The sequence below is a fragment of the Pseudomonas sp. NBRC 111123 genome (assembly GCF_001320205.1).
GTDB classification, from domain to species: domain Bacteria; phylum Pseudomonadota; class Gammaproteobacteria; order Pseudomonadales; family Pseudomonadaceae; genus Aquipseudomonas; species Aquipseudomonas putida_J.
The window spans coordinates 1-56,144 of record NZ_BCAZ01000002.1; the positions used below are offsets into that span (position 1 = coordinate 1).

Annotated in this window: 52 protein-coding genes and 2 pseudogenes (1 of these 54 running past the window's edge); 28 read left to right on the plus strand and 26 right to left on the minus strand. The window is 63.3% G+C overall.

The window, feature by feature from the left end; genetic code table 11:
• Window positions 1–45 precede the first annotated feature (45 nt).
• From APH27_RS27050 to APH27_RS01210, 3 genes and pseudogenes are all read right to left on the minus strand, one after another.
• Window positions 46–906 carry a methyl-accepting chemotaxis protein gene (locus APH27_RS27050; RefSeq protein ID WP_371260230.1) on the minus strand — a complete coding sequence of 287 codons (861 nt, stop codon included), beginning with the start codon at window positions 904–906 and terminating at the stop codon, window positions 46–48.
• Window positions 901–1,944, minus strand: a pseudogene (locus tag APH27_RS27055) (Cache 3/Cache 2 fusion domain-containing protein); the annotation flags it as partial. The gene APH27_RS27050 and the pseudogene APH27_RS27055, both read right to left, overlap by 6 nt.
• A 260-nt stretch (window positions 1,945–2,204) precedes the next feature.
• Entirely contained in the window at window positions 2,205–3,131 is a 927-nt protein-coding gene (locus APH27_RS01210; protein WP_027916998.1) for a LysR substrate-binding domain-containing protein, read from the minus strand.
• Window positions 3,132–3,287: 156 nt separating this feature from the next.
• On the opposite strand from APH27_RS01210, the gene APH27_RS01215 reads away from it, so the two are divergent.
• Window positions 3,288–4,670, plus strand: coding sequence for a NorM family multidrug efflux MATE transporter (locus APH27_RS01215; protein WP_027916999.1), 1,383 nt, complete (start codon window positions 3,288–3,290; stop codon window positions 4,668–4,670).
• A gap of 42 nt (window positions 4,671–4,712) precedes the next feature.
• On the opposite strand, the gene APH27_RS01220 is transcribed toward APH27_RS01215, so the two are convergent.
• Complete coding sequence (locus tag APH27_RS01220; RefSeq protein WP_060483790.1) at window positions 4,713–6,380, minus strand: bifunctional diguanylate cyclase/phosphodiesterase; 1,668 nt, start codon at window positions 6,378–6,380, stop codon at window positions 4,713–4,715.
• A gap of 300 nt (window positions 6,381–6,680) precedes the next feature.
• Between APH27_RS01220 and rep the strand changes: the two genes are divergently transcribed.
• Both rep and APH27_RS01230 read left to right on the plus strand, forming a co-directional pair.
• Complete coding sequence (gene rep / locus APH27_RS01225) at window positions 6,681–8,690, plus strand: DNA helicase Rep (RefSeq protein WP_027917001.1); 2,010 nt, start codon at window positions 6,681–6,683, stop codon at window positions 8,688–8,690.
• 64 nt (window positions 8,691–8,754) lie between these two features.
• On the plus strand, window positions 8,755–9,327 hold the full coding sequence (locus tag APH27_RS01230; protein ID WP_003253535.1) for a xanthine phosphoribosyltransferase: 573 nt from the start codon (window positions 8,755–8,757) through the stop codon (window positions 9,325–9,327).
• Window positions 9,328–9,447: 120 nt separating this feature from the next.
• Here APH27_RS01230 and APH27_RS01235 read toward each other — a convergent pair whose 3' ends face one another.
• The 5 genes from APH27_RS01235 to dadA all read right to left on the minus strand — a co-directional run bounded on the left by APH27_RS01235 (window position 9,448) and on the right by dadA (window position 15,253).
• Entirely contained in the window at window positions 9,448–11,304 is a 1,857-nt protein-coding gene (locus APH27_RS01235; RefSeq protein WP_060483791.1) for an acetyl-CoA hydrolase/transferase C-terminal domain-containing protein, read from the minus strand.
• Between the two features lie 226 nt (window positions 11,305–11,530).
• Window positions 11,531–11,953: a cytochrome c5 family protein gene (locus tag APH27_RS01240; RefSeq protein WP_027917003.1), complete on the minus strand. Its 423-nt coding sequence runs from the start codon at window positions 11,951–11,953 to the stop codon at window positions 11,531–11,533.
• Window positions 11,954–12,089: 136 nt separating this feature from the next.
• Window positions 12,090–12,638 carry a cupin domain-containing protein gene (locus APH27_RS01245; RefSeq protein ID WP_027917004.1) on the minus strand — a complete coding sequence of 183 codons (549 nt, stop codon included), beginning with the start codon at window positions 12,636–12,638 and terminating at the stop codon, window positions 12,090–12,092.
• Window positions 12,639–12,748: 110 nt separating this feature from the next.
• Window positions 12,749–13,822: an alanine racemase gene (gene alr, locus APH27_RS01250; protein ID WP_027917005.1), complete on the minus strand. Its 1,074-nt coding sequence runs from the start codon at window positions 13,820–13,822 to the stop codon at window positions 12,749–12,751.
• A gap of 126 nt (window positions 13,823–13,948) precedes the next feature.
• Window positions 13,949–15,253 carry a D-amino acid dehydrogenase gene (gene dadA / locus APH27_RS01255; RefSeq protein WP_060483792.1) on the minus strand — a complete coding sequence of 435 codons (1,305 nt, stop codon included), beginning with the start codon at window positions 15,251–15,253 and terminating at the stop codon, window positions 13,949–13,951.
• A 153-nt stretch (window positions 15,254–15,406) separates the two neighbouring features.
• Between dadA and dadR the strand changes: the two genes are divergently transcribed.
• Window positions 15,407–15,895, plus strand: coding sequence for a transcriptional regulator DadR (gene dadR, locus APH27_RS01260; RefSeq protein WP_003258963.1), 489 nt, complete (start codon window positions 15,407–15,409; stop codon window positions 15,893–15,895).
• 2 nt (window positions 15,896–15,897) lie between these two features.
• Here the strand turns inward: dadR and APH27_RS01265 are convergent, their stop codons facing one another.
• Window positions 15,898–16,251 carry a YkgJ family cysteine cluster protein gene (locus tag APH27_RS01265; RefSeq protein WP_060483793.1) on the minus strand — a complete coding sequence of 118 codons (354 nt, stop codon included), beginning with the start codon at window positions 16,249–16,251 and terminating at the stop codon, window positions 15,898–15,900.
• 160 nt (window positions 16,252–16,411) lie between these two features.
• Here APH27_RS01265 and APH27_RS01270 point away from each other — a divergent pair, with 160 nt between their 5' ends.
• Complete coding sequence (locus tag APH27_RS01270; protein WP_027917008.1) at window positions 16,412–17,704, plus strand: FAD-binding oxidoreductase; 1,293 nt, start codon at window positions 16,412–16,414, stop codon at window positions 17,702–17,704.
• Between the two features lie 119 nt (window positions 17,705–17,823).
• Here the strand turns inward: APH27_RS01270 and APH27_RS01275 are convergent, their stop codons facing one another.
• Window positions 17,824–18,054 carry a DUF1127 domain-containing protein gene (locus APH27_RS01275; protein WP_027917009.1) on the minus strand — a complete coding sequence of 77 codons (231 nt, stop codon included), beginning with the start codon at window positions 18,052–18,054 and terminating at the stop codon, window positions 17,824–17,826.
• Window positions 18,055–18,233: 179 nt separating this feature from the next.
• Here APH27_RS01275 and APH27_RS01280 point away from each other — a divergent pair, with 179 nt between their 5' ends.
• Together APH27_RS01280 and APH27_RS01285 are read left to right on the plus strand one after the other, a co-directional pair.
• Complete coding sequence (locus APH27_RS01280; protein ID WP_177331629.1) at window positions 18,234–19,664, plus strand: PLP-dependent aminotransferase family protein; 1,431 nt, start codon at window positions 18,234–18,236, stop codon at window positions 19,662–19,664.
• A 60-nt stretch (window positions 19,665–19,724) separates the two neighbouring features.
• Window positions 19,725–21,281 carry a phospholipase D family protein gene (locus APH27_RS01285; protein ID WP_060483795.1) on the plus strand — a complete coding sequence of 519 codons (1,557 nt, stop codon included), beginning with the start codon at window positions 19,725–19,727 and terminating at the stop codon, window positions 21,279–21,281.
• A 2-nt stretch (window positions 21,282–21,283) separates the two neighbouring features.
• On the opposite strand, the gene APH27_RS01290 is transcribed toward APH27_RS01285, so the two are convergent.
• Together APH27_RS01290 and APH27_RS01295 are read right to left on the minus strand one after the other, a co-directional pair.
• On the minus strand, window positions 21,284–22,423 hold the full coding sequence (locus APH27_RS01290) for an MFS transporter (RefSeq protein WP_027917012.1): 1,140 nt from the start codon (window positions 22,421–22,423) through the stop codon (window positions 21,284–21,286).
• A gap of 202 nt (window positions 22,424–22,625) precedes the next feature.
• Window positions 22,626–24,119: an aldehyde dehydrogenase gene (locus APH27_RS01295; RefSeq protein ID WP_027917013.1), complete on the minus strand. Its 1,494-nt coding sequence runs from the start codon at window positions 24,117–24,119 to the stop codon at window positions 22,626–22,628.
• Between the two features lie 196 nt (window positions 24,120–24,315).
• On the opposite strand from APH27_RS01295, the gene APH27_RS01300 reads away from it, so the two are divergent.
• The gene (locus tag APH27_RS01300) at window positions 24,316–24,675 is read left to right on the plus strand and encodes a cupin domain-containing protein (protein ID WP_027917014.1); all 360 of its coding nucleotides are present in this window, start codon (window positions 24,316–24,318) and stop codon (window positions 24,673–24,675) included.
• Between the two features lie 82 nt (window positions 24,676–24,757).
• Window positions 24,758–24,961, plus strand: coding sequence for an I78 family peptidase inhibitor (locus tag APH27_RS01305; RefSeq protein ID WP_027917015.1), 204 nt, complete (start codon window positions 24,758–24,760; stop codon window positions 24,959–24,961).
• Window positions 24,962–25,028: 67 nt separating this feature from the next.
• Here the strand turns inward: APH27_RS01305 and rpmG are convergent, their stop codons facing one another.
• Window positions 25,029–25,184, minus strand: coding sequence for a 50S ribosomal protein L33 (rpmG, locus tag APH27_RS01310; protein ID WP_003253507.1), 156 nt, complete (start codon window positions 25,182–25,184; stop codon window positions 25,029–25,031).
• 11 nt (window positions 25,185–25,195) lie between these two features.
• The gene (gene rpmB / locus APH27_RS01315; RefSeq protein WP_003253504.1) at window positions 25,196–25,432 is read right to left on the minus strand and encodes a 50S ribosomal protein L28; all 237 of its coding nucleotides are present in this window, start codon (window positions 25,430–25,432) and stop codon (window positions 25,196–25,198) included.
• A 361-nt stretch (window positions 25,433–25,793) separates the two neighbouring features.
• Here rpmB and APH27_RS01325 point away from each other — a divergent pair, with 361 nt between their 5' ends.
• Window positions 25,794–27,383, plus strand: coding sequence for an ABC transporter substrate-binding protein (locus APH27_RS01325; protein ID WP_027917016.1), 1,590 nt, complete (start codon window positions 25,794–25,796; stop codon window positions 27,381–27,383).
• Between the two features lie 310 nt (window positions 27,384–27,693).
• On the opposite strand, the gene radC is transcribed toward APH27_RS01325, so the two are convergent.
• Window positions 27,694–28,374: a DNA repair protein RadC gene (gene radC, locus APH27_RS01330; RefSeq protein WP_027917017.1), complete on the minus strand. Its 681-nt coding sequence runs from the start codon at window positions 28,372–28,374 to the stop codon at window positions 27,694–27,696.
• A 128-nt stretch (window positions 28,375–28,502) separates the two neighbouring features.
• On the opposite strand from radC, the gene coaBC reads away from it, so the two are divergent.
• From coaBC to argB, 4 genes and pseudogenes are all read left to right on the plus strand, one after another.
• Window positions 28,503–29,714, plus strand: a complete 1,212-nt coding sequence (gene coaBC, locus APH27_RS01335) for a bifunctional phosphopantothenoylcysteine decarboxylase/phosphopantothenate--cysteine ligase CoaBC (RefSeq protein WP_027917018.1) — start codon at window positions 28,503–28,505, stop codon at window positions 29,712–29,714.
• Between the two features lie 5 nt (window positions 29,715–29,719).
• Window positions 29,720–30,175 carry a dUTP diphosphatase gene (gene dut, locus APH27_RS01340; RefSeq protein ID WP_027917019.1) on the plus strand — a complete coding sequence of 152 codons (456 nt, stop codon included), beginning with the start codon at window positions 29,720–29,722 and terminating at the stop codon, window positions 30,173–30,175.
• Between the two features lie 135 nt (window positions 30,176–30,310).
• Window positions 30,311–31,684, plus strand: a pseudogene (locus tag APH27_RS01345) (phosphomannomutase/phosphoglucomutase); the annotation flags it as partial.
• A gap of 30 nt (window positions 31,685–31,714) precedes the next feature.
• Window positions 31,715–32,623, plus strand: a complete 909-nt coding sequence (gene argB / locus APH27_RS01350) for an acetylglutamate kinase (protein WP_027917021.1) — start codon at window positions 31,715–31,717, stop codon at window positions 32,621–32,623.
• A 167-nt stretch (window positions 32,624–32,790) separates the two neighbouring features.
• Here the strand turns inward: argB and pyrE are convergent, their stop codons facing one another.
• Entirely contained in the window at window positions 32,791–33,432 is a 642-nt protein-coding gene (gene pyrE, locus APH27_RS01355) for an orotate phosphoribosyltransferase (protein ID WP_008091580.1), read from the minus strand.
• A gap of 80 nt (window positions 33,433–33,512) precedes the next feature.
• On the opposite strand from pyrE, the gene APH27_RS01360 reads away from it, so the two are divergent.
• Entirely contained in the window at window positions 33,513–34,292 is a 780-nt protein-coding gene (locus APH27_RS01360; protein ID WP_008091582.1) for an exodeoxyribonuclease III, read from the plus strand.
• 152 nt (window positions 34,293–34,444) lie between these two features.
• Here APH27_RS01360 and rph read toward each other — a convergent pair whose 3' ends face one another.
• Complete coding sequence (rph, locus tag APH27_RS01365; RefSeq protein WP_060483798.1) at window positions 34,445–35,167, minus strand: ribonuclease PH; 723 nt, start codon at window positions 35,165–35,167, stop codon at window positions 34,445–34,447.
• A 205-nt stretch (window positions 35,168–35,372) separates the two neighbouring features.
• Between rph and APH27_RS01370 the strand changes: the two genes are divergently transcribed.
• Both APH27_RS01370 and gmk read left to right on the plus strand, forming a co-directional pair.
• On the plus strand, window positions 35,373–36,236 hold the full coding sequence (locus APH27_RS01370) for a YicC/YloC family endoribonuclease (RefSeq protein ID WP_027917024.1): 864 nt from the start codon (window positions 35,373–35,375) through the stop codon (window positions 36,234–36,236).
• A gap of 13 nt (window positions 36,237–36,249) precedes the next feature.
• A complete protein-coding gene (gene gmk, locus APH27_RS01375; protein ID WP_027917025.1) occupies window positions 36,250–36,870 on the plus strand; it encodes a guanylate kinase in 621 nt (206 codons plus the stop codon).
• Between the two features lie 135 nt (window positions 36,871–37,005).
• Here the strand turns inward: gmk and APH27_RS01380 are convergent, their stop codons facing one another.
• The 3 genes from APH27_RS01380 to APH27_RS01390 form a co-directional block, all read right to left on the minus strand.
• Complete coding sequence (locus tag APH27_RS01380) at window positions 37,006–38,544, minus strand: APC family permease (RefSeq protein WP_060483799.1); 1,539 nt, start codon at window positions 38,542–38,544, stop codon at window positions 37,006–37,008.
• A gap of 118 nt (window positions 38,545–38,662) precedes the next feature.
• Window positions 38,663–39,418, minus strand: a complete 756-nt coding sequence (locus tag APH27_RS01385; protein WP_060483800.1) for a gamma-glutamyl-gamma-aminobutyrate hydrolase family protein — start codon at window positions 39,416–39,418, stop codon at window positions 38,663–38,665.
• A gap of 4 nt (window positions 39,419–39,422) precedes the next feature.
• On the minus strand, window positions 39,423–40,805 hold the full coding sequence (locus tag APH27_RS01390; protein WP_027917028.1) for a glutamine synthetase family protein: 1,383 nt from the start codon (window positions 40,803–40,805) through the stop codon (window positions 39,423–39,425).
• Window positions 40,806–41,010: 205 nt separating this feature from the next.
• Between APH27_RS01390 and APH27_RS01395 the strand changes: the two genes are divergently transcribed.
• From APH27_RS01395 to APH27_RS01415, 5 genes are all read left to right on the plus strand, one after another.
• A complete protein-coding gene (locus tag APH27_RS01395; RefSeq protein ID WP_027917029.1) occupies window positions 41,011–41,883 on the plus strand; it encodes a LysR family transcriptional regulator in 873 nt (290 codons plus the stop codon).
• 260 nt (window positions 41,884–42,143) lie between these two features.
• Entirely contained in the window at window positions 42,144–42,407 is a 264-nt protein-coding gene (gene rpoZ, locus APH27_RS01400) for a DNA-directed RNA polymerase subunit omega (RefSeq protein ID WP_016394025.1), read from the plus strand.
• Window positions 42,408–42,466: 59 nt separating this feature from the next.
• Window positions 42,467–44,575 (plus strand): bifunctional GTP diphosphokinase/guanosine-3',5'-bis pyrophosphate 3'-pyrophosphohydrolase, encoded by a 2,109-nt coding sequence (spoT, locus tag APH27_RS01405; RefSeq protein WP_060483801.1) that lies wholly within the window; start codon window positions 42,467–42,469, stop codon window positions 44,573–44,575.
• A 23-nt stretch (window positions 44,576–44,598) separates the two neighbouring features.
• Entirely contained in the window at window positions 44,599–44,979 is a 381-nt protein-coding gene (locus tag APH27_RS01410) for a RidA family protein (protein ID WP_009684531.1), read from the plus strand.
• A gap of 55 nt (window positions 44,980–45,034) precedes the next feature.
• Window positions 45,035–45,760 carry a hypothetical protein gene (locus APH27_RS01415; protein ID WP_060483802.1) on the plus strand — a complete coding sequence of 242 codons (726 nt, stop codon included), beginning with the start codon at window positions 45,035–45,037 and terminating at the stop codon, window positions 45,758–45,760.
• Window positions 45,761–45,956: 196 nt separating this feature from the next.
• Here the strand turns inward: APH27_RS01415 and APH27_RS01420 are convergent, their stop codons facing one another.
• Window positions 45,957–46,814 carry an SDR family oxidoreductase gene (locus tag APH27_RS01420; RefSeq protein WP_060483803.1) on the minus strand — a complete coding sequence of 286 codons (858 nt, stop codon included), beginning with the start codon at window positions 46,812–46,814 and terminating at the stop codon, window positions 45,957–45,959.
• A 191-nt stretch (window positions 46,815–47,005) separates the two neighbouring features.
• Here APH27_RS01420 and exbB point away from each other — a divergent pair, with 191 nt between their 5' ends.
• The 6 genes from exbB to APH27_RS01450 all read left to right on the plus strand — a co-directional run bounded on the left by exbB (window position 47,006) and on the right by APH27_RS01450 (window position 53,713).
• Window positions 47,006–47,965, plus strand: coding sequence for a tonB-system energizer ExbB (exbB, locus tag APH27_RS01425; protein WP_027917033.1), 960 nt, complete (start codon window positions 47,006–47,008; stop codon window positions 47,963–47,965).
• A 3-nt stretch (window positions 47,966–47,968) separates the two neighbouring features.
• Window positions 47,969–48,397 carry a TonB system transport protein ExbD gene (exbD, locus tag APH27_RS01430; protein ID WP_027917034.1) on the plus strand — a complete coding sequence of 143 codons (429 nt, stop codon included), beginning with the start codon at window positions 47,969–47,971 and terminating at the stop codon, window positions 48,395–48,397.
• Window positions 48,394–49,128, plus strand: a complete 735-nt coding sequence (locus APH27_RS01435; RefSeq protein ID WP_027917035.1) for an energy transducer TonB — start codon at window positions 48,394–48,396, stop codon at window positions 49,126–49,128. The genes exbD and APH27_RS01435 overlap by 4 nt, the downstream gene beginning before the upstream one ends.
• 94 nt (window positions 49,129–49,222) lie before the next feature.
• Window positions 49,223–50,149, plus strand: a complete 927-nt coding sequence (locus APH27_RS01440; protein WP_027917036.1) for a hydrogen peroxide-inducible genes activator — start codon at window positions 49,223–49,225, stop codon at window positions 50,147–50,149.
• A gap of 3 nt (window positions 50,150–50,152) precedes the next feature.
• Window positions 50,153–52,231: an ATP-dependent DNA helicase RecG gene (gene recG, locus APH27_RS01445; protein ID WP_060483804.1), complete on the plus strand. Its 2,079-nt coding sequence runs from the start codon at window positions 50,153–50,155 to the stop codon at window positions 52,229–52,231.
• A 78-nt stretch (window positions 52,232–52,309) separates the two neighbouring features.
• Complete coding sequence (locus APH27_RS01450) at window positions 52,310–53,713, plus strand: aminoacyl-tRNA deacylase and HDOD domain-containing protein (protein WP_027917038.1); 1,404 nt, start codon at window positions 52,310–52,312, stop codon at window positions 53,711–53,713.
• 132 nt (window positions 53,714–53,845) lie between these two features.
• On the opposite strand, the gene APH27_RS01455 is transcribed toward APH27_RS01450, so the two are convergent.
• From APH27_RS01455 to APH27_RS01470, 4 genes are all read right to left on the minus strand, one after another.
• Window positions 53,846–54,220 carry a helicase gene (locus APH27_RS01455; RefSeq protein WP_027917039.1) on the minus strand — a complete coding sequence of 125 codons (375 nt, stop codon included), beginning with the start codon at window positions 54,218–54,220 and terminating at the stop codon, window positions 53,846–53,848.
• A gap of 146 nt (window positions 54,221–54,366) precedes the next feature.
• Window positions 54,367–54,663 (minus strand): HU family DNA-binding protein, encoded by a 297-nt coding sequence (locus APH27_RS01460; RefSeq protein WP_027917040.1) that lies wholly within the window; start codon window positions 54,661–54,663, stop codon window positions 54,367–54,369.
• Between the two features lie 187 nt (window positions 54,664–54,850).
• Entirely contained in the window at window positions 54,851–55,999 is a 1,149-nt protein-coding gene (locus APH27_RS01465; RefSeq protein WP_060483805.1) for an NAD(P)/FAD-dependent oxidoreductase, read from the minus strand.
• A gap of 16 nt (window positions 56,000–56,015) precedes the next feature.
• Window positions 56,016–56,144 carry the 3' portion of a rubredoxin gene (locus tag APH27_RS01470; RefSeq protein WP_027917042.1) on the minus strand. Its footprint extends 39 nt past the window's final position, so only the last 129 of its 168 coding nucleotides appear in the window; its start codon lies off the right edge, out of view — the gene reads right to left on this strand; it ends in the stop codon at window positions 56,016–56,018.

A 56,144-nucleotide genomic window follows, 5' to 3' on the forward strand; every position in this document is an offset into this window, starting at 1 on the left:
GCGGCCTTGTGTCGCGAAAGGGCCGCGAGGCGGCCCCCTGCGGTTTCAGCGGAAGCGGTCCACTTCCTGACGCAACTGCGCCGCCAAGCCTTCCAGCTCCCGCGCGGTAAATGCCAGTTCATTGGCCACATCACGCTGCTCGCTGTTGGCCTGGGCAATGCTCTGCAGGTTGCGGCTGAGCACAGTGGCCGTGCTGCTCTGCTCCTGGGTCGCCGTGCTGATCACGGCAAACTGCTCACCCGCCGTCCGGCTCTGCTCATCGATCCGCGCCAATGCTTCGGCAACCTTGTCGTTGCGCGCCAGCCCTTCCTGCATCAGCTGGTTGCCCTGCTCCAGGGTATTGATGGCGTGCCCGGTCTGCTGCTGGATGCTGGTGATCATCCCGGAAATCTCATCGGTAGCCTGGCGCGTGCGCGCGGCCAGCCCGCGCACCTCATCGGCAACCACAGCAAAGCCACGGCCCTGCTCACCGGCACGGGCAGCCTCGATGGCAGCATTCAGCGCCAGCAAGTTGGTTTGCTCGGCAATCGCGGTGATCACGCTGATGATGCCGCCAATCTCCTGCGAGCGTGCGCCAAGGCTGTCCATCACAGTGGCGGTGCCACCCAGCGCTTCGGCAATCTGCCGCAGCGAGCTCGACGCTTCATCCATGGCACTGCGGCCAATGCGGGTCTGCTGAGCGTTGTCGCGGGCCATGCGCTCGGTACCGGCCATGTTGTCAGCGATGTTCATCGAGGTCGCACTGAACTCTTCCACCGCACCAGCCATGCTGGTGATCTCGCCGGACTGCTGATCCATGCCTTCACAGGCACCAGTAGACAACCCGGACAGCGAACGTGCACGGCTACTGACCTGTTCGGAAGCACTGCGGATGTGCTCGACCATGGTCGACAGCGCCTCGCCCATCTGGTTGAAGCTGCGCGCCAGCTGGCCGATCTCGTCATGGCTGGTCACGCTCAGGCGCGCATTCAGGTCGCCAGCACCCAGTGCCTCGGCTTGCCGTACCAAGTCATCCAGCGGGCGCAGCTTGCGCCGCAGCAGCCACAGGGTGGCAGCCACCGCCAGCAGCATCGCCAGCAGGCTGCCGATGGCCAGGCGCAGGCCGACACTCCAGGTCACTTCGCGGATTTCAGCCTTGGGCATGCTGGCAACCACGGTCCAGGGGCCCTCGGCAAACGGTGCACTGGCGCTGAACAGGTCCTGGTCGGCATTGGCAGGGGGTACCAGCCACTGGCCCTGCTCATCACGAATGGCCAGCGAACCTGTTGCACCGATGCGGAAGCGCTTGAGGTTGGCGAACTGGGCGTTTTGCGCGTCGGTGTAATCGAAGCCGACGAACAACACCGCGATGACCCGGCCGTTGCTGTCGCTGACCGGCACGTAGCGGGTCATGTAATTGCGCTCGAACAGCACCGCGCGGCCGACGTACATCTGCCCGGCCAGCAGCTTGGTGTAGGCCGGATGCTGGCGATCGAGCTGGGTGCCGATGGCGCGCGCACCGTCCTGCTTCTTCAGGTTGGTGCTGATGCGCACGAAATCATCGCCGCTGCGCACGAACAGGGTCGCGATGCCGGCGGTCATCTGCTGGAATTCATCGACCACCTGGAAATCGTTGTTCAGCAGCCGATCGCCCAGATACAGGGCTGGTGTGGCAAGGCCGGCAACGTGTACGGTCTCGCCAGGGTGCAGCGACAGCCCCGAGGCGAAGCGACGCTCGAACAGGCCACTCAGGCGCTGGGTATTGTCCTTGAGCGAACCGTGGAAGGTATCGAGCTGATCGGCCAGCAACCGCGCTTCGCTGGCCAGGTGGGCCTGGCGGGTGGCGAGGTTGGCGTCGTCCAGCGCACGCAGGGCGAACAGGGTACTGCCGGAAATCACCAGCGCCAACACGATGGCGAGGGCGACACCGAGTTGGGAAGCAATCCGGGCACGCGGTTGAGACATGAAGAAGCTCCTGGCAAGAGGCCGGGATCATCCTGATCACGCTGACCACCCGCTTGAAATCGACGGGAGAGCGCGTCCTCTTCCGGGACGCTGGTGCCAGTTGATCGGCGTCGCTTTCGAATACTTGAGTGTCGGACCGGGGTATTCGCAAACGTTTTCTCTACGCCTTTACCGGCCCTTTCGCGGGTAACCCGCTCCCACAGGGGATATCATTGTTCCTGAGGCTGGCGCTTTACCCGCGAAGAGGTCGGCACAGGCAGTCAAAGAGCAGGCAGGATATCCACCGCTGGCAGATCAACAGCTGCCGCTTCCTCCTGCAGAAACACACTCAAGCGCCGCAACCGCTCCCCACCTGGCCGGGTCCGTGGCCACACCAGGTAATAATCCATGCCACTGGGCACCGCCGTCGGCCAAGGCAGGCTCAAGCGCCCCTGGGCCACATCCTCGGCGACCATCAACAAGTCGCCCATCGAGATGCCGTAACCCCGCGCCGCCGCAATCATGCCCAGCTCCAGGGTATCGAACACCTGCCCGCCCTTGAGCGACACCTTGTCGCTGAGCCCCATGCGCTCCAGCCATTCGCGCCAGTCTCGCTTGTCGGGGGTCGGGTGCAACAGCTCGATACCGGCCAGCCGCCGCTCGTCCCACGGCCCTTCCTTCAGCAGATCCGGCGCCCCCACCGGGATCAACAATTCGGAAAACAACCGGCGCACTTCCCACTCCGCCGGGAACACCCCGTCACTGAGCAGCACCGCACAATCGAACGGCTCCTGGTTGAAGTCCACATGGTCGACGTCCATCCAGGCACTGGTCAGTTGCACCTCATTGCCCGGCTGCAGATGTCGGAAGTGGCTCAGCCGCGCCAGCAGCCAACGCATGGTCAGGGTCGACGGCGCTTTCATGCGCAGGATGTCATCCTCCCCGCGCAAGGTATCGCAGGCCCGCTCCAACGCGGCGAAGCCTTCGCGCACGCCAGGCAACAGCACCCGCGCCGCCTCGGTCAACTGCAGGCTGCGGCCACTGCGCACGAACAGCTTGCAGGCGAAATGCTCTTCAAGGGTGCGGATATGCCGGCTGACTGCGCTCTGGGTGATCGACAGCTCTTCACCGGCGCGGGTGAACGAGCTCAGCCGCGCAGCCGCTTCGAATGCGCGCAATGCATACAGAGGAGGCAACTGGCGGGACATGGGGCACCTGTCATACGGGGGTGAGAATGGAATGCACAGCGTCATATATACATGAGTTCAACTCATGCCAATCATCGCTTTTATCCTTTTGTGCAAAGTTGACCGAAGCCTCAGAATCGTCCATCGCTCACAGGATCAGGCACAAGGACCATACTCATGCATGTCGCGCCCACCACAGAACTCAAGGCTTTGCTGCGCCTGGCCGGGCCGCTGATCGCCTCGCAGTTGGCGCATATGCTGATGGTGCTAACCGACACCCTGATGATGGCCCGCATCAGCCCGCAGGCCCTGGCCGGTGGTGGCCTGGGCGCGGCGAGCTATTCGTTCGTGTCGATCTTCTGCCTGGGTGTGATCGCCGCAGTCGGCACCCTGGTGGCGATCCGCAAGGGCGCCAACGACATCGAGGGCGCCACCCGCCTGGCACAGAACGGCCTATGGCTGGCCTGGGGCCTGGCGCTGCTGGCGGCACTGGTGCTGTGGAACCTGAAACCGGTGCTGTTGCTGTTTGGCCAGCAGCCGGAGAACGTCGACTCGGCAGCCGAGTTCCTCACCCTGCTGCCACTGGCCCTGCCCGGCTACCTGACGTTCATGGCCCTGCGCGGCTTCACCAGTGCATTAGGGCGCTCCACACCGGTGATGGTCATCAGCCTGGTCGGCACGGTACTCAACTACCTGTTCAACGTCGCCCTGATCGAAGGCATGTTCGGCCTGCCAAAGCTGGGCCTGATGGGTATCGGCCTGGTCACTGCCGTGGTGTCGATGGGCATGGCCATTGCCTTGGCGTTGTACATCCGCTGGCACTCGGCGTATGCCGACTACCCGCTGCGCAAAGGGCTGTCGCGCCCTTCGCTGCCAGCCCTGCGCGAACTGTGGCGGTTGGGCCTGCCGATTGGCGGTACTTACATGGTGGAGGTCGGGCTGTTCGCCTTCGCCGCACTGTGCATGGGCGTGCTGGGCAGCACGCAACTGGCGGCGCACCAGATCGCCCTGCAGATCGTTTCCACCGCGTTCATGGTGCCGACCGGGCTGTCGTATGCCGTGACCATGCGCGTGGGCCTGTACTACGGCGCCGGCAACCTGCTGGCAGCGCGCAGTGCTGGGCGGGTGGGGATCAGCTTCGGGGCAATGATCATGTTTGCCTTTGCAGCGTTGTTCCTGCTGCTGCCGGATGCGTTGGTGGGGCTGTTCATCGACCGTGACGACCCCGGCTTCACCGCGATCTATCAACTGGCCGTGCAACTGCTGATGGTGGCGGCATGGTTCGAGCTGTTCGATGGCATGCAGACCATCGCCATGGGCTCGATCCGTGGCCTGAAGGACGCCAAGACCACCTTCCTCATCGGGCTGTGCTGCTACTGGCTGGTGGGGGCTCCCAGTGCCTGGCTGTTTACCTTTACCCTGGGTGGCGGGGCGGTGGGGGTGTGGTGGGGGCTGGCCCTTGGGCTGGCCTGTGCGGCGGTGGCGCTGACCATCGGCTTCGAATGGCGGATGAAGCGGTTGCTGGGCAAGGCCGGGGTTGGGGCCGCGGTATCGGCCTGACTGAAGGGCCCTTTCGAGGCGTCGAACCGCCGCGAAGAGGCCCTAGAGGGCAGCTACCAGCGGACGGTCAGACGCCTGCAGCAGGTAGTCCATCAACTCCCCGACCGGTAGCGGCTTGCTGACCAGGAACCCTTGCACCTGGTCACAGCCAAACCCGCGCAGCAAAGCCATCTGCTCCGGGCTCTCGACGCCCTCGGCCACCACTTCCAGGTTGAGGTTGTGCGCCAGGTTGATCATGGCATGCACCAGCTTGCGGTTTTCTTCGCGCATCTCCATCTCGGCAACGAAGCTGCGGTCAACCTTGAGCAAGGTGATCGGCAGGCTGTTCAAGTGCACAAAGGACGAGAAGCCGGTACCAAAGTCATCCAGCGAGAAGCGCACACCCAGGCGGCCCAAGGCATCCATGGTCTGGCGCACCAGCTCGTTGCGGCGCATCACCGCCGTTTCGGTCAGTTCGAATTCCAGCCAGCGGGCATCCACACCATGCTCGATGATCAGCCGGCTCAGGGTGGCCAGCAACTGGCTGTCCTGGAACTGACGGAAGCTCAGGTTCACCGCCATGTGCAGTGGCGCAAGCCCCTGCTCGCGCAACGCCTGCATGTCGTGCAGGGCACGGGAAATCACCCAGTAACCCAGCGGCACGATCAGCCCGCTCTGTTCGGCCAGCGGCACGAACTCGCTGGGCGGCAGCAGGCCGCGCTCGGCATGCCGCCAGCGCACCAGGGCCTCGAGGCCGACGATGCGCCCATCGGCAAGGTTCAGCCGCGGCTGGTAGTGCAACTCCAGTTCATCGCGGCGCAGTGCCCGACGCAGCTCGCTTTCCAGGTCGGCCAGGCTGCGCGCATTGCGGTTGATGCGTTCGTTGAACACATGGAAGGTGCAGCCCTGGCTACCCTTGGCCTGGCGCATGGCAATGTGCGCATGCCACATCAGCGGGTCGGCCCCGCCCTGGGCACGGGCATGGGCCAGGCCCAGGCTGCAGCCGAGCAACAGGCTTTCGCCGTCGATCCAGTAGGGTTCGGCCAACGCCTCGACGATACGCTCGGCGATCCATTCGGCACGGTTGGCGTCGCGACGTGTGTCGATCAGCAGGGCAAACTCGTCGCTGCCCAGGCGCGCCAGCTGGTCACCAGCCTCCAGCTGCTGCTTGAGGCGCGACACCACCTGCAGGATCAGGCGGTCGCCGCACTGATGACCAAGGGCATCGTTGACATGGCGGAAGTTGTCCAGGTCCAGGTGGCCGAGGGCCACGCCGCGGCCTTCGTTCTCGGCCAGGCGCGTGGTCAACAGGGCCTGAAAGCCCTGGCGGTTGGCGATGCCGGTCAGTGGGTCCTGCTCGGCCAGGCGCTGCAAGGTCGCCACCAGCACACCGCGCTCGCGCACATGACGCAACGAGCGGCGCAGGGCATCGACATTGAGCTGGTCGCGTACCAGCCAGTCACTGACGCCCGTTGGCGAAGTGACTGGCTCATGGTCGAGCAACAGGATGGTCGGCAGCTCACAGCGCCCTGGCGCGGGCTGCAAGTCAGGCGTGGCAAGCACCACGGCCTGGCGGTCATGGCTGAACAGGGTATCGACCGCCGCCCAGTTCGGTGCGGTCAGCAATACCGCGGTACCGTCCAGTGGTAGCAGACATTCGCGTAACAAGGCGGCCCATTCCGGCTCATCAGCCAACAGCAGCAAACGCAAAGGTTCGACAGGCGTGGACAAGCGGGCTCCTTAAGACTCGAAAGGTATAGCGGTGGATGTCGGGCATGCTACTGCATAAATGAAAATGATTTTCACCTATTAGACATATCCTTTGCCCGCAGTGCCTCCCGTCGCATTTTGACGTGCATCCTGCGGGAAAGTCGTCAAACCGGCAATTACGATTTTTTCGGTGAATAGCATTAGTTTCGCTAATGCTTATGCCCTGACAAAAGTCTGACTCAAACGTCAGACGGTCGCGCCACAAGTGGCCCATGCCTGTTAGAATGCGCGGCTATTTTCTGGCGACCCCCGGTTTCTAGCATGTCCCGACTCAATCCCCGGCAACAGGAAGCCCGTGACTACGTCGGCGGCCCTCTATTGGTGCTCGCCGGTGCTGGCTCGGGCAAGACCAGCGTGATCACGCGCAAGATTGCCCACCTCATCCAGAACTGCGGCATCCGCGCCCAGTACATCGTGGCGATGACCTTCACCAACAAGGCCGCGCGCGAGATGAAGGAGCGGGTCGCCACCCTGCTGCGTCCGGGGGAAGGCCGGGGCCTGACGGTGTGCACGTTCCACAACCTTGGCCTGAACATCATCCGCAAGGAGCACGAGCGCCTGGGCTACAAGCCGGGCTTCTCGATCTTCGACGAATCCGACATCAAGGCGCTGCTGTCGGACATCATGCAGAAGGAATACTCCGGCGACGACGGCATCGACGAGATCAAGAACATGATCGGTGCCTGGAAAAACGACCTGATCCTGCCCGCCGAAGCCCTGGAAAAAGCGCGCAACCCGCGCGAACAGACCGCCGCCATCGTCTACACCCACTACCAGCGCACGCTCAAGGCGTTCAACGCGGTGGACTTCGACGACCTGATCCTGCTGCCGGTCAAGCTGTTCCAGGAGCACCCCGACGTGCTCGAACGCTGGCAGAACCGCGTGCGCTACCTGCTGGTGGACGAATACCAGGACACCAACGCCAGTCAGTACCTGCTGGTGAAGATGCTGATTGGCATGCGCAACCAGTTCACCGTGGTGGGCGATGACGACCAGTCGATCTACGCCTGGCGTGGCGCGCGCCCCGAGAACCTGATGCTGCTCAAGGAGGACTACCCCTCCCTGAAGATCGTCATGCTCGAACAGAACTACCGCTCCACCAGCCGCATCCTGCGCTGCGCCAACGTGCTCATCGCCAACAACCCGCACGCTTTCGAAAAGCAGCTGTGGAGCGAGATGGGCGTGGGCGACGAGATCCGCGTGATCCGCTGCAAGAACGAGGAAGCCGAGGCCGAACGCGTGGCCATGGAAATCCTCACCCTGCACCTGCGCACCAACCGCCCGTACAGCGACTTTGCCATCCTCTACCGCGGCAACTACCAGGCCAAGCTGATCGAACTGAAGCTGCAGCACCATCAGGTGCCGTATCGCCTGTCGGGCGGCAACAGCTTCTTTGGCCGCCAGGAGGTCAAGGACCTCATGGCCTACCTGCGCCTGCTGGTGAACCCGGATGACGACAACGCCTACCTGCGCGTGATCAACGTGCCGCGCCGGGAAATCGGCTCGACCACCCTGGAAAAGCTCGGCAACTATTCCACCGAGCGCGGCATCTCGATGTACGCCGCCAGCGAGGAGCTGGGCCTGGGCGAGCACCTGGACGCCCGCTACACAGAGCGCCTGCAGCGCTTCAAGCACTGGCTCGACGGTGTGCGCCACAAAGTCGCCCTGGAAGACCCGATTGCCGCGCTGCACGAGATGATCCGCGACATCGACTACGAGAACTGGATCCGCCAGCAGACCGCCAGCGACAAGGCGGCGGAGTTCCGCATCAGCAACGTCTGGTTCCTGGTCGAAGCGCTGAAGAACACCCTCGAGAAGGACGAAGAGGGTGACATGACCATCGAGGACGCCATCGGCAAGCTGGTGCTGCGCGACATGTTGGAGCGCCAGCAGGAAGAGGAAGAAAACGCCGAAGGTGTGCAGATGATGACCCTGCACGCCTCCAAGGGCCTGGAATTCCCTTACGTGTTCATCATGGGCATGGAGGAGGAAATCCTCCCCCACCGCTCCAGCATCGAGGCCGACACCATCGAAGAGGAACGTCGCCTGGCCTACGTGGGCATCACCCGCGCGCGCCAGACCCTGGCTTTCACCTTCGCCGCCAAGCGCAAGCAGTACGGTGAGATCATCGATTGCACGCCAAGCCGGTTCCTCGACGAACTACCGCCCGACGACCTGGCCTGGGAAGGCCTGGACGACGCACCGGTCGAGGTGAAGGCCGCGCGCGGCAACAACGCCCTGGCCGATATCCGGGCAATGCTCAAACGCTGATCAACCATTACTCTTTAACTCTGCCGCTTTTAGCGGCCACCTTTGTTACATCGAGGAATACACAGTGGAAGCACTGCATCAGAAGATTCGCGAAGAAGGCATCGTGCTTTCCGATCAGGTTCTCAAAGTCGACGCGTTTCTCAACCACCAGATCGACCCGGCGCTGATGCAGCTGATCGGTGACGAGTTCGCCCGCCTGTTCGCCGATGCCGGCGTGACCAAGATCGTCACCATCGAAGCATCGGGCATTGCCCCGGCGGTGATGACCGGCCTGAAGCTGGGCGTACCGGTGATCTTCGCGCGCAAGCACCAGTCGCTGACCCTGACCGAGAACCTGCTGACTGCCTCGGTGTACTCCTTCACCAAGCAGACCGAGAACACCGTGGCCATCTCGCCGCGCCACCTCAACAGCAGCGACCGCGTGCTGGTGATCGACGACTTCCTGGCCAACGGCAAGGCGTCGCAGGCGCTGATCTCGATCATCAAGCAGGCCGGTGCCACCGTTGCCGGCCTGGGCATCGTCATCGAGAAGTCGTTCCAGGGCGGCCGTGCCGAGCTGGACAGCCAGGGCTACCGCGTTGAATCGCTGGCCCGGGTGAAGTCGCTGGAAGGTGGCGTGGTCAGCTTCATCGAGTGATTGCCCCTGGGGCCGCTTTGCGGCCCATCGCGACACAAGGCCGCTTCTACAGGAGATCGCATTTCCTTGTAGGAACGGCCTTGTGTCGCGAATGGGCTGCGAAGCAGCCCCGGCAATTCATCAGGACGCCGCCAACCCCGCCAGCAACAAGCGCTGGTAAAGCTCTTCCTTCAACCCATGCGGCTGATCCAGCTGCATCCGCGCCAGGTGCGCCTCATACCCCTCCGGCCCCGGCGCCTCCAGTGCCGCCTTGCCCAGCTCCAGCATTTCGCTCAGCTTGAACTTACTCTTCAACCAGTTCAGCGCCCGCAACAAGTCCCGTTCCTCAGCCGTGAAGTCCGTGCCCAGCGGATACTCCGGGAATAACCGCGCATGTCGGGCCTTGATGGCCTCCAGGCTTTGCGGCGTGTTGTCGGTAAACCGCGCATCCAGCTGAAAGTCCCTGGCCAGTTTGCCCGCATCCTTCGCCTGCTCGATCAACTCGCCCTGGAACCTTGAATCGCTGATGGCCAGCAACCGCGCAATCACTTCGCTGTCGGTCTGCCCACGCAGGTCGGCGATGCCATACTCGGTCACCACAATATCGCGCAGGTGCCGAGGGATGGTGCAGTGGCCATAGCGCCAGAACAGGTTGGAGGTCACCTCACCACCCGACTCGCGCCAGCTGCGCAACAACAGGATCGAGCGCCCACCCTCCAGCGCATGCCCCTGAGCCACGAAGTTGTACTGCCCACCCACCCCGCTGAGCACCCGCCCGTCCTCCAACTGGTCGGCTACACCGGCACCCAGCAGGGTCATGCCGAACACCGTGTTGACGAAGCGCGCATCGCGGCGCTGCCGGCGCTTGAGTTCTTCCTGCCCGTACAGCTCGTTGATGAAGCTGATGCGGGTCATGGCGAAACGTGCGCGTTGCTCCAGCGGCATCTCGCGCAAGCGCTGGTAGAACGCTTGTGGGCCCAGGAAGAACCCGCCATGCACCAGCACGCCCTGCTCATCCGCCGGTCGCCGCACCACGCCGGCCTCGGCCAGCGCCAGCAGGCCGTTGACGAACATCTCACTGCAGCCATAAAGGCCTTGGGCGAAAGGCTCAAGGCCCCCTTCTTGCTCGATCAGCGCCTGCCAAGGGCCAACGTCCAGCTCGTCGAGCAACGCACGGTAACCCTCGTTGTCACCCTGGCGCGCCAACAACGCTGCCGCCAGCGCATCCCCCATGGCGCCGATGCCGATCTGCAAGGTGCCGCCATCACGTACCAGCGAGCTTGCGTGCAAACCGATGCAGTGATCCTGGGTGGTGACCGGCATGTTTGGGGTAGAAAACAGCCGGCGCTGTTCCGCTTCGTCGATCAACAGGTCGAACGCATCGATCGGCAGCTCCGCATCGCCCGGCATGTAGGGCAGTTCGGCATGAACCTGGCCGAGCATGAGGATGGTTTCACCTGCTGCACGCCGCTTGGCGATCATCGGCTGCAGGTCGAGGGTGATGTCGGGGTTGCAGGCCAGGCTCAGGTGGACGGGCTTCTCCGGCGTGGCGGCGACCAGCTGGGCAACCAGGTTCAGGCCCTTGGCATTGATGTCGCGTGCGGCGTGGCTGTAGTTACTGCTGATGTAGTCCTGCTGCGCGGTTTCGCTGTGCAGCAGGCTGCCGGGTTGCATGAAGAACTGCTCGACGCGGATATTCGGCGGCAGCTCGTCGTTGCGCAGGTCGGCCAGGTAGCTGAGCTCTTCGTAGTCGGCGAACACGCGCTCGACGAAGGGCTCGAGGAAACGCCGTTGCAGGCCGTCGCCCAAGGGTGGGCGGCCAAGCGTCAGCGCGGTGTAGATCGTCAACCTTCGCTCTGGCAGCTCGCGGACCCGGGCGTAAAGCGCATTGACGAAGGCGTTGGGCTTGCCCAGGCCCAGCGGCAAGCCCATATGGATATGTGCTGGCAGCCGGGCGAGAACCTGCTCGACGGCCTGGTCGATGGAGCAGAGGTGCATCGGGGCCTCCTGAATCATCCATGGGGTCAGGGGTTGGACATGAGCTCAAGAGGTTGGTTGCCTGTGCCGGCCCTTTCGCGGCTAAAGCCGCTCCCACAGGGACCTCACAATACTCAAGGGCGGTGAAAATCCTGTAGGAGCGGCTTTAGCCGCGAAGGGCCGGCACTGGCAACACAAATACAAAGCCCGCCAAAAAATGGCGGGCCTTGTGCAATTCATCTTCGGCTCAAAGACCGGACATCTTCTTGATGGCGCCTTTCAGGTCATCATCCGAGCAGTCCGCGCAGGTACCTTTCGGCGGCATGGCGTTCAGGCCGGTAATGGCCTTGGCCAGAAGCCCGTCCACCCCACCCTGCTCGTCAGCGCGCTTCTTCCACGCAGCGCCGTCGCCAATCTTCGGCGCCCCCAGCAACCCGGTGCCGTGGCAGGCATTGCAATGCTTGGCAATCACATCATCCGGCGTCTTGGCCCCACCGCCACCTGCGGCGGCTGCCACTTCCATGCCCTTGCATTCCTGGCCCTGCACACAGACCTGGCCGACCGGCTCAAGGCGTTTGGCAAGCTCATCGTTGGTCGCTGCGGTTGCGCTCATTGCCCAAAGGGCGAATACGGCTGCTGGTACGGCCAGCATCTTCTTGATTTGGTTCACGCGAACACCCTCATGGTGGCTAATCACGCCCGCGGCCACGGTAATGCGAGCGTTGAAAAGTATAGCGGGAACCCGGAAACCGTGAAACGACCCTACTCAGGAAAGGGGTATTGCCGAAACAATGCACTGCGCTGGATCAAAAGTTCGAGGGTGTGGCTGCACTGATCAGCCGCGCAGGTGCGTCGAACGGGTTGCGGAAACGGTGCGGACGGGTGCTTTCGAAGTAGTAGCTGTCGCCCGCTTCGAGGATGAAGATCTCGTTGCCCACCACCAGCTCGAGCTTGCCTTCGAGCAGGATGCCGGTTTCTTCACCATCGTGGGTGAGCATCTCGGCACCGGTATCGGCACCCGGCGGGTAGACCTCGGTGAGGAAGGCGATGGCGCGGTTGGGGTGCGACTTGCCCACCAGCTTCATGGTCACCGCGCCGTCGGAGATGTCGATCAGCTCGTGGGCCTTGTAGACAATCTGCGCGGGGCTTTCGGCCTCCAGCTCGACCGAAAAGAACTCGACCATCGACATGGGAATGCCGCTGAGGACCTTGCGCAACGAGCTGATCGAGGGGCTCACGCTGTTCTTCTCGATCATCGAGATGGTGCTGTTGGTCACTCCCGCGCGCTTGGCGAGTTCCCGCTGGGACAGGCCCTTGAGCTTGCGGATGGCTTGCAGTCGTTCGCCGACGTCCAAAGCTGGAGCCTCCTGAAACGGTGAGATGGCGGGGTGAATGTGAACGATATCATGGCAATGCCGTTCAGTATTTACAACACACCGCCCCTCACGCTGTCCGCTTCGGCGCCTTATTCGCCGCAATAGTCCAGCGGTACGCGTTTCAGGTTGCAGAAAATCTGGTAGGGGATGGTCCCGGCCTGCATCGCTACATCACTGGCCAGCACCTGCTTGCCCCACAGCTCGACCGGGCTGCCGACATTGGCTTCGGGTACGTCGGTGAGGTCGATGCAGAGCATGTCCATCGACACGCGGCCAATCAGCTGGCTGCGCTTGCCAGCGACCACCACCGGCGTGCCGGTGGGCGCATGGCGCGGGTAGCCGTCGGCGTAACCCATGGCGACCACGCCAACACGGGTCGGCCGCGGGCTGACGAACTTGGCACCGTAGCCCACCGGCTCACCGGCTGGCAGCTCACGCACGCTGATGACCCGCGATTGCAGGGTCATCACCGGCTGCAGGCGCGCTGCCTGGGGCTGGTCGGCTTCGAAGGGGCTGGCGCCATACAGCATGATGCCCGGGCGCACCCAGTCGCTCGGGGCCTGCGGCCAGGCCAGTACACCGGGTGAATTGCGCAGGCTGCATTCGGCAACCAACCCTTCACGGGTGGCGTTGAATACTGCGATCTGCTGCTCCGTGGCGTCGGCCTCCGGCTCGTCGGCGCGGGCAAAGTGGCTCATCAGCACGATGCGCGAAACCTTGCCGCTGGCCAGCAGGCGCTGGTAAGCCTCGTGGTAGTCCTTGGGGTGCAGGCCGACGCGGTGCATGCCGCTGTCGAGCTTGAGCCAGATGGTCAGCGGCTTGTGCACCTGGGTCTGCTCGATGGCTTCGAGCTGCCACAGCGAATGCACCACGCACCACAGGTCGTGCTCGGCGATCAATGCCAGCTCGCTGGCCTCGAAAAAGCCTTCGAGCAGCAGCACCGGGGCCTTGATACCGGCGGCGCGCAGCTCCAGCGCTTCTTCGATGCAGGCCACGGCAAAGCCGTCGGCTTCGGGCTCCAGGGCCAGGGCGCAACGCACGGCACCGTGGCCGTAGGCGTCGGCCTTGACCACGGCTAGAGCCTTGGCACCGGTCAGTTCACGGGCCAGGCGGTAGTTGTGGCGGAGGGCTTGCAGGTCGATCAGGGCGCGGGCGGGACGCATGGCGGCTGCCTTATGGTGTTCGGGTTGAAATCGGTGTTGGATTCTTCGCGGCTGAAGCCGCTCCTACAGGGATCGCACAAACCTGTGGGAGCGGGTTTACCCGCGAAGAGGCCGGTAAGGGCGACCTTACTGCTGGTGGACAGGCGTGGTCTGGCCTTGCTTGGCGACTTCCGGGCTGTTGCCATACCGGGAGATATCCAAGCCTTCGGCACTGATCTGCGGCTTCTTGCGCGCAATCAGGTCGGCCAGCAGGCGGCCGGAACCGCACGCCATGGTCCAGCCCAGCGTACCGTGGCCAGTGTTGAGGAACAGGTTGCGGAACGCAGTGGCGCCCACGATCGGCGTGCCGTCCGGGGTCGCCGGGCGCAGGCCGGTCCAGAAACTGGCCTGGCTCAAGTCGCCGCCGCGAGGATAAAGGTCGTTGACGATCATCTCCAGCGTTTCGCGTCGACGCGGGTTCAGCGACAGGTCAAAACCGGCGATTTCAGCCATGCCGCCAACGCGGATGCGGTTGTCGAAACGGGTAATCGCGACCTTGTAGGTCTCGTCGAGAATGGTCGAGGTCGGCGCCATGTCGGCATTGGTGATCGGCACGGTCAGCGAGTAACCCTTGAGCGGATACACCGGGGCTTTGATGCCCAATGGCTTGAGCATCTGCGGTGAGTAGCTGCCCAAGGCCAGCACGTAACGGTCGGCCGTTTCCAGCTTGCCATCGATCCACACGCCATTGATGCGGTCGCCGGCGAAGTCCAGGCGCTGGATGTCTTGGCCGAAACGGAATTCCACGCCCAGATTCACGGCCATTTCGGCGAGCTTGGTGGTGAACAGCTGGCAGTCACCGGTCTGGTCGTTAGGCAGGCGCAGGGCACCGGCGAGGATGTCTTTCACCCCGGCCAGGGCTGGTTCGACACGGGCAATGCCATCGCGGTCGAGCAGTTCGTAAGGCACGCCGGACTGTTCAAGCACGGCGATGTCCTTGGCTGCGGCATCGACCTGGGCCTGGGTGCGGAACAGCTGAGTAGTACCCAGGCTACGGTTTTCGTAGGCAATGCCGGTTTCGGCACGCAGTTCGTCGAGGCAGTCGCGGCTGTACTCGGACAGGCGCACCATGCGCTCCTTGTTCACCGCGTAACGGCTGGCGGTGCAGTTGCGCAGCATCTGTGCCATCCACAGGTACTGGTCCACATCACCAGTCAGCTTGATGGCCAGGGGCGCGTGGCGCTCCAGCAGCCACTTGATGGCTTTCAGCGGCACGCCTGGGGCGGCCCAGGGCGAAGCATAACCGGGCGAGATCTGGCCTGCGTTGGCAAAGCTGGTTTCCAGGGCCACTGCCGGCTGGCGGTCGACCACAGTCACCTCGAAGCCTTGCCGGGCCAGATAATAGGCACTGGCGGTACCGATCACACCGCTACCAAGTACCAATACTCGCATCGTTCATCCCTCGCACGCGGCGCACCGCTATTTTGTTGATATGGCATGGATGCGCGCAGTATAAGAATCTCAGCCCAGTGCAATTCACTATATAAAAGCCTATTATTGGCGAGAATTCTCGGCAAAATCGCCTTTCACGGAGGGGCATCCCCTATGAGAACCCAGCACCAGAGCAAGCGTGAACTGGACAAGATCGACCGTAATATCCTGCGTATCCTGCAGAATGACGGGCGTATTTCCTTCACCGAACTGGGCGAGAAAGTTGGGCTTTCCACCACCCCCTGCACCGAGCGCGTACGCCGCCTGGAGCGCGAGGGCATCATCATGGGCTACAACGCCCGGCTCAATCCGCAGCACCTCAAGGGCAGCCTGCTGGTGTTCGTGGAAATCAGCCTGGACTACAAGTCCGGCGACACCTTCGAAGAGTTCCGCCGCGCGGTACTCAAGCTGCCCCATGTGCTGGAGTGCCACTTGGTTTCCGGCGATTTCGACTACCTGGTGAAAGCGCGTATTTCGGAAATGGCTTCCTATCGAAAGCTCCTCGGCGACATCCTGCTGAAGCTACCGCACGTGCGTGAGTCCAAGAGCTACATCGTGATGGAAGAGGTAAAAGAAAGCCTCTGCCTGCCGATCCCGGACTGAGGCTAGACCAGCACCTGGCGGGTAGTGGCAATGAACTGGTGGACCAGCTGCTCTGCGCCGGGGTCGATCATCGGCTCTGGGCCGCGCCCACGCGGGCAGGCCATGCGCGGGGTGGTGCCGAACAGGCGGCAGATCATCGGCCTTTCTTCATAGACGGTGCAGCCGTTTGGGCCCAGGTGCACGCAGTTCAGGTGCTCCAGGGCGGCATCCTGTTCGGCCTGCGTCTTGCGCGGCAGGCGGGCCATCTCTTCAGCCGAGGTGGTGACCGGGCCACAGCAATCGTGGCAGCCGGGCTCGCACTCGAATGAAGGAATGAGCTCGCGCAGGAAGTGGATCTTGTGGCGGTTGCAGGACATGGCGGGGTACGAAGCTGAGAAATGCCAGAATTATAGGCCCATTAACGGCGGTTCAGCTCCCCGACATACCCGTGAACGAGGACGATGCCCTCGCCTTGTTGCCCACCGAGGTACCCCGGCTTATCCTCCACCACCATCCCACAGCCCCAGGACCTGCCCCATGATCCACAGCGCGCAGCATACCGCCTCGTACTACGCCGCCAGCAGCGCGCCCCACCCGGATCATTCCTTCCTGCAAGGCGAACACAACGCCGATGTGTGCATCGTCGGCGGTGGCTATTCGGGCCTGAACACGGCCATCGAACTGGCCGAACGTGGCTTTTCGGTGATCCTTGTTGAAGCACGCAAGCTCGGATGGGGCGCCAGTGGGCGCAATGGCGGCCAGCTGATTCGCGGCGTCGGCCATGGCCTGGAGCAGTTTCTTCCCGTGATCGGCGAGGAAGGCGTACTCAGCATGAGGCTGATGGGCCTGGAAGCCGTGGATATCGTCCGCGAACGGATCGAACGCCACGCCATTGCCTGCGACCTGACCTGGGGTTACTGCGACCTGGCCAACAAACCCGACGAACTGAAGGGTTTCGCCGAGGATGCCGAAGCACTGCGCAGCCTGGGCTACCGCCACGAACTGCGCCTGGTCGGCAAGGACGCCATGCACAGCGTGGTGGGCTCGGACAGCTATGTCGGCGGCCTGGTAGACATGGGCTCGGGCCACCTGCACCCGCTCAACCTGGCCCTGGGTGAAGCCGCAGTGGCCAGCCGCCTGGGCGTGAAGCTGTTCGAGCAATCCGAGGTCACGCGCATCGACTACGGCCCCGAAGTGCAGGTACACACCGCGCAGGGCCGGGTGCGCGCCAAGACGTTGGTGCTGTGCTGCAACGCCTACCACAACGATCTCAATCGCGAGCTGGGCGGCAAAGTGCTGCCAGCCGGCAGCTACATCATTGCCACCGAGCCGCTCAGCGAAGAACGCGCCCATCAGCTGCTGCCGCAGAACATGGCGGTGTGCGACCAGCGCGTGGCGCTGGACTACTATCGCCTGTCCGCCGACCGCCGCCTGCTGTTCGGCGGTGCCTGCCACTATTCCGGGCGCGACCCGAAGGACATCGCCGCCTACATGCGGCCGAAGATGCTCAAGGTATTCCCGCAACTGGCCGATGTGCACATCGATTATCAGTGGGGCGGCATGATCGGCATCGGCGCCAACCGCCTGCCACAGGTCGGCCGCCTGGCCAGCCAACCCAACGTCTATTACGCCCAGGCCTATGCTGGCCACGGCCTGAACGCCACGCATCTGGCCGCGCGCCTGCTGGGTGAAGCGATCAGCGGCCAGGAGAGCGGGCGTTTCGACCTGTTTGCCAAGGTGCCCCACATCACCTTCCCCGGCGGCAAGCACCTGCGCTCGCCGATACTGGCCTTGGGGATGCTCTGGCACCGGCTCAAAGAGCTGGTCTAGCACTCGCGGCCTGCGGGTTTACCCGCGAAGAAGGCAACGCGGTGTATGGCACCGGCTTTGCCGGTGTTCGCGGGTAAACCCGCTCCCACAGGGTCGGGTGACACCCCTCAAGGTCTGGTTCAGTCTTTCCAGAAGGGTTTGCACCCCTCGGTACGCGCCTGCTCCCAGCTCAAGCCAATATCCCGCAACTGGTCATCATCCAGCTGCAGCAGGGCCCGGCGGGTGTGCCAACGGTGCAACATCAGCCCCCAGCGCCCGAGCCCTGCCGGTGCGTTGAAAACCCTGGTCTGCTGCCCGGCGTCCAGTTCCTTGGCCATCAGTTGCAAGCGCACATCGCTCATGCCACCCATCGCTGCGTTCTCCCCTTCAGTTTGTAACCGTGAAGAAAGGATGCGCTTCAGCAGCCTTGGCAATACAGATCCAATACAGGCTAATTATTCTCATACAGAACGTGTCGACTGACGGCTGAATGATGTATTTTCAGCGCAACTGTACTGGTCGCTTCCTATATGAAGCGCAGGAGTATGCCATGACCCTCTATCTGAACCTCGCCGAACTGCTCGGCGCGCGCATCGAACAGGGCCTTTACCGCCCCGGCCAGCGCCTGCCATCGGTGCGCGCCCTGAGCGTGGAGCACGGTGTCAGCCTGAGTACCGTGCAGCAGGCCTACCGCATGCTCGAAGACAGCGGCATGGTCTCGCCACGGCCCAAGTCCGGCTACTTCGTCAGCGACCATCGCCACCTCCCCGCCCTGCCTGCGATCAGCCGCCCGGCCCAGCGCCCGGTAGATATCTCGCAATGGGAGCAGGTGCTCGAACTGGTGCGCAGTACCCCGCGCCAGGACGTGATCCAGCTCGGCCGCGGCATGCCCGACATCGACAGCCCGACCCTCAAGCCGCTGCTGCGCAGCCTCGCCCAGCTGAGCCGGCGCCAGGACATGCCGGGCCTGTACTACGACAACATCCACGGCAACCTGGCCCTGCGCGAACAGATCGCCCGGCTGATGCTCGACTCCGGCTGCCGCCTGGGCCCGGCCGACCTGGTGGTGACCACTGGCTGCCACGAGGCGTTGTCGTGCAGCATCCGCGCGGTCTGTGAGCCGGGCGATATCGTCGCGGTCGATTCGCCGAGCTTCCACGGTGCCATGCAGACCCTCAAGGGCCTGGGCATGAAGGCCCTGGAAATTCCTACCGACCCGCTCACCGGCATCAGCCTCGAAGCCCTGGAACTTGCGCTGGAGCAATGGCCGATAAAGCTCATCCAGATCACCCCAAGCTGCAACAACCCACTCGGCTACATCATGCCCGAGGCACGCAAGAAGGCCCTGCTGAGCCTGGCCCAGCGCTACGATGTGGCGATCCTCGAAGACGACGTGTATGGCGACCTGGCCTACACCTACCCGCGCCCGCGTACCCTCAAGTCGTTCGACGACGACGGCCGCGTGCTGCTCTGCAGTTCGTTCTCCAAGACCCTCGCCCCCGGCCTGCGCATCGGCTGGGTCGCCCCCGGCCGCTACCTGGAGCGGGTGCTGCACATGAAGTACATCAGCACCGGCAGTACCGCCACTCAGCCACAGCTGGCCATCGCCGACTTCATCGCCGCCGGCCATTACCAGCCGCACGTGCGCCGCATGCGCAGCCAGTACCAACGCGGCCGCGACCTGATGAGCGACTGGGTAAGCCGCTACTTCCCAGCCGGCACCCGGGTCAGCCGGCCTCAGGGCGGCTTCATGCTGTGGGTGGAATTGCCCGAACATTTCGATACGCTGCGCCTGAACCGCGCTTTACTGGAGCAAGGCGTGCAAGTGGCCGTAGGCAGCATTTTTTCGGCCTCGGGCAAATTTCGCCACTGCCTGCGCATGAACTTCGCCGCGCGGCCAACCGCGCAAATCGAGGATGCGGTACGCAAAGTGGGGGAAACCGCCCTTCGTCTACTGGTTGAAGAAGACACTGACGGGTAACTTTGCGCCGCCCTCCACGGTCCAACTTCTCAGGCCTTTGCTGTACAGGACGATTCACCCTTGAGACTCCAGCGAGCTCTGCCTCTGCTGCTGATGCTGCTGCTCGGCCTTGCCGGCTGTGCCAGCGTCGGCACGCCCCGCGAAACCAGCCAGGCGCTGCCGGCCAACGAGTCGGCCTTCGGCCGCTCGGTGCTGCGCCAGGCTGCGCCCTATGAAGGGCGCTCGGGCTTTCGCCTGCTGCCCAACAGCAACGAGGCTTTCCGCGCCCGTGCCGAGCTGATTCGCAACGCCCAGGCGAGCATCGACCTGCAGTACTACATCGTCCACGATGGCCTGAGCACCCGTGCCCTGGTGCACGAACTGCTGCGTGCAGCCGACCGCGGCGTGCGCGTGCGCATCCTGCTCGACGACACCACCAGCGATGGCCTGGACACCATCATGGGCACCCTCGATGCCCACCCGAACATCCAGATCCGAGTATTCAACCCGCTGCACCTGGGGCGTAGCACAGGCGTCACGCGCGCCGTCGGCCGCCTGTTCAACCTGTCGCGCCAGCACCGGCGCATGCACAACAAGCTGTTCCTGGTGGACAACAGCATGGCCATCGTCGGCGGGCGCAACCTGGGTGACGAATATTTCGATGCCGAACCCAATCTGAACTTCACCGACATCGACCTGCTCGGCATCGGCCCGGTAGCCGAGCAGCTGGGCCACAGCTTCGACCAGTACTGGAACAGCGCCCTCAGCCGGCCAATCACCGACTTCCTTTGGCGTGCCCCGGATGCCGATGACCTGCGCGCCAGCCGCCAGCGCCTGGAAGTGTCCCTGGCCCAGGCGCGGGTGCAGCGCAAGGCGCTGTACGACCGGCTCATGTCATATCAGTCGCAGCCGCGCCTGGATGTATGGCGCAACGAGCTGATCTGGGCCCACGCCCAGGCACTCTGGGATGCACCGAGCAAGGTACTGGCCGACGATGAACCGGACCCTCAACTTCTGCTGAGCCAACAACTGGCACCCGACCTGGCCAGCGTGCACCGCGAACTGATCCTGATGTCGGCCTATTTCGTACCGGGCGAACCAGGTTTGCTGTACCTGACCGGCCGAGCCGATGCCGGAGCTTCGGTGAAATTGCTGACCAACTCGCTGGAAGCCACCGATGTGCCGGCCGTGCATGGCGGCTATGCACCCTATCGCCGAGCGCTGCTGGAGCACGGCGTGCAGCTGTTCGAACTGCGTCGTCAGCCGGGTGCCCCGACGCCAGCGCGTCTGAGCCTCCACGGCAGCAGCTCGGACTCGAGCCTGCACACCAAGGCCATCGTGTTCGACCGGCGCAAGACCTTTATCGGCTCGTTCAACTTCGACCCTCGTTCGGTGCTGTGGAACACCGAGGTCGGTGTGCTGGTCGACAGCCCGGAGCTGGCCGAATACACCCGCGAGCTGGCCCAGCAGGGCATGGCGCCGGCGTTGAGTTACCAGGTGGAGCTGGTAGGTGACAAGCTGGTCTGGGCGACCGAGGACAATGGCCAACGGCACCTGCTGACCTCAGAGCCGGGCGGCATCTGGCGGCGTTTCAACGCCTGGATCAGCAAGGCCGTAGGCCTGGAGAAAATGCTGTAGGTTCAGGCCGAGGCTGGCTCGAACGCCCCGCGCCTGCGGGTCAGCAGCACAAGGCCGGCAGCCCCCGCCGCCATCAGCCACAGCAGTGCATGGCCACTGACCCACTGGCTCCCCGCCCCGGCCAGCAAGGGCCCAAGCAGGCAACCGATGCCCCATAGCTGGGCGACATGGGCGTTGGCCCGCACCAGCGCATCATCGCGGTAGCGCTCGCCGATCAAGATCAGCGACAAGGTGAACAGGCCACCGGCGCTGGCCCCGAACAGTACCCACAGGGGCCAGATCAGCGGCGTGTCCAACAGCAGCGGAATCGCCAGGCTGGACACCATCAAGGTCAGCGCACAACCGGTGAACAGCGCCTGCCGTGACAAATAGTCGGCCAGTGCGCCAATCGGCAACTGCAGCACGGCATCGCCCACCACCACGGTGCTCACCATGAACAGGGCGATTTCGGTGCTGAAGCCCTGTTGCAGGCAATACACCGGCAACAAGGTAAGAATCATCGCCTCGAAGGCGGCAAACAGGGCGACAGCCCAGGCAATCACTGGCAAGCGGCGGCAGAAGGCGAACAGGTCGCCGAATGTCACGCTGCAGGCTTCGGTACTGGGTGCGCCACCACGCCCAAGCAGCAGCAAGGGTGCCAACAGCAACAGAGCGGTCGCTGCCCAAAAGCCGAAGTCATCGTCAGCACCTAGGAAACCCAGCACCAGCGGCCCGGCCAACTGGCTCAGGGCATAGCTGCTGCCATACAGCGCTACCAGGCGGCCGCGCCATTGCTCGACCACCAGCTGGTTGATCCAACTTTCGCCAAGAATGAACACTACTGTCAGCGACATGCCGATCAGCAGGCGCAGGGCCAGCCACAGCGGGTAGCTTGGCAGCAAGGCAAGCAGGCCGATCGACAGCGCCCCGCCCCACAGGCACAGGCGCATCGCCGAGGGTACGCCAACCCACCCAGCCAGGCGGCTGGCCAGGCTGGCTCCGAGCAGCACGCCCAGTGCCGGCATCGCCGCCATCACACCGATGGCGAACCCTCCGTAGCCCCAGGCCTCAAGGCGCAGGGACACCAGCGGCATGCTCACACCGAGCGCAAGCCCGACACTGAGCACTGACGCCAGTACGGCAAAGTAGGTTCCCCAACGCATTGCAGCCTCCCAGGCAGGATTCTTGAACAGCAGAAACGACGAAGCCGGGGCGGTATGAGCCGCCCCGGCTAGGGTTGGGGCTGCTGCGCAGCCCATCGCGGGTAAACCCGCTCCCACAGGGACTGCACCTCATTCGAAGGCAGTGGGGCCCTTGTGGGAGGGGGTTTACCCGCGAATGGGCCGCAAAGCGGCCCCTCTGGAATTACAGCTTGATCCAGGTCGCCTTCAGCTCGGTGTACTTCTCCAGGGCGTGCAGCGACTTGTCACGGCCGTTGCCCGACTGCTTGAAACCACCGAACGGTGCGGTCATGTCGCCGCCGTCGTACTGGTTGACCCAGACGCTGCCAGCGCGCACGGCACGGGCGGTCTTGTGGGCCTTGGAGATGTCCGAGGTCCAGATGCCGGCTGCCAAGCCATACGGGGTATCGTTGGCGATGGCAATGGCTTCTTCGGCGGTGTCGAAGGCGATCACCGACAGCACTGGGCCGAAGATTTCTTCCTGGGCAATCTTCATGGCGTTGGTCACGCCGTCGAAGATGGTCGGCTCGACGTAAGTGCCACCGGTCTCGATCAGGGTGCGCTTGCCGCCGGCCAGCAGCTTGGCGCCGTCCTTGTGGCCAGCGTCGATGTACGACAGCACGGTGTTCATCTGCTGGGTGTCGACCAGAGCACCGACGGTGGTCTGCGGGTCCAGCGGGTTGCCTGGTTTCCAGCCTTTGAGGGCCTCGACCACCATAGGCAGGAACTTGTCCTTGATCGAACGCTCGACCAGCAGGCGGGAACCGGCGGTGCAGACTTCGCCCTGGTTGAAGGCGATGGCGCTGGCGGCAGCTTCAGCAGCGGCTTGCAAGTCCGGGGCGTCGGCGAAGACGATGTTCGGGCTCTTGCCACCGGCTTCCAGCCAGATGCGCTTCATGTTCGACTCGCCGGCGTAGACCATCAGCTGCTTGGCGATCTTGGTGGAGCCGGTGAACACCAGGGTGTCGACGTCCATGTGCAGGGCCAGGGCCTTGCCCACGGTGTGGCCGTAGCCTGGCAGCACGTTCAACACGCCAGCCGGGATGCCGGCTTCGATCGCCAGCTGGGCGATGCGGATGGCGGTCAGCGGGGATTTTTCGGACGGTTTGAGCACCAGCGAGTTACCGGTAGCCAAGGCCGGGGCGATTTTCCAGCAGGCCATCAGCAGCGGGAAGTTCCACGGCACGATGGCACCGACCACACCCACCGGCTCACGGGTAACCAGGCCAAGCTGGTCATGGGGCGTCGGGGCGACTTCGTCGTAGACTTTGTCGATGGCTTCGGCGGTCCAGTGAATGGCTTGCGCCGCGCCCGGCACGTCGATGCTGGAGGAGTCACCGATCGGTTTGCCCATGTCCAGGGTTTCCAGCAACGCCAACTCTTCGACGTTCTTGCGCAGCAGGTCGGCAAAGCGGATCAGCTTGGCCTTGCGCTTGGCCGGGGCCAGTTGCGACCAGACGCCGGAATCGAAGGTGGCGCGGGCGTTTTCCACGGCGCGGTTGGCATCGGCGAGGTCGCAGCTGGCAACCTTGGCCAGGAAGCGTCCGTCGACCGGGCTCAGGCAGTCGAATGTTTCACCGGATGCGGCGTCGGTGTATTCGCCGTTGATGAAGGCGCGGCCTTCGATCTTCAGTTGCTGGGCACGTTGTTCCCAGTCCGCACGGGTCAGGGTGGTCATACGAAACTCCTCCTCTTGTTTAGGTGCAACGCCGCACTGAGGACTCACTGGCGTTGTCAGAATTCTGGCCGGGCGACGAGCGCACACTGGCAAGCGATACCCTAAACCAGGCCGGGTAAACTATCAATATATTTGACACGAACGGCCTAAATGCCTACTGATGTGCATTTTATTAAACAACAACAGGAGCCGCACCATGAGCATCGCCAGCATCATCGACTTCGCCCAGGTTCTTACCGAGGCTGAACGCTACCGCCCGGCGGCGGAGAAAATCCTCAAGGGCGAGCCGGACCAGGCTGTCTACAACCACTATTCCAGCCCCTGTGGGCAGTTTGCCGCGGGCGTCTGGGAAGGTGAGGTTGGCCAGTGGACTGTGAGCTACACCGAGCACGAGTATTGCGAGATCGTCCAGGGCGTTTCGGTACTGCGCGACCAGGACGGCGGCGCCAAAACGCTGCGTACCGGCGATCGGTTTGTGATTCCGGCTGGCTTCAAGGGTACCTGGGAGGTGCTGGAGCCGTGCCGCAAGATCTATGTGATGTTCGAGCAAAAATAACTATGTAGCACATGCTCCACGCAGCCTTGAAAGAGGATGGCCAAGCCCGCTTCGGGCCATTCTCTTTCAAAGGTAAATCAGCATGAACAACGAACAAGTCCTGCAAGCACTGGCTCACCTGATCGGCACCGCATACGAACCTTCGGTGAAAGCCACCATCTCTGAAATCACAGGCCGCGTGCGTGTCGTAGGCCCCAATGAAATAAGCACGAAAGAATATGATGTCGAGCGCATTCACATCAAAACCGACGCCAACAGCCTGATCCAGGGCTTCAGCTTCAGCTGACCTGTTACGAAGGCATAAAAAAACCCGCCTCCTTTCGGAGGCGGGTTTTTTTCAGGTCGCCGATCAATTACTTGATCTTGGCTTCCTTGTACACCACGTGCTTGCGAACAACCGGATCGTATTTCTTGATCTCGATTTTGTCCGGAGTGGTGCGCTTGTTCTTGTCGGTGGTGTAGAAGTGGCCGGTACCGGCACTCGAAACCAGACGGATCAATTCACGCATGATGCTCTCCCTTAAACCTTGGCGCCAGCTTTACGGATGTCAACCAGAACGGCGTCGATGCCGCGCTTGTCGATGATACGCATGCCTTTGGCGGATACGCGCAGACGCACGAAACGCTTCTCGGATTCAACCCAGAAACGGTGGTGCTGCAGGTTCGGCAGGAAACGACGACGGGTTTTGTTGTTTGCGTGGGAAATGTTGTTCCCGGTTACTGGACCCTTACCAGTAACTTGACAGACTCTCGACATGACTCAGCCCTCTAAAACCTCATGCCCAACCCGGCATGGGTTGGCCGCTTAATCTCTCAGTCTTTGGCGCCAGGCGCCGTGATTCTGGAGGTCTTATCGACCGGATCCGCTGATGCGACAGGCCGAGCCCCTAGAAAAGAGCGCTGCTTTATACCAGAAAGACTACGCCGCAACAACAGAAGATGAGCTTCCATGTGCTGCAAATCGCGCGCGAGCAGCATAACGACTCGCCCGGCGCGCTGTCGACCGCTCGTCGCCAAGCACAGCAAAAAGAAGGTGGTCATTTGCGAAAACGCGCACTAGGGTAGGACGTTTCCAGACTGCACCGGCAGATGGGCCACTGACCAGCCAAGGAGCCACGATGCGTGCTGCCGCCCTTTCGTTATTGTTAACTTCCCTGCTTGCCGCAGGCGCCGCCCAGGCCGCACCGCTAAGCGTGTGCAGCGAGGCCAGCCCCGAAGGCTTCGACGTGGTCCAGTACAACTCGCTGACCACCACCAACGCCTCGGCCGACGTGCTGATGAACCGCCTGGTGGAGTTCGATGCAGCCCAAGGCAAGGTCGTGCCGAGCCTGGCGCAGAGCTGGAGCGTCTCGCCCGACGGCCTGGTCTATGACTTCAAGTTGCGCGAGGGCGTCAAGTTCCACACCACGCCGTACTTCAAGCCAACCCGTGAGCTGAATGCCGACGACGTGCTGTTCAGCTTCCAGCGCATGCTCTACCCCGCCCACGCCTGGCACAAGACCGCCCCGGGCGGCTACCCGCACGCCCAGTCGCTGCAACTGGGTAGCCTGATCAAGGCAATCGAGGCCCCAGAGCCAAACACCGTTCGCTTCACCTTGACCCACGCCGACGCCACCTTCCTGGCCACCCTGAGCATGGGCTTCGCCTCGATCTACTCGGCCGAATACGCCGACAAGCTGCTCAAGGAAGGCAGCCCGGAAAAACTCAACAGCCAGCCGATCGGCACCGGCCCGTTCGTGTTCCAGCGCTTCCAGAAGGATGCCGTGGTGCGCTACCGCGCCAACCCGGACTACTTCGACGGCAAGCCGGCGGTCGACCCGCTGATCTTCGCCATCACCACCGACGCCAACGTGCGCCTGCAGAAGCTCAAGCGCAACGAATGCCAGGTAGCCCTGTCGCCCAAGCCGGTGGACATCGCCGAAGCCGGCAAGGACGGCAACCTGAAGGTCGCCACTACCCCGGCGTTCATGACCGCCTTCGTCGCCATCAACAGCGAACACCCGCCGCTGGACAAGCCTGAAGTACGCCAGGCGATCAACCTGGCCTTCGACAAGCAGGCCTACCTCAAGGCCGTGTTCGAAGACACCGCCACCGCCGCCAATGGCCCCTACCCGCCCAACACCTGGAGCTACGCCAAGGACCTGCCCGGCTACCCGCTGGACCTGACCAAGGCCAAGGCGTTACTGACCAAGGCCGGCCTGGCTGACGGCTTCAGCACCACCCTCTGGACCCGCCCGTCGGGTAGCCTCCTCAACCCCAACCCTAGCCTGGGAGCGCAGATGCTCCAGGCCGACCTGGCGAAGATCGGCATCAAGGCCGAGATCCGCGTGATCGAGTGGGGCGAGCTGATCCGCCGAGCCAAGGCGGGTGAGCATGACCTGCTGTTCATGGGCTGGGCCGGTGACAACGGCGACCCGGACAACTTCCTCAGCCCGCAGTTTTCCTGCGCGGCGGTGCAATCGGGGACCAACTTCGCGCGCTTCTGTGACAACCGCCTGGACCAGTTGATCAGTGCCGGGCGCACAACCAACGACCAGAGCGTGCGCAGCCGGCTGTACCAACAGGCGCAAACCTTGATCCAGCAGCAGGCGCTGTGGGTGCCGCTGGCGCATCCGACGGCAGCGACGCTGTTGCGCCAAGGTGTCGAGGGCTATCAGGTAAGTCCGTTCGGGCGGCTGGACTTCAGCAAGGTGTCGGTGGATCGTTGAGTCTTCTGGGGTGCCTGCCTTGAGGTTTTTGGCGCCTACGAGACCGAGCGCCGCCCGCGCGGCGCATCGCGGATAAATCCGCTCCTACATTTGCTGCAACGTGGCCATGCCTGTGAGGCCATGGTTGTCAGCCGGTTTGCAAGGCTCAAGGCATGCGCCAAGGCTGGCAACCATGGCCTGATAGGTTCGGCACGTTGCAACAGATGTAGGAGCGGATTTATCCGCGATGCGCCGCGCGGGCGGCGCTCGGTCCCACAGGCGCCACATCCCTCAAGGCAGGCGCCTTGCAGCCCTGACCGCATTACCCCGCCTAAGCCGCCACCCACCCCTGCTCGACCATCGACAGCGGCTCCCCGTCGCCAATGATGATGTGGTCCAGCACCCGCACATCGATCAGCGCCAGCCCCCGTTTCAGCGACAGCGTAAGGAGCACATCGTCCTGACTGGGCTCGCTGTGCCCCGAGGGGTGGTTGTGGCACAAGATCAGCGCCGCCGCGTTGTGCTGCAACGCCCGACGCACCACTTCGCGCGGGTAGACGCTCGCCCGGTCTATCGTGCCCCTGAACAGGACCTCGAACGCCAACGGTCGGTGCTTGGTATCCAGAAACAGACAGCCGAACACCTCACTCACCTCATGGCGCAGCATGGATTTCAGATAGCGCCGCACGGCTGCCGGGCTGTCCATGGCCGACTCGCGCTCGATAGCGGTAGCCAGGTGCCTGCGCCCGATCTCCAGCAATGCCTGCAACTGCCCGTACCTTACCGGGCCCAGCCCAAGTTCACCGACGAAGGCTTCACGGTCGGCCTCCAGCAACTGGCGCAAGCCGCCGAACCTCACCAGCAGGCCTCGGGCCAACTCCACGACATTGCGCCCACGCACGCCAGAGCCTAGAAATACGGCCAGCAACTCCGCATCGGTCAGGCTTGCAGCCCCGCGCTGCATCAACTTCTCCCTTGGCCGCTCTTCAGCCGGCCACTCCCTGATATTCATCCCTGTCCCCTGCCCTTGCTGCGGCCCGTTTCGGCCCTGTGTTAATCTATTTCGCCTCGTACATGCGACGTTCTGCCGCAGGCATTTCCAAACGTCGCCGCCCGCTCTCACTGGAAAAAGGCAAGCCTATGCAGCGGCTGTATCGCAAGCGCATCGTTCTCGGCGTCGGAGGTGGCATTGCCGCCTACAAAAGCGCCGAGCTGATTCGCCGACTCCTGGAGCACGGCGCGCAGGTGCGCGTCGTCATGACCCGTGGTGGTGCCGAATTCATCACCCCGCTGACCCTGCAGGCGCTGTCCGGCCACCCGGTGCACATGGATCTGCTCGACCCTGCCGCCGAAGCGGCCATGGGCCACATCGAACTGGCCAAGTGGGCCGACCTGGTGCTGATCGCCCCGGCCACCGCCGACCTCATGGCGCGCCTGGCCCAAGGCATGGCCGACGACCTGCTGACCACCTTGGTGCTGGCCACCGACGCCACCGTGGCCGTGGCCCCGGCGATGAACCAGGCGATGTGGCGCGACCCGGCCACCCAGGCCAACCTCGAACTGCTCAAGAGCCGCGGCATCCAGGTGTTCGGCCCGGCCTCGGGCAGCCAGGCCTGTGGCGACGTGGGGCTGGGGCGCATGCTCGAAGCCACCGACCTGGCCTGGTGCGCCGCAGAAAGCTTCAAGCGCCAGGCGCTGACCGGCAAGCACGTGCTGATCACCGCTGGCCCGACCCAGGAAAACATCGATCCGGTGCGCTACATCACCAATCATAGCTCCGGGAAGATGGGCTTCGCCTTGGCCGAAGCGGCCGCCGAAGCCGGTGCTCGGGTGACCCTGGTGACGGGCCCTGTGCACCTGCCGACCCCCGACCGGGTGCAACGCATCGACGTGGTCAGCGCGCGGGACATGCTCGCGGCCTGCGAAGCCGCCATGCCATGCGACCTGTTCATCGCCTCCGCCGCGGTCGCGGACTACCGCCCAGAGGTGGTTGCCCCGCAAAAGCTCAAGAAGGATCCTACGACCGGCGACGGCATGCTGCTGCAGATGGTGCGCAATCCCGATATCCTTGCCACCCTCGCTGGCCGTGCCGACCGCCCGTTCAGTGTCGGCTTTGCCGCCGAGACCGAACACTTGCTCGATTACGCCACGCGCAAGCTCAAGGACAAGAACCTCGACCTGATCGTCGCCAATGATGTGGCCAACCCCAGCATCGGCTTCAACAGCGAGGAAAACGCCCTGACCGTGATCGACCGCCAGCAGCACCAGACCCTCTTCGCGCAGACCAGCAAGGGCAAGATCGCCCGGCAACTGGTCGCCTTCATCGCCGAACGGCTCAATCAGGTTCAATAAGTTACATGCACGCTCTTCAAGCCAAGATCCTCGACCCACGCCTGGGCAGCGAATTTCCGCTGCCGCAATACGCCACCCCAGGCTCCGCCGGTCTCGACCTGCGCGCCCTGCTGAAAGAGGACACCGTCCTTGAGCCGGGCCAGACCCTGCTGATCCCTACCGGGCTGTCGATCTACATCGGTGACCCGGGCCTGGCGGCCATGATCCTGCCGCGCTCGGGCCTGGGCCACAAGCACGGCATCGTGCTCGGCAACCTGGTCGGCCTGATCGATTCGGATTACCAGGGCGAGCTGATGGTGTCGTGCTGGAACCGTGGCAACACGCCGTTCACCATCGCCGTCGGCGAACGCATCGCACAACTTGTCTTGGTGCCTGTGGTACAAGCGCATTTCGACATCGTCGAGAACTTCGACGAAAGCCAGCGTGGCACTGGCGGCTTCGGCCACTCCGGTAGCCACTGAGCCAACCAACGACCGTTCAGGCCAAGGATGGCGAACTCTCTGGCGATTCCACCGTCCAAGCGTTCAGTTTGCGCCTGCCCAGAAAGCCTTTGACTAATGGAGTTTCCCGAGATGAACGACATGGCCCACCTGGTCCCGGCACTGCCGGCAAGCATCTTCCGCGCCTATGACATCCGCGGCGTGGTCGGCAAGACCCTGCACGGCGAAACCGCCTACTGGATCGGGCGCGCCATCGGCGCGCAGACCATCGCCCAGGGCGAACCGCACATTTCCGTTGGCCGTGATGGCCGCCTGTCAGGCCCGATGCTGGTCGAGCAACTGATCAAAGGCCTGGTCGATGCCGGTTGCCAGGTCAGCGACGTCGGCCTGGTGCCGACCCCTGCACTGTACTTCGCCGCCAATGTGCTGGCCGGCAAGTCCGGTGTGATGCTCACTGGCAGCCACAACCCGTCGGACTACAACGGCTTCAAGATCGTCATCGCTGGCGACACCCTGGCCAACGAGCAGATCCAGGCCCTGCTGACCCGCCTGCAGACCAACGACGTGCCACGCGGCGAAGGCAGCGTGCAAAAGGTCGAGATCCTCGATCGCTACTTCCAGCAAATCGTCGGCGACGTGAAGCTGGCGAAGAAGCTCAAGGTAGTGGTGGATTGCGGCAACGGCGCAGCTGGCGTGGTTGCGCCGCAATTGATCGAAGCGCTGGGCTGCGAGGTCATCCCGCTATTCTGCGAGGTCGACGGTAACTTCCCCAACCATCACCCGGACCCGGGCAAGCCGGAAAACCTCGAAGACCTGATCGCCAAGGTCAAGGAAACCGGTGCCGACATCGGTCTGGCGTTCGACGGCGACGGTGACCGCGTTGGCGTGGTGACCAACACCGGCAGCATTGTCTACCCTGACCGCCTGCTGATGCTGTTCGCCCTGGACGTGCTGGAACGCAACCCAGGCGCCGAGATCATCTTCGATGTCAAATGCACCCGCCGCCTGACCCCGCTGATCGAACAGCACGGCGGCCGCGCCCTGATGTGGAAGACCGGCCACTCGCTGATCAAGAAGAAGATGAAACAAACCGGCTCGCTGCTGGCCGGCGAAATGAGCGGGCACATCTTCATCAAGGAACGCTGGTACGGTTTCGACGACGGTATCTACAGCGCCGCGCGCCTGCTGGAGATCCTCAGCAAGGCCTCGCAGAACGCTGAAGACCTGTTTGCCGCCTTCCCGAACGATATTTCCACGCCGGAAATCAACATTGATGTGACCGACGAGGGTAAATTCAGCATCATTGATGCACTGCAACGCGACGCCGAATGGGGCGAAGCCAACCTGACCACCATCGACGGTGTGCGGGTCGACTACCCGAAAGGCTGGGGCCTGGTCCGCGCCTCCAACACCACACCGGTGCTGGTACTGCGTTTCGAGGCCGAAAGCGCCGCCGAGTTGCAACGTATCAAGGATGTTTTCCGCGCCCAGTTGCTGCGGGTTGCCCCTGAGCTGCAACTGCCGTTCTGACCGACTATCTGTTCCTTACAGGAGCCCTGCATGACCCTCGATCGCGATGCCGCTTCCCATGTAGCCGAGGTTTTGTCCGAAGCACTGCCTTACATCCGCCGCTTTGTCGGCAAGACCCTGGTGATCAAGTACGGCGGCAACGCGATGGAGAGCGAAGAGCTCAAGACCGGCTTTGCCCGTGACATCGTGCTGATGAAGGCCGTGGGCATCAACCCGGTGGTCGTGCACGGTGGCGGCCCGCAGATCGGCGACCTGCTCAAGCGCCTGTCGATCGAGAGCCACTTCATCGATGGCATGCGCGTCACTGACGCCGCCACCATGGATGTGGTGGAAATGGTCCTCGGCGGCCAGGTCAACAAGGACATCGTCAACCTGATCAACCGCCATGGCGGCAGCGCCATTGGCCTGACCGGTAAAGACGCCGAGCTGATTCGTGCGAAGAAGCTCACCGTCAGCCGCCAGACCCCGGAAATGACCCAGCCGGAAATCATCGACATCGGTCACGTCGGCGAAGTGGTAAGCGTCAACACCGAGCTGCTGAACATGCTGGTGAAAGGCGACTTCATCCCGGTGATCGCACCAATCGGCGTGGGTGCCAACGGTGAGTCGTACAACATCAACGCCGACCTGGTGGCGGGCAAGGTTGCCGAAGCGCTGAAAGCCGAGAAGCTGATGCTGCTGACCAACATCGCCGGCCTGATGGACAAGCAGGGCCAGGTCCTGACCGGCCTGACCACCGAGCAGGTCAACGAACTGATCGCCGACGGCACCATCTACGGCGGCATGCTGCCGAAGATCAAGTGCGCACTGGAAGCAGTCCAGGGCGGCGTCAACAGCTCGCACATCGTCGATGGCCGCGTGCCAAATGCGGTGCTGCTGGAGATCTTCACCGACAGCGGCGTCGGCACCCTGATCACCAACCGCAAGCGTCACGGGTAACCTGCCCCGGCCTCTTCGCGGGTAAACCCGCTCCTACAGGGATAGCACCGCCTTTGGCGGCGTGGAGATTCTGTGGGAGCGGGTTCACCCGCGAAGAGGTCGGAACAGGCGACACAAAAAAGGCGACCTTCTCACGAAGGTCGCCTTTTTTCGTTACCAGGCCAGGATCAGATCCCGTACTGCGCCCGGTAGGCTTCCACAGCCGGCAGATGCTGCTTGAGCTGCGGATCGTCAGCCAGGAACTCCAGCACCTGAGTCAGCGAAACAATGCTGACCACTGGAATACCGAAGTCACGCTCCACTTCCTGGATCGCCGACAGCTCGCCATTGCCGCGCTCTTCGCGGTTCAGCGCGATCAACACGCCTGCAGCCTTGGCCTGCTGGGCGTTGATGATCTGCATGACCTCGCGAATGGCGGTACCGGCAGTGATCACATCGTCGATGATCAGCACATCACCGGCCAACGGCGCGCCCACCAGGCTGCCACCTTCGCCATGATCCTTGGCTTCCTTGCGGTTGAAGCACCAAGGCACGTCGAGCTGATGCTGGTCGGCCAGGGCCACGGCAGTGGTCGCCGCCAGGGGAATACCCTTGTAGGCTGGGCCGAACAGCACGTCGAACGGGATCTTGCTGTCGACGATGGCTGCCGCGTAGCAACGGCCCAGTTGCGCAAGGGCGGAACCGGTGTTGAACAGGCCGGCATTGAAGAAATACGGGCTGGTACGCCCCGATTTCAGGGTGAATTCACCGAAGCGCAGCACGCCGCGATCGATGGCAAAACGGATGAAGTCGCGCTGATACGGCTGCATGTAAGGTCCCGGACACCACGGATTTAGCTAAATGGGTTGAGCTCGGGTATCATACACGCACGAGATTTTTGGGGCCATTTATGCGGATCATCAGTGTGAACGTGAATGGCATTCAGGCTGCGGCCGAGCGTGGATTGCTCAGCTGGTTGCAAGCCCAGAATGCCGACGTCATCTGCCTTCAGGATACCCGCGCCTCGGCCTTTGAACTCGACGACCCAGCTTTCCAGCTCGATGGCTATTTCCTTTATGCCTGCGATGCGGAGGTACCCGCCCAAGGTGGCGTGGCACTTTACTCGCGCATGCAGCCCAAGGCAGTCATCACCGGCCTGGGTTTCGAGACAGCCGACCGCTACGGGCGTTATCTGCAAGCAGATTTCGACAAAGTCAGTATTGCCAGCCTGCTGCTGCCTTCGGGTATGAACGGCGACGAAGACTTGAACCAGAAATTCAAGTTGATGGACGACTTCGCCAAGTACCTGGACAAGCAGCGTCGCAAGCGTCGCGAATACATCTATTGCGGCTCGTTCTATGTGGCGCAGCAGAAGCTCGACATCAAGAACTGGCGTGACAGCCAGCAGTCGCCAGGCTTCCTGCCGCCAGAGCGGGCGTGGATGGATGCGATCACCGGCGACATGGGCTATGTAGATGCCCTGCGCGAAGTCAGCCGTGAAGGCGACCAGTACAGCTGGTGGCCGGACAACGAACAGGCCGAGATGCTCAACCTGGGCTACCGGTTCGACTACCAGATCCTCACGCCGGGCCTGCGCCGCTTTGTGCGCAATGCCCGCCTGCCGCGTCAGCCGCGCTTCTCTCAGCATGCGCCGCTGATCGTCGACTATGACTGGACGTTGACCATCTAAAAAGCATTGGGGCCGCTTCGCAGCCCTTTCGCAACACAAGGCCGCTCCTACAAGAATCGCATCAGTCCGTCTTGACGCGATCGCTTGTAGGAGCGGCCTTGTGTCGCGAAAGGGCCGCGCAGCGGCCCCAGCTTTTTCAGATCAGATCAAAATCAGTCGGCCAAGGCGGCGTTCTGCAGTTCGAAGATCTCGGTCATGCCTTTGTGCGCCAGCGCCAGCATGGCGTTGAAGTCTTCAGGCTGGAACGGCGCACCTTCGGCGGTACCCTGTACTTCGATGAAACCACCGGCGCTGGTCATGACCACGTTCAGGTCGGTTTCAGCAGCCGAGTCTTCCAGGTAATCCAGGTCGAGTACCGCCTCGCCCTGGTACATGCCCACCGATACGGCAGCGATCATGTGCTTGAGCGGGTTGCCGGCCTTCAGGCCACCGCGCTTCTTGATCACGGCCAGGGCGTCGCACAGGGCGACCATGGCGCCGGTGATCGAAGCGGTGCGGGTACCGCCATCGGCCTGGATCACGTCGCAGTCGATGTACAGCGTGATGTCACCGAGCTTGCTCATGTCCAGCGCGGCACGCAGCGACCGGCCGATCAGGCGCTGGATCTCCAGGGTACGGCCGCCTTGCTTGCCACGGCTGGCTTCGCGCTGGTTACGTTCACCGGTGGACCGCGGCAGCATGCCGTACTCGGCGGTCAGCCAGCCTTGGCCCTGGCCTTTGAGGAAGCGCGGTACGCCGTTTTCGACGCTGACCGTGCAGATGACCTTGGTGTCACCGAACTCGACCAGTACCGACCCTTCGGCGTGCTTGGTGTAGTTGCGGGTGATGCGGATCGAGCGGAGCTGATCGGCGGCGCGACCACTTGGACGTTTCATCTGGGATACCTGTACTGGGACTTTGAATCTGCCCGCCATTATAGAGCCCGTCGCCCACAGAGGACATGCCTATTGTCGCGCTCCCGGCAGCCTGTCGCCTTTTCCCACTCGCCAGCACGCGCTCTGTAACATGGGCGGATTGGGCGCCACGTGCGCACTGCGCTACAATCCCGCGCCTTCAATTCATTTACGCGAGGTACTTCCCATGGTGCACAGCATGACCGCTTTTGCTCGTGTCGAGCGCGCAGGCAGCCAAGGCACGCTGGTCTGGGAATTGCGCTCGGTCAACCACCGTTACCTTGAGCCTCACCTGCGCCTGCCGGACGCCCTGCGCGACCTCGAAGGCGCGGTACGTGAAGGCCTGCGCCAGGGCCTGTCGCGTGGCAAGGTCGAATGCACCCTGCGCCTGCACGAAGACAGCAACGGCAAGCCGCTCAGGGTCGACCGCGAGCGCGCCGCGCAGCTGGTCGCCGCTGCCGAAGAGGTCGCCGGCCTGATCAAGCAGCCAGCTGCCCTCAACCCGCTGGAGGTGCTGTCCTGGCCCGGCGTGCTGGTAGCCGACGCCACTGACCCGCAGGCCCTGAATGCCGAAGCCGTGGCGCTGTTCGACGAGGCCTTGGCCGAGCTCAAGGCCGGGCGCCTGCGCGAAGGCCAGGAACTGGCCCGGCTGATCAACGAACGCCTGGACAGCATGACCACCGAGGTCACCACCTTGCGCGCCCTGGTGCCACAGATGCTCGCTGCCCAGCGGCAGAAGATCATCGACCGCTTCGGTGACCTCAAGGCCGAGCTTGACCCGCAGCGCCTGGAACAGGAGATGGTACTGCTGGCACAGAAGAGCGACGTTGCCGAAGAGCTGGACCGCCTCAGCACTCACGTCAACGAAGTGCGCCGGGTGCTCAAGTCCGGGGGCGCCGCCGGTCGGCGCCTGGACTTCCTGATGCAGGAGCTCAACCGCGAAGCCAACACCCTGGGCTCCAAGGCCTTCGACCCACGCAGCACGCAAGCGGCGGTCAACCTGAAGGTGTTGATCGAACAGATGCGTGAACAAGTACAGAACATCGAGTAAGGCCACCCCGACCATGAATCAAAGCAGCGGCACCCTCTATATCGTTTCGGCACCGTCCGGCGCCGGCAAGACCAGCCTGGTCACCGCCCTGATCAAGGCCGACCCCCGCGTCAGCGTCTCTGTATCGCACACCACCCGCGCCATGCGCCCGGGCGAGCAGCACGGCGTGAACTACCACTTCGTCAGCCATGACGATTTCAAGGGGCTGATCACCCAGGGTGACTTCCTCGAGCACGCCGAGGTGTTTGGCAATTTCTATGGCACTTCGCGCAGCGCGCTGCAAGAAGTGCTGGACCAAGGGAACGACCTGATCCTCGAGATCGACTGGCAAGGCGCCCAGCAGGTGCGCAAGCTGATGCCCGAGGCACGTTCTGTGTTCATCCTGCCGCCAAGCCAGCAGGCCCTGCGCGAGCGTCTGGACGGCCGTGGCCAGGACAGCGAAGAGATCATCGCTGGCCGCATGAAGGAAGCTGTCAGCGAGATGGAGCACTACGACGAGTATGAGTACGTCATCATCAATGACGACTTCGACGTGGCGCTGGAGGAATTGAAGGCAGTGTTCGTGGCCAATCGCCTGCTGCTGAAGAAGCAGCAGCAGCGCCACAGTGGCCTGCTGGAAGAATTGCTCGCCTGAAGACTGATGGGGGCTGCTTTGCAGCCCTTTCGCGACACAAGGCCGCTCCTACAAGGGACCGTGTCAGCATCGGCTGATGCGATCGCCTGTAGGAGCGGCCTTGTGTCGCGAAAGGGGCGCAAAGCGCCCCCAAAATTATTCCTGCAATGGCAAGGTGGCCTGCTGGCGCAGAGTAGCCCCCAGGAAGTAGGCCGGCGCGCGCATCCGCGAAATCATCATCAGCACGATCCCCAGTGCCGAAATGATCGCCGCAATCACGAATACCAACCCCAACCCCGCCACATGCGAGCCACTGCCGAAATCCGGCGAGGCGCTGTCGATGGCCGTGCGCACGAAGATCACCGACAGGATCACCCCTCCCACCAGCGGGCACAGGCCACGCATGAAGAAGTGGCGCAGGCTGCCGAACAGGCTGTCGCGGAAGTACCAGACGCAAGCGAACGCTGTCAGCGAGTAGTAGAAGCAGATCATCATGCCCAGCGCCGTGATGGTGTCAGCCAGCACGTTCTCGCTCAGGGTACGCATGGTCACGTAGAACAGGCCCGCCGCCACACCAGCGCAGATGGTCGCGTAACGCGGGGTCTGCGAGCGCGGGCAGACGCTGGCGAATTTCTGCGGCACCGCACCGTAGTAACCCATGGCCAACAGCGTGCGCGCCGGCGACACGAAGGTCGACTGCAGCGACGCCGCGGTGCTTGCCAGTACCGCAATCGACATCAGGATCGCCAGCGGCCCCATCACCGGACCGGCCAGGTGAGCGAACACGTTTTCCTGGATACGCGGGTTGTTCAGCCCCAGGCCATGCTCGCTGATGCCAGCGAACTGCAAGGTGGCGATGGCGGTGACCAGATACAGGCCAAGGATCAGCAGCACCGTCCAGGTCGCCGCCTTGCCCGGCACTTCGTCGCTGCCGATCGACTCTTCGCTGACGGTCAGGCACACGTCCCAGCCCCAGAAAATGAAGATCGACAGTGACAGCCCCGCAGCAAAGGCCGAGAACGACTCGACACCGAACGGGTTGAACCAGGCGAAATCGAACTCCAGCGGCGGCGGCGCGGTGGTACCGCCGAAGGCTGCGAAGGCAAAGCCGAGCAATACCATCAGCTGTAACGCCACCAGCCCGTACTGCACGGTCATGGTGGTGGCCATGCCCCGGCAGCAGATCCACACCGCCAGGGCTATGAACACGCAACAGGTGGCGATATTGATCAACAGGTTGTCTGCCAGGGCCGCCAGCTCGTGGTGGCCGGTGATCTGGCTGAGGAACAGGTAGAAGAAGTCGACGGCAACGCCCGCCAGGTTGGACAACACGATGGTGGTGGCAACGACCAGCCCCCAGCCACCGATCCAGCCGATCATCGGGCCAAAGGCGCGGGCCGACCAGGTAAACGAAGTGCCGCTGTCCGGCTCGGCCGAATTCAGCTCGCGATAGCCCAGGGCTACCAGCAGCATGGGCAGGAAGCCGACGATGAACACGGCAGGAAGATGAGCACCGACCTCACGTACGGTCGGGCCAAGGGCGCCGGTCAGGGTGTAGACCGGGGCAATGGTGGAAATGCCCAGCACCACGCTGGCCAGCAGGCCAAGACGGCCCTTGGCCAGGCCTTTGCTGCGTTGAGTGCTGCCCGAGTCGGCCACATCGGGTGGGCGGCCGGCTTCTGTGTAATTGCTCATGAGTTTTTGCCGTAACTATTGGAATTGTTTTCACAGGCCCTGATCCCAAGGCCTGCTTCCACTCATTGAAAGCGCACTGACGGGGGTGAGTCATCCCGGACTTTTGGCTGACGTGCTGTCAGACCTCCCGTGCAGCATGGGCAATGCAGGCCTCGCAGAACGCCTGGAAAAGGCGCCTTGAGACCGGGTTGTCGGCGAAACGCCATTCCGGGTGCCACTGCACACCAAGCACAAAGCCCGGTGCGTCAGGCATCGACACCGCTTCGATCAGGCCATCCGGGGCCCGTGCCTCGACCCGCAGGCCCTGGGCCAGGCGGTCGATGCCCTGGCTGTGCAACGAGTTGACCTCGAACTGCGCAGCCAGGCCCAGGCGCTCGAACAACCCGCCAGGCGTAACGCTGACAGGATGACGAGGGCCGTATTGCACCTCCAGCGGTGCGTCTTCAGGTTCACGGTGGTCCAGGTAGCCGGGCAGCTCCTGCACGCGCTGGTGCAGGCTACCGCCAAGGGCCACATTCAGCTCCTGGAAACCACGACAGATGCAGAAGACCGGCACGCCGGCGGCAATCGCCGCCTGCAGCAACGGCAGGGTCAGCCGGTCTCTGGCAAGGTCGTGTCGGGTCCCTTCGGCGCTGGCGGCGCCATTGTAATGATGCGGCTCGATATTTGAAGGCGAGCCTGTGAAAACAATGCCATCGAGCCGGGCCAGCAGCGCCTGGGTGTCGCTGCCACCGTCGCGGGCCGGCAAAATCAGCGGCAGCCCGGCAAAGCCCGCCGCCTCGACATACTTGTCGCCCACTGTGTGCGACGAGTTCTTCCCCACCTGCTGGCGGCAGGCGCTGATACCAATCAAGGGGACCGCAATTGCGCTCATGGGCTTACACCGTGTGCAGGTACCAGTTGTACTCGAGGTCGGAAATCGAAACTTCGAACTCGGCCAGCTCACTTTCCTTGCAGGCCACGAAGATATCGATGTAGTCCGGGCTGATGTATTGGTTGAGGACTTCGCTGTCATCCAGCGCACGCAGGGCGTCGCGCAGGTTGTTCGGCAGGCTCTGCTCCAGCTGTTCGTAGGCGTTGCCTTCGATCGGTGCACCCGGCTCGATCTTGCTGGTCAGGCCGTGGTGGATGCCGGCCAGGATCGCCGCCAACATCAGGTACGGGTTGGCATCGGCGCCAGCCACACGGTGCTCGATGCGCACGTTTTCGCTGCTGTCGGTCGGCACGCGAATAGCTACGGTGCGGTTGTCCAGGCCCCAGCTCGGCGCATTAGGCACGTAGAACTGTGCGCCGAAGCGGCGGTAGGAGTTGATGTTCGGGCACAGGAAGGCCATCGACGCCGGCATGGTCTCCAGCACACCACCGATGGCGTGGCGCAGGGCGTCGCTTTGCAGCGGGTCTTCATGGGCGAAGATGTTCTTGCCGGTTTTCTTGTCCAGCAGCGAGATGTGCACGTGCAGGCCGTTGCCCGCCTGGCCCGGGTAGGGCTTGGCCATGAAGGTGGTGTCCATTTCATGGTCGTAGGCGACGTTCTTGATCAGGCGCTTGAGCAGGATCGCGTAGTCGCAGGCCTTGAGCGGGTCAGCGACGTGGTGCAGGTTGACCTCGAACTGCGCCGGGGCGCTTTCCTTGACGATGGCATCGGCTGGCAGGCCTTGCTCCTTGGCCGCTTCGAGCATGTCCTGGAGGCAGTCGGCGTATTCGTCGAGGTCGTCGATCAGGTACACCTGGGTCGACTGCGGGCGCTTGCCCGAGATAGGCGAACGTGGCGGCTGCGGGCGGCCGTTGAGGTTATCCTGGTCGATCAGGTAGAACTCCAGCTCGAACGCGGCGCAGATATCCAGGCCCATGGCGTCGAACTTGCTCACCACCTGACGCAGCACTTCGCGTGGGTCGGCGAAGAATGGCTCACCGTCGAGTTCGTGCATGGTCATCAGCAGCTGTGCGGTGGGGCGCTTCTGCCACGGCTCGTCCGACAGCGTGCCGGCAATCGGGAAACAGATACGGTCAGCGTCGCCGATGTCCAGGCCCAGCCCGGTGCTTTCCACGGTCGAGCCATTGATGTCGAGGGCGAACAACGAGGCTGGCAGGTTGATACCCTTCTCGTACACCTTGTGCAGGCTGGCGCGCTCGATGCGCTTGCCGCGTACCACGCCGTTCATGTCGGAAATCAGCAGGTCGACGTACTGCGTATCCGGATGGGCCTGAAGGAAGTCATTCATCTCGCTGGAAGTACTGGCGCACGGGGTGACCGACGTCATGGCTTACATCCTATGATTTGCTGCGGCGATGTGGGGATACGGCTGGCGCCTCACGGGCGACGATGGTTGCAGCTGTTGTTCTTTTCACTTTCCCATCGTGGGGATTGGTTACCCGACCGGGCGCATTGATTCCCGGGGGCCGTTTCACTATAAAATGGCCCTCACGCAACAGACATTGGCAATTCGGCAAGCAGAGCGTGCACCAATGCAATATCAAATTACCCACGCCGACCTCTCCCTGGTCCTGGCACTGGAACGCGGGCGCTCATTGGCCAAGGCCGCCGAACTGCTCAAGGTCGACGTTTCGACCGTGTTCCGCTCGATTCGCCGGCTGGAGTCGGCGCTAGGCACCGCGCTGTTCGTGAAAAGCCGCAAGGGTTACCTGCCGACCGACACGGCCCAGGCCCTGGCCGAGCAGGCCGAGCGCGCCGAGCAGGCGCTGGATGCCGCACGTATCGCCATGACCAGCGGTGAGCAGGTGGTCAGCGGCACAGTACGCCTGACCTGCACCGAGGCAGTGATGCACAGCCTGCTGCTGCCGGCACTGGCCGCGTTCATGCCCAACTACCCGGCGTTGTCGCTGGAAATGGGCACCTCCAACACCTTTGCCAACCTCAGCCGGCGCGATGCCGACATCGCCTTGCGCCTGACCAACACGCCGCCAGAGCATCTGGTAGGGCGTTGCCTGGGCTCCACCTCCTATGTGATCTGCGGTCAGCCACAATGGCGCGAGCGCTTGAACGCGTCGGCCACCAGCGTGCCGTGGATCGCCCCGGACGACTCGATGCAGGACCACCCGACCGTGGTCTGGCGCAACCAGCAGTATCCAGGGCTGAGCCCGCGCTACCAGTGCAGCGGCATGTCGACCATCGCCCAACTGGTGAGCACCGGGCTGGGCGTGGCGGCACTGCCTGACTATATGGTCGATGCCTTGCCGGGAGTGGATGCGTTGAGCGGGCCGTTGCCCGGATGCGATACACAGTTGTGGCTGCTGACCCGGCCGGACTGCCGGGCGTTGCGGTCGGTGCAGACGTTGTTCGAAGAACTGACGCCGCGGTTGCGGGATGCAATGCTCTGAGGTTATCGTCGGAGTCAAGTATCGAGGGTGTCTGTTCCGGCCCTTTCGCGGGCGGGCCCGCTCCCATAGGGTGAGCGGTGCTGGTGAGCAACGCATCATTCCTGTGGGAGCGGGCTTGTCCGCGAATAAGCCGACACAGGGCTCGAAGGCGACCGCCCGGCAAAACAGCGCTTCCCTATTGGCTGGTGATTTTTTAAACTATCGAGTCCGCCTGCCCATATTGGGCTGCACGCCCACCGCATTTGCTACTGAGGAAGACCATGGCCCGCGTAACTGTTGAAGACTGCCTGGAACACGTGGATAACCGTTTTGAGCTGGTCATGCTCTCGACCAAGCGCGCCCGTCAGCTGGCTACCGGCGGCAAAGAGCCGCGCGTAGCATGGGAAAACGACAAGCCGACCGTGGTCGCCCTGCGCGAAATCGCCGAAGGTATCGTTACCCCTGAGTTCATCGCCGCCGAAGAGATCGTTACCGAGGATCCGGTCTTCGCCGCGTTCGAGGACGAGTCCAACGAGGCTGTCTGATCGATGCCCTGTCGACGTCGCGCGGCACAAGGCCCTCTTCCTCGGCAAGAGGTGAAACCATGCCGGGCATAGAAGCCTTAGCCGAACGGCTGTCGACCTACCTGGGCCCCGAACAGGTCAACCTGGTTCGCCGTGCCTATTTCTACGCCGAACAGGCACACGACGGGCAGCGCCGCCGCAGCGGCGAGCCCTACGTGACCCATCCGCTGGCCGTGGCCAGCATCCTCGCCGACATGCACATGGACCATCAGAGCCTGATGGCAGCCATGCTGCACGACGTGATCGAAGACACCGGCATCGCCAAGGAAGCCCTCTGCCAGCAGTTTGGCGAGACCGTGGCCGAACTGGTCGATGGGGTCAGCAAGCTGACCCAGATGAACTTCGAGACCAAGGCCGAAGCGCAGGCCGAAAACTTCCAGAAGATGGCCATGGCCATGGCCCGCGATATCCGCGTGATCCTGGTCAAGCTGGCCGACCGCCTGCACAACATGCGCACCCTGGAAGTGCTGTCTGGCGAAAAACGCCGGCGCATCGCCAAGGAAACCCTTGAGATCTACGCCCCCATCGCCAACCGCCTGGGTATGCACACGGTGCGCGTGGAGTTCGAAGACCTTGGCTTCAAGGCCATGCACCCGATGCGGTCCTCGCTGATCCATCGGGCGGTGAAGAGCGCACGCGGCAACCGTAAAGAGATCGTCGCCAAGATCGAGCACTCGCTGGCCAACTGCCTGGCCGCGGACGGCATCCAGGGCGAGGTCAGCGGCCGGCAGAAACACCTCTATGGCATCTACAAGAAGATGCGTGGCAAACGCCGCGCCTTCAACGAGATCATGGACGTGTACGCCTTCCGCATCATCGTCGACAAGGTCGACACCTGCTACCGCGTGCTCGGCGCCGTGCACAACCTGTACAAGCCGCTGCCCGGTCGCTTCAAGGATTACATCGCGATTCCCAAGGCCAACGGCTACCAGTCGTTGCACACCACGCTGTTCGGCATGCACGGCGTGCCCATCGAAATCCAGATCCGCACCCGCGAGATGGAAGAGATGGCCAACAACGGCATTGCCGCGCACTGGCTGTACAAGTCCAACGAGGACGAGCAACCCAAGGGCAGCCATGCCCGGGCGCGTCAGTGGGTCAAGGGCATCCTCGAACTGCAGCAACGTGCTGGCAACTCGCTGGAATTCATCGAAAGCGTGAAGATCGACCTGTTCCCGGACGAGGTCTATGTGTTCACACCCAAAGGCCGGATCATGGAGCTGCCCAAAGGCTCCACCGCCGTCGACTTCGCTTACGCGGTGCACACCGACGTTGGCAACAGCTGCATCGCCTGCCGCATCAACCGCCGCCTGGCGCCGCTGTCCGAACCGCTGCAAAGCGGTTCGACGGTGGAAATCGTCAGCGCACCGGGCGCACGGCCAAATCCGGCCTGGCTCAATTTCGTGGTCACCGGCAAGGCGCGTACGCACATTCGCCACGCCCTCAAGCAGCAGCGTCGCTCCGAGTCGATCAGCCTCGGCGAGCGCCTGCTGAACAAGGTACTGACCGGCTTCGACAGCAGCCTGGAGAAAATCCCTCAGGAGCGCATTCAGGCGATTCTTGCCGAGTACCGCCTGGAGCTCATCGAAGACTTGCTCGAAGACATTGGCTTGGGCAACCGCATGGCCTACGTGGTCGCCCGTCGCCTGCTGTCGGCCGAAGGCGAACAGCTGCCGGCGCCGGAAGGCCCGCTGGCGATCCGCGGCACCGAAGGCCTGGTGCTGAGCTACGCCAAGTGCTGTACGCCAATCCCGGGCGATCCGATCGTCGGCCACCTGTCGGCGGGCAAGGGCATGGTCGTGCACCTGGAAAACTGCCGCAACATCAGCGAAATCCGCCACAACCCGGAAAAGTGCGTACAACTCTCCTGGGCCAAGGACATCGCTGGCGAATTCAACGTCGAGCTGCGTGTCGAGCTTGAACACCAGCGCGGCCTGATCGCCTTGCTGGCCAGCAGCGTCAACGCTGCCGACGGCAACATCGAGAAGATCAGCATGGACGAACGCGACGGCCGTATCAGCGTGGTCCAACTGGTGATCAGCGTGCACGATCGTGTGCACCTGGCGCGTGTGATCAAGAAGCTGCGTACCTTGACCGGCGTGGTCCGCATCACCCGCATGCGTACGTAGTCCGCCAACCGCAAGGAGTCATCATGAGCAAGACCGTAATCAACAGCGACAAGGCCCCTGCCGCTATCGGCACCTACTCCCAGGCGATCAAGGCCGGCAACACCGTCTACATGTCGGGGCAGATCCCACTGGACCCAAAGACCATGGAGCTGGTCGAAGGCTTCGAAGCCCAGACCGTACAGGTGTTCGAGAACCTCAAGGCCGTAGCTGAAGCGGCTGGCGGTTCGTTCAAGGACATCGTCAAGCTGAACATCTTCCTCACCGACCTGAGCCACTTCGCCAAGGTCAACGAAGTGATGGGCCGCTACTTCGAACAGCCATACCCAGCCCGCGCCGCCATCGGCGTGGCTGCGCTGCCGAAAGGCGCCCAGGTCGAAATGGACGCCATCCTGGTCATCGAATGATGCCCCTGGTGACGGGCGCCCTGCCCGTCACCCTCTTCTGCAAGGTTATCCCGTCATGCGTCAAGCACTGCCCCTCGCGCTGGCAGCCCTGCTTCTGGGCGGCTGCGCCAGCCACAAACCCGAAGATTTCAATGGTACCTGGATCAACCAGGCCGCCATCAAGGCCGCCAGCAAAGGCGGCAGCCTGCGCCAGGCCCTGAACGAGCACGGCCCGGTTTTCGAGTGGAAGCTCGATGTCGCCAACCAGCAGGCCAGCTTCAGCAATGGTTTCGAAGCTGCCGACGGCCAGCTGAGCGCCAACCAGAAACACTGGCAGGCCAGCTTCGAAGGTGGCCAGACCGAACAGCTCGAACTCGATGGCGATGAATTGAAAGCCACTGCCCAGAACGGTGCCGAGCAGACCTTCGTTCGCGCCAAGCAGCCCGGCAATGCGCCATTAGGCGGCAGCTTCGAGAAGGCGCTGTACCAGGCTTACCTCGGTGGCGACTGGAAGATCATCGAAGGCCAGGGCAAAGGCGCCACCGTGCACTTCAGCGATACCGGCAGCGTTACCGGCCTGCCTGGCCCGGACCGTTTCGCCCTGTGCCTGGCCGGCGACTGCGCCAGCATGGGTGGCAACAACGACAGCCTGTGGCTGGAGCGCAACCAGCGCGGCGCACCGTTCATCTTCAAGCGGGATGGCGACAAGCTGGCGATCTTCCAGGCGGTGAATACTGCCCAGGCAGACGAGATTCCGCAGCTGACGGCCGGTACTCAGCAGTGGGTGCTGGAGCGGGACTGAAGCTCCTCTCCATTCCGGGCGCGGTCTTTGTAGGAGCGGCCTTGCCGGGACGCCGGACCGGTCGGAAAGGGCTGCACAGCAGCCCCGCGATATTTGCATTCAAGCATCAATTTGGGGGCCGCTTTGCGGCCCTTTCCGACCGGTCCGGCGTCCCGGCAAGGCCGCTCCTACGAAGACCGCACCAAGCCTGTAGGTTTCAGCGCTTGCCCTTCAGGATGGCCGCATAGCCTTCCTTGTAGCTCGGATACTGCGGCGCCCAGCCCAACGCCCGCACCCGGGCATTGCTGCAACGTTTGCTGCCGGTACGCCGCACCCGCTGCTCATCGGACCACTCGGTGACGCCCATATAGGCGCGCAACCAAGCCACCACATCGGCCAGCGGCGCTGGGTCGTCGTCGACGCCGATGTAGCAATCCTCCAGCGCCACGCCATCGGCGTCAGCCTGCAGCAGGTACGCCAACAGGCTCGCAGCATCTTCTGCATGAATCCGGTTGCCATAGAGCGGCGGCTCTTCTGCCACGCGGTAGCCTTGGCGCACCTGGCTCAACAACCACTCGCGTCCCGGGCCGTAGATGCCGGTCAGGCGAATCACGCTGGCGGGAATGCCACTTGCCAGCGCCAACCCTTCGGCCTCCAGCATCACCTTCCCGGAATAACCTGCAGGCTCGGTGGCGGCAGTTTCGTCGATCCATTCCCCATCCTTTTGCGCAAACACGCTGCTGCTGGAGACGAACAGCAAACGCCGCGGGCGCTGGCCGCGCTCGGCCAGCCAAGCCAGCACATGACGCAAACCGTCGACATAGGCCGCCTGATAGCCTGCCTCGTCGTGCTGGCTGGCGGCCACGCAATACACCAGATAGTCCGGCGAACGCTGCGGCCACGACGGGGGGATGGCGGGATCGGAAAGATCCGCGGCGATAGGCGAGACACCCTCTGGCAACTGCTCGACCGAGCGGCGCAAGCCACTAATTTGCCAGCCTTTAGCCAGCAGTTGGCGGGCCAAACGGCCGCCTACATCACCACATCCCACGATAATTGCTGAAAGGTCTGACATCACAAAACTCCCTAGACCAAAGGATCAGGCTATCCGTATTACACGATAGGCGGCTAGACCATAGGTGAAAAAAGCAACAAGATTACTTTTGTTAACAAGAATTACTTGCAATAATGGCACCCCTATCTGTTCTCGGCCTATCTCGAGGCCTTGGAGAACGCTCACTTTCTTCTTCATCAGGTCCGGCCAGCATGACACGTACTCAACCTTCCGCTTCGCCAACCCCGTCGCGCGCCTGGCGCGCCATCGCCGCGCTGATGTTCAGCCTGGTGCTGGCCCCGCTGGCCATGGCCGATGAGCCAAACGCCAGCGCCGCCACCCCGGCTGCTGCTGCCGCTCCGGCCACTCCGGCACCGGCTGGTGTCGAAGGCCAGGCCGTGACTCCGGTCGATGCACCTGCCGCCGCCGACCCGGCCGTTCAGGCACTGGTTGAAGACACCTCGCTGGGCATGGCGCACGACCTGTCCCCGTGGGGCATGTACAAGAACGCCGATATCGTCGTCAAAATCGTGATGATCGGCCTGGCCATCGCCTCGATCATCACCTGGACCATCTGGATCGCCAAGGGCTTCGAGCTGATGGGCGCCAAGCGTCGCCTGCGTGGCGAGATTGCCGCACTGAAGAAGTCGGTCAGCCTGAAAGAAGCCAGCGATGTTTCCAATAAAGAAGGCACCCTGGCCCACACCCTGGTCCACGACGCCCTCGAGGAAATGCGCCTGTCGGCCAATGCCCGCGAGAAGGAAGGCATCAAGGAACGCGTCAGCTTCCGCCTGGAGCGCCTGGTAGCTGCCAGCGGTCGCACCATGAGCAACGGCACCGGCGTGCTCGCCACCATCGGCTCCACTGCGCCGTTCGTAGGCCTGTTCGGTACCGTGTGGGGCATCATGAACAGCTTCATCGGCATCGCCAAGACCCAGACCACCAACCTGGCCGTAGTAGCCCCTGGTATCGCCGAAGCCCTGCTGGCCACCGCCCTGGGTCTGGTCGCAGCGATCCCGGCCGTGGTCATCTACAACGTCTTCGCCCGCTCCATCGCGGGCTACAAGGCACAGGTGTCCGACGCATCCGCCCAGGTACTGCTGCTGGTCAGCCGTGATCTGGACCACCAAGGCAGCGAGCGCGCCGCCCCGCACATGGTGAAAGTGGGGTAAGCCATGGGCCTGCATCTCAACGAAGGTGGCGATGACCTCGCCGAAAACCACGAAATCAACGTTACGCCGTTCATCGACGTGATGCTGGTGCTGCTGATCATCTTCATGGTCGCAGCCCCCTTGGCCACGGTCGACATCAAGGTCGACCTGCCGGCTTCGACCGCCAAGCCGGCGCCGAGGCCCGAGAAACCGGTGTTCGTCAGCGTCAAGGCCGACCAGAAGCTGTATGTCGGCGACGATCAGGTACCTGCCCCCGCACAGCTTGGCCCGATGCTCGACGCCAAGACCAAGGGTGACAAGGAAACCACCATCTTCTTCCAGGCCGACAAGGGCGTGGATTACGGTGACCTGATGGAAGTGATGAACACCATGCGCGCGGCCGGCTACCTCAAGGTCGGTCTGGTAGGTCTCGAGACGGCAGCCAAGAAATGACGAAACCGCGCTCAACCGTGGCGCGCTACGGTGGCAGCCTGGCGATCGTGCTGGGCGTGCACGTGGTCGCCGTGCTGCTGACCCTCAACTGGTCGGTGCCCCAGGCCATCGAGCTGCCCCCGGCAGCCATGATGGTCGAGCTGGCGCCGCTACCCGAGCCCGCGCCGCCGCCACCACCGAAAGCCGCCCCACAGCCACCGGCACCGGTCGAAGAGCCGCCGTTGCCAAAGCTGGTCGAGGCGCCGAAACCGAAGATCGCCATCGCCAAGCCGCCCAAGCCGAAGCCCAAGCCTCAGCCACCGAAGCCTGAGAAGAAGCCTGAGCCGCCGAAAGACGAGCCACCGGCCAAGGAACAGGTAGCCGACACGCCGCCAAGCAACACGCCACCGCAAAAGTCGGCGGCACCGGCGCCAAGCATCGCCGCCAACAGCCAGGCGCTGCCAACCTGGCAGAGCGACCTGCTGCGCCATCTGGCGAAGTACAAGCGCTACCCGGAGGACGCGCGCCGTCGTGGCCTGCAAGGCATCAACCGCTTGCGCTTCGTGGTCGATGCCGAAGGCAAGGTGGTTTCCTACTCCATGGCAGGCGGCTCCGGCAGCGCGGCCCTGGACCGGGCGACCATGGAAATGATCCGCCGCGCAGGCACGGTACCCAAGCCGCCAGCCGAGTTGCTGACCAATGGCACAATCGAAGTAGTGGCACCGTTCGTCTACTCCCTGGACCGTCGCTGATACTTTTGTTTCTGTCACAAATCGGCAAGTCTGATAACGTGCGTCTATCGATTGCAGCCGCTATGCTGGGGCCGCAACTTCATGGACGCACGTTATGACCCTCACAGAATTACGCTACATCGTCACGCTCGCCCAGGAGCAGCACTTCGGCCATGCTGCCGAGCGCTGCCACGTCAGCCAGCCGACCCTGTCGGTCGGCGTGAAGAAGCTTGAGGACGAGCTGGGCGTGCTGATCTTCGAGCGCAGCAAGAGCGCGGTGCGCCTGACCCCGGTCGGCGAAAGCATTGTTGCCCAGGCGCAGAAGGTGCTGGAGCAGGCCCAAGGCATTCGCGAATTGGCCCAGGCCGGCAAGAACCAACTGACCGCCCCGCTCAAGGTCGGCGCCATCTACACTGTCGGCCCATACCTTTTCCCGCACCTCATTCCACAGCTGCATCGGGTTGCACCGCAGATGCCGCTGTACATCGAAGAAAACTTCACCCACGTGCTGCGCGAGAAGCTGCGCAACGGCGAACTGGACGCGGTGATCATCGCCCTGCCGTTCAATGAAGCCGATGTGCTGACCCTGCCGCTGTATGACGAGCCCTTCTGTGCATTAATGCCGGCCGACCACCCGTGGACGGCGAAAAAGACCATCGACACTGCCATGCTCAACGACAAGAGCCTGCTGCTGCTCGGCGAGGGTCACTGCTTCCGCGATCAGGTGCTGGAAGCCTGCCCGACGCTGAACAAAGGTGGCGATGGCGCCAAGCACACCACGGTCGAGTCCAGCTCGCTGGAAACCATCCGCCATATGGTCGCTTCGGGCCTGGGGGTGTCGATCCTTCCACTCTCGGCCGTGCACAGTCATCACTATGCGCCCGGGGTCATCGAAGTGCGTCCACTTACCCCGCCAGCGCCGTTCCGTACCGTGGCCATCGCCTGGCGCGCCAGCTTCCCGCGGCCGAAGGCGATCGAGATCCTTGCCGACTCGATCCGTCTCTGCTCGGTGGCCAAGCCGCCCGTGGAACAACCGGCCTGATCCATGACTGAGCTGTCGAAGGTCTCGGTCACGGCGCTCAAGGGCGTAGGCGATGCCATGGCGGAGAAGCTCGCCAAGGTCGGCCTGGAGAACCTGCAGGACGTGCTGTTCCACCTGCCCCTGCGCTACCAGGACCGCACTCGCGTGGTGCCGATCGGCCAGCTGCGCCCAGGCCAGGACGCGGTGATCGAAGGCGTGGTCAGCGGCGCCGACGTGACCATGGGCAAGCGCCGCAGCCTGGTGGTACGCCTGGGTGACGGCACAGGCGTGCTGAGCCTGCGCTTCTACCACTTCAGCAATGCGCAAAAGGAAGGCCTCAAGCGTGGCACCCACCTGCGCTGCTACGGCGAAGCCCGCCCCGGTGCCTCGGGCCTGGAAATCTACCACCCGGAGTACCGTGCGCTGAATGGCGACGAGCCGGCACCGCCGGTCGAGCAGACCCTGACGCCGATCTACCCGTCCACCGAAGGCCTCACCCAACAGCGCCTGCGCCTGCTCTGCCAGCAGAGCCTGGGCATGCTCGGCCCGCGCAGTCTGCCGGACTGGCTGCCCGACGAATTGGCCCGCGACTACCAGCTGGCGCCGCTGGACGATGCCATCCGTTACCTGCACAACCCGCCAGCCGACGCCGATCTCGACGAACTCGCCGAGGGTCAGCACTGGGCCCAGCACCGCCTGGCCTTCGAAGAGCTGCTGACCCACCAGCTGTCGCAGCAACGCCTGCGCGAGAGCCTGCGCAGCCTGCGCGCGCCGGTACTGCCGAAGGCCAAGCGCCTGCAGGCGCAATACCTGGCAAACCTGGGCTTCCGGCCGACCGGGGCGCAGCAGCGCGTGGCCAACGAAATCGCCTATGACCTCAGCCAGCACGAGCCCATGATGCGTCTGGTTCAGGGCGATGTCGGCGCCGGTAAGACCGTGGTCGCCGCCCTCGCTGCACTGCAGGCGCTGGAGGCGGGCTACCAGGTGGCGCTGATGGCGCCCACCGAGATCCTTGCCGAACAGCACTACATCACCTTCAAGCGCTGGCTTGAGCCGCTGGGGATCGAAGTCGCCTGGCTGGCCGGCAAGCTCAAGGGCAAGGCCCGCGCCAGTGCCCTGGAGCAGATAGCCGGTGGCGCGCCAATGGTGGTCGGTACCCACGCGCTGTTCCAGGAGGAAGTCCGCTTCAAGCACCTGGCCCTGGCGATCATCGACGAACAGCACCGCTTCGGTGTGCAACAACGCCTTGCCTTGCGCAAGAAAGGCGTGGCCGGCGAGCTGTGCCCGCACCAGCTGATCATGACCGCTACACCGATCCCGCGCACCCTGGCCATGAGCGCCTACGCCGACCTCGACACCTCGGTGCTCGACGAGCTGCCGCCTGGGCGCACGCCGGTGAACACCGTGCTGGTAGCCGACAGCCGCCGCTTCGAAGTGGTCGAGCGGGTCCGAGCAGCCTGCGCCGAAGGGCGCCAGGCTTACTGGGTGTGCACGCTGATCGAAGAATCCGAAGAGCTGACCTGCCAAGCGGCCGAAAGCACTTTCGAAGAGCTCGGCAGCGCACTCGGCGAACTGCGCGTGGGCCTGATTCACGGCCGCATGAAGCCTGCAGAAAAGGCCGAGGTCATGGCCGAGTTCAAGCAAGGCAACCTGCAACTGCTGGTCGCCACTACGGTGATCGAGGTCGGCGTGGACGTGCCCAATGCCAGCCTGATGATCATCGAGAACCCCGAGCGTTTGGGCCTGGCACAGCTGCACCAGCTGCGCGGCCGGGTTGGCCGGGGCAGCGCGGCAAGCCATTGCGTGTTGCTGTATCACCCGCCACTGTCGCAGATTGGCCGGGAACGCCTGGGAATCATGCGGGAAACCAACGATGGCTTCATCATTGCCGAGAAAGACCTAGAACTGCGCGGACCCGGCGAAATGCTCGGCACACGCCAGACTGGCCTGCTGCAGTTCAAGGTCGCCGACCTGATGCGCGACGCCGATCTGCTACCGGCGGTGCGTGATGCTGCCCAGGCACTACTGGCACGCTGGCCGGACCATGTCAGCCCACTGCTCGACCGTTGGCTGCGTCACGGCCAGCAATATGGCCAGGTGTGACACCTGTCCCAGAATGGATCCAGCTTTACCAACAGGCTGGTTATACTTCGCGTTTAAAAGAACCTGTGGATACAGACCATGACTGAAGTTGCCCTGGACACCGCAACCCCACACGCACCGTCTGTCATCCGGCTGTTGCTCGAAAAACTGCGCGTGGCCTTTGAAGAGGTTGCGGAACATCCAGAGCTACCAGCCGCGTCTCGGGTGCAGGCGATCCTGCTCGATGACGAAATCGGCGCCCTGCTGGTGCTATTCCCGCAGAGCAAGCTACTGGACCTCAACCGCCTCGAGGAGCTGACCGGCCGCAAGCTCAAGGCGGTGCCGTTGCCACGCCTCAAGCAGATGCTCGACAAGCACCAGCTCAAGGCTTTGCCGGCCATCCCGGCCCTGACCAGCTCGCCCTGCCTGTACGAAGGCAAGCTGCTCGAAGCCGAACACCTGCTCATCCAGTCCGGCGAAGCTGGCCTGTTGTTGAAGGTGCACCGTGATGACTTCAAGCGCATGCTCGCCAAGGCCAGCGCCGGCAGTTTCGGCCAGCCCGTGCGCGACATCCGCCCCAACCTCGATCGCCCGGATGACGACCCCAAGGAAATCACCCAGGCGGTTCAGGCTTTCACGGCCCGGCGCATCCAGAAACGCCTGGAAGAAACCATCGAGATTCCGCCACTGGCCGACACCGCGCAGAAGATCATCAAGCTGCGGGTCGACCCCAACGCCAGCATCGACGACATCACTGGCGTGGTCGAGACCGACCCTGCCCTGGCCGCCCAGGTGGTCAGCTGGGCCGCATCGCCCTACTACGCCTCACCCGGCAAGATCCGTTCGGTGGAGGACGCAATCGTCCGTGTACTGGGCTTCGATCTGGTGATCAACCTGGCCCTGGGCCTGGCGCTGGGCAAGACCTTGAGCCTGCCCAAGGACCATCCGCAGCAGGCCACGCCGTACTGGCAACAGTCGATCTACACCGCCGCCATCATCGAAGGCCTGACCCGCGCGATGCCTCGTGCCGAACGCCCGGAGGCCGGCCTGACCTACCTGGCAGGGCTGCTGCACAACTTTGGCTACCTGCTGTTGGCACACGTGTTTCCGCCGCACTTCTCGCTGATCTGCCGACATCTGGAGGTCAACCCGCACCTGTGCCACACCTACGTCGAACAGCACCTGCTGGGTATCAGCCGCGAGCAGATCGGCGCCTGGCTGATGAAGCTGTGGGATATGCCCGAAGAGCTGTCGACCGCGCTGCGCTTCCAGCATGATCCGGCGTATGACGGCGAGTTTTCGGCCTACCCCAACCTGGTGTGCCTGGCGACCCGCCTGCTGCGCTCGCGCGGCATCGGCTCGGGGCCACAGGAGCAGATTCCCGATGAGCTGCTGGAACGCGTGGGGATCACCCGGGACAAGGCAGAGGATGTGGTGAACAAAGTGCTCGAGGCCGAGGCCTTGCTGCGGGATCTGGCTTCGCAGCTCAACGCCCCCCATTGAGCCCATTGGGGCTGCTCTGCAGCCCTTTCCGACCGGTCCGGCGCCCCGGCAAGGCCGCTCCTGCAGCCGTATGCGATCCCCTGTAGGAGCGGCCTTCTGTCGCGAAAGGGGCGCAAAGCGCGCCCAGCGATTTCAGCCTTTCTTCTTCGGCTTCAGGTATTTCATGAGCCCCTGGAACCACATCACCAGCGCCGGATTGCCCTTGATCTGGATGTTCTTGTCCTGAATGCCCTGCATGAACGCCAGCTGCTTGTTACCCGCCTGCATCGTGGCAAAGCCGTAGGCTGCGTCCTTGAAAGCGATGGCGAAGGCCGGCTGCGGATGGCTGCCGCCTTTGCTGCTGATGCGTTCGCCACTGACGATGAAGTGCCGCGCCACCTTGCCGTCCAGCGTCTGCATCTGGAACACCAAGTCCTTGTCCTTGAGTTGCTGCTGGAATGCCGGGTTGTTGCGGCTGGCCCTGGCCATCAGCAGCCCCATGGCCCAAAGAAGAAAGCGAAACTTCATCAACGCGCCTCGAATGAAAAATGACTGAAGCGCGCAGTTTATCCTTTTCCTGAACAAAATACGCAAGTTCGCAACACTTACCCTCCAGAATGCATAACGGGCGCCCTGGGGCGCCCGCTGGGATGACACTGGGGGTCAGCAGTGGATCACTTTTTCTTGGCTGGCTTGGCGGGCACGTTGACGCTGTCGCGCAGGTTCTTGCCTGGCTTGAAGGCAACGGTGTTGCTGGCCTTGATCTTCACCGGTTGGCCGGTTTGCGGATTCTTGCCGGTGCGGGCACCACGATGACGTTTTTCAAAGGTGCCGAAACCGACCAGGGTGACCGTGTCCTTGTCCAGGGCACCGGTGATGCTGTCGAGAATGGCGTTCAGCACCTGGTTGGCTTTTTCCTTGGTCAGATCGGCCTTTTCGGCGATGACAGCGGCGAGTTCTGGTTTACGCATAGTGAAGCCTCTTTGACGGGATTTCTTGTTGTTATGCCGTGCTGCCATTGAAGCAGCGTTCAAGGCACCGCAGGCTCTAATCTGCGGCAGACGGAAGTGAGAATGGCACGCCCACCGAGGCCGCGCCAGTATCTGGGCGGCCATTGTGTTGGCAACAACAGGATAAATCCGACAGAACGCCCGCTATTCACGCCATCAGGGCGGGTAACTGCCGATTCAACGCCAGTTTTTCCATGACCGCACTGCCGGTCAGGGCATAGCCGAGCAACTGGCCGTCGGTGGCGTGGCAGAGCACTTTCAGGTCGCTACCCTGCCCTTCTACCTGCCAGCTGCCTTCGCAGCCTGCCGGCGGCGGTGACACCACCAGCGGGCATGCCGGGGTCTTGACGGTAATCGGCATCGGCCCGTAACTGACCTGGGTCGGATTACCGGCCAGGGTCTGCGCCAAGGCACGGGCACAGGCCATCAATGGCATCACATAGAGCAGGTTGATGCCGTCGACTTCGGCGCAGTCGCCAAGCGCGAAGATGTTGCTGTGCGAAGTGCGCAGCTGGCGGTCCACCACTACGCCGCGGTTGGTCAGCAGCCCTGCTGCTGCCGCCAGGTCGGTCCGCGGGCGTAGGCCGATGGCTGAAACCACCAGGTCGCAGCCGATCACCTGGCCATCGGAAAGGTGCGCTTCCAGCCCTTCGCCTGCCTGCTCCAGGCGGTTCAGCACCGGCCCCAGGTGGAAACGCACCCCAAGGCCTTGCAGGCCGGCCTGCACGGCATTGGCGGCAGCCGGATGCAACAGGGTCGGCATGACCTGCTCGCAAGGCGCCACCACGTCGACCTGGAAGCCACCCAGGCTCATGTCGTTGGCAAACTCGCAACCGATCAGGCCGGCACCGAGAATCAGCACACGTTGCTTGCCTGCGGCAGCGGCACGGAAGCGCGCATAGTCTTCCAGGTCGTTGATCGGGAAGACCCGCCCGGCACCCTCACCTTCGATCGGCACCTGCACGGTCTGTGCACCCCAGGCCAGCACCAGGTCGCGATACTCGATCGCCTCTTCACCGATCCACAGGCGCTTGTGGCCCGGGTCGATGCCACTGACACGGGTATGGGTGCGGACCTCGGCCTTAAGCTGCTCGGCCATGGTGCCAGGCTCGGCCATGCACAGGCCGTCGGCGTCCTTGTGCTTGGCAAAGCCGGTGGAAAGCATCGGTTTGGAATAGGAACGACCATCGTCGGCAGTAATCAGCAGCAGCGGCGTGTCGCCATCGAGCTTGCGAAATTCACGTGCCAGGTTGTAGCCGGCCAGGCCGGTACCGATGATGACCACGGGGGACGTCATGTCGTGCTTTCCTCGCTCAGCCGATGGAGATCATTTCGAAGTCGCTCTTGCCCACACCGCAGTCAGGGCACAACCAGTCTGCCGGCACGTCTTCCCAGCGGGTACCGGGCGGGATGCCGTCGTCCGGCCAACCTTCGGCTTCGTC

Bases quoted from the DNA above. Each gene is read 5' to 3' on its own strand.
- rph (WP_060483798.1), bottom strand. From the start codon at position 35,167: ATGAAACGTCCAAGTGGTCGCGCCGCCGATCAGCTCCGCTCGATCCGC.
- rep (WP_027917001.1), top strand. From the start codon at position 6,681: ATGTCCCGACTCAATCCCCGGCAACAGGAAGCCCGTGACTACGTCGGC.
- APH27_RS01280 (WP_177331629.1), top strand. From the start codon at position 18,234: ATGACCCTCTATCTGAACCTCGCCGAACTGCTCGGCGCGCGCATCGAA.
- APH27_RS01395 (WP_027917029.1), top strand. From the start codon at position 41,011: ATGCAATATCAAATTACCCACGCCGACCTCTCCCTGGTCCTGGCACTG.
- APH27_RS01455 (WP_027917039.1), bottom strand. From the start codon at position 54,220: ATGAAGTTTCGCTTTCTTCTTTGGGCCATGGGGCTGCTGATGGCCAGG.
- APH27_RS01460 (WP_027917040.1), bottom strand. From the start codon at position 54,663: ATGCGTAAACCAGAACTCGCCGCTGTCATCGCCGAAAAGGCCGATCTG.
- APH27_RS01440 (WP_027917036.1), top strand. From the start codon at position 49,223: ATGACCCTCACAGAATTACGCTACATCGTCACGCTCGCCCAGGAGCAG.
- pyrE (WP_008091580.1), bottom strand. From the start codon at position 33,432: ATGCAGCCGTATCAGCGCGACTTCATCCGTTTTGCCATCGATCGCGGC.
- APH27_RS01305 (WP_027917015.1), top strand. From the start codon at position 24,758: ATGAACAACGAACAAGTCCTGCAAGCACTGGCTCACCTGATCGGCACC.
- APH27_RS01275 (WP_027917009.1), bottom strand. From the start codon at position 18,054: ATGGGTGGCATGAGCGATGTGCGCTTGCAACTGATGGCCAAGGAACTG.
- APH27_RS01370 (WP_027917024.1), top strand. From the start codon at position 35,373: ATGGTGCACAGCATGACCGCTTTTGCTCGTGTCGAGCGCGCAGGCAGC.
- APH27_RS01235 (WP_060483791.1), bottom strand. From the start codon at position 11,304: ATGCACCTCTGCTCCATCGACCAGGCCGTCGAGCAGGTTCTCGCCCGG.
- APH27_RS01435 (WP_027917035.1), top strand. From the start codon at position 48,394: ATGACGAAACCGCGCTCAACCGTGGCGCGCTACGGTGGCAGCCTGGCG.
- APH27_RS01385 (WP_060483800.1), bottom strand. From the start codon at position 39,418: ATGAGCGCAATTGCGGTCCCCTTGATTGGTATCAGCGCCTGCCGCCAG.
- APH27_RS01415 (WP_060483802.1), top strand. From the start codon at position 45,035: ATGCGTCAAGCACTGCCCCTCGCGCTGGCAGCCCTGCTTCTGGGCGGC.
- APH27_RS01300 (WP_027917014.1), top strand. From the start codon at position 24,316: ATGAGCATCGCCAGCATCATCGACTTCGCCCAGGTTCTTACCGAGGCT.
- APH27_RS01450 (WP_027917038.1), top strand. From the start codon at position 52,310: ATGACTGAAGTTGCCCTGGACACCGCAACCCCACACGCACCGTCTGTC.
- APH27_RS01410 (WP_009684531.1), top strand. From the start codon at position 44,599: ATGAGCAAGACCGTAATCAACAGCGACAAGGCCCCTGCCGCTATCGGC.
- dut (WP_027917019.1), top strand. From the start codon at position 29,720: ATGCACGCTCTTCAAGCCAAGATCCTCGACCCACGCCTGGGCAGCGAA.
- APH27_RS01360 (WP_008091582.1), top strand. From the start codon at position 33,513: ATGCGGATCATCAGTGTGAACGTGAATGGCATTCAGGCTGCGGCCGAG.
- alr (WP_027917005.1), bottom strand. From the start codon at position 13,822: ATGCGTCCCGCCCGCGCCCTGATCGACCTGCAAGCCCTCCGCCACAAC.
- dadR (WP_003258963.1), top strand. From the start codon at position 15,407: ATGAGAACCCAGCACCAGAGCAAGCGTGAACTGGACAAGATCGACCGT.
- APH27_RS01465 (WP_060483805.1), bottom strand. From the start codon at position 55,999: ATGACGTCCCCCGTGGTCATCATCGGTACCGGCCTGGCCGGCTACAAC.
- APH27_RS01290 (WP_027917012.1), bottom strand. From the start codon at position 22,423: ATGCGTTGGGGAACCTACTTTGCCGTACTGGCGTCAGTGCTCAGTGTC.
- rpoZ (WP_016394025.1), top strand. From the start codon at position 42,144: ATGGCCCGCGTAACTGTTGAAGACTGCCTGGAACACGTGGATAACCGT.
- radC (WP_027917017.1), bottom strand. From the start codon at position 28,374: ATGAATATCAGGGAGTGGCCGGCTGAAGAGCGGCCAAGGGAGAAGTTG.
- APH27_RS01265 (WP_060483793.1), bottom strand. From the start codon at position 16,251: ATGTCCTGCAACCGCCACAAGATCCACTTCCTGCGCGAGCTCATTCCT.
- spoT (WP_060483801.1), top strand. From the start codon at position 42,467: ATGCCGGGCATAGAAGCCTTAGCCGAACGGCTGTCGACCTACCTGGGC.
- rpmG (WP_003253507.1), bottom strand. From the start codon at position 25,184: ATGCGTGAATTGATCCGTCTGGTTTCGAGTGCCGGTACCGGCCACTTC.
- exbD (WP_027917034.1), top strand. From the start codon at position 47,969: ATGGGCCTGCATCTCAACGAAGGTGGCGATGACCTCGCCGAAAACCAC.
- APH27_RS01420 (WP_060483803.1), bottom strand. From the start codon at position 46,814: ATGTCAGACCTTTCAGCAATTATCGTGGGATGTGGTGATGTAGGCGGC.
- recG (WP_060483804.1), top strand. From the start codon at position 50,153: ATGACTGAGCTGTCGAAGGTCTCGGTCACGGCGCTCAAGGGCGTAGGC.
- APH27_RS01210 (WP_027916998.1), bottom strand. From the start codon at position 3,131: ATGTCCCGCCAGTTGCCTCCTCTGTATGCATTGCGCGCATTCGAAGCG.
- APH27_RS27050 (WP_371260230.1), bottom strand. From the start codon at position 906: ATGGGCGAGGCGCTGTCGACCATGGTCGAGCACATCCGCAGTGCTTCC.
- APH27_RS01380 (WP_060483799.1), bottom strand. From the start codon at position 38,544: ATGAGCAATTACACAGAAGCCGGCCGCCCACCCGATGTGGCCGACTCG.
- APH27_RS01390 (WP_027917028.1), bottom strand. From the start codon at position 40,805: ATGACGTCGGTCACCCCGTGCGCCAGTACTTCCAGCGAGATGAATGAC.
- APH27_RS01325 (WP_027917016.1), top strand. From the start codon at position 25,794: ATGCGTGCTGCCGCCCTTTCGTTATTGTTAACTTCCCTGCTTGCCGCA.
- coaBC (WP_027917018.1), top strand. From the start codon at position 28,503: ATGCAGCGGCTGTATCGCAAGCGCATCGTTCTCGGCGTCGGAGGTGGC.
- APH27_RS01215 (WP_027916999.1), top strand. From the start codon at position 3,288: ATGCATGTCGCGCCCACCACAGAACTCAAGGCTTTGCTGCGCCTGGCC.
- argB (WP_027917021.1), top strand. From the start codon at position 31,715: ATGACCCTCGATCGCGATGCCGCTTCCCATGTAGCCGAGGTTTTGTCC.
- rpmB (WP_003253504.1), bottom strand. From the start codon at position 25,432: ATGTCGAGAGTCTGTCAAGTTACTGGTAAGGGTCCAGTAACCGGGAAC.
- dadA (WP_060483792.1), bottom strand. From the start codon at position 15,253: ATGCGAGTATTGGTACTTGGTAGCGGTGTGATCGGTACCGCCAGTGCC.
- gmk (WP_027917025.1), top strand. From the start codon at position 36,250: ATGAATCAAAGCAGCGGCACCCTCTATATCGTTTCGGCACCGTCCGGC.
- APH27_RS01295 (WP_027917013.1), bottom strand. From the start codon at position 24,119: ATGACCACCCTGACCCGTGCGGACTGGGAACAACGTGCCCAGCAACTG.
- APH27_RS01270 (WP_027917008.1), top strand. From the start codon at position 16,412: ATGATCCACAGCGCGCAGCATACCGCCTCGTACTACGCCGCCAGCAGC.
- exbB (WP_027917033.1), top strand. From the start codon at position 47,006: ATGACACGTACTCAACCTTCCGCTTCGCCAACCCCGTCGCGCGCCTGG.